The sequence below is a fragment of the Stenotrophomonas sp. YJH_SMC_16 genome (assembly GCF_059367875.1).
Genome location: NZ_JCAFRH010000012.1, coordinates 1 through 57,671, shown reverse-complemented (window position 1 = coordinate 57,671; position 57,671 = coordinate 1). Strand labels below are relative to the sequence as shown.

Below are 57,671 nucleotides of genomic sequence, written 5' to 3'. Positions count from 1 at the left end.
TCCTGTACGGTCAGTGCGGTGAACAGGCTGATGCCCATTCCGGCCAACGCCGCGGCATACAGCGCGGGCGTGGCATCCACGCGCAGGCGCTGGCCGGCCTCGATGCTCACGCTGGCACCGCGCGGCCCCTGCAGCTGCCAGGGCGGCATTGACGGCGTGGGACTGAATCCCAGCAGCGTATGTTGTTCGAGATCTGCAGCCTGTCGCGGCAGACCACGACGTGCCAGATAGGCCGGCGCAGCAACCAGGATGCGCGGGCAGCTGGCCAGTTCGCGCGCGACCAGCTGGCTGTCCGGCAGCGAGGCCGCGATACGCAGCGCCAGGTCAAAGCCACCACCGACGACATCGACCAGTTGATCATCGGCCGATAGGTCAAGCGCGACCTGCGGGTAGCGCTGCAGGAACGACGGCAGCCAATGCGGCAACTCCTGGCTGGCCACGACCTGCGGCACGCTGATGCGTACGATGCCACCGGGCTGCGCTTGCCCGGCACGCACGCGATCATCCGCTTCCTGCAGGCGATCCAGCAGCGCTGCCGCCTCGCGGTAGTAGTCGCGACCGGCCTCGGTCAGTGACAGCCGGCGGCTGTTGCGATCGAGCAGTCGCACCTGCAGATGCTCTTCCAGCTGCCGCAGTTGCCGTGACATCGCCGAATGGGTGGTCCCCAGGCGCTCGGCAGCGGCAGTGAAACTGCCTGCGTCGACGATGGCGCGCAGCGCACGCAGGGCGGCGAAGTGATCCATCGGCGAGCGACTCCAGGTGACGGGGCCCACGGCATGCGGGCCCCACCAGCTTATCAAGCGCCGTCGCCGGCCTTGCGCACCGGCAGCGCCAGGATCGCGTCGGTGTTCATGACATCACCGAAGGCGTCTTCGATCTGCGCCAGCGAGGCGTCATGCAGCGCGCGATGATCGATGCGCTGGCCACTGGCCAGGTCCAGGTCGCGGCTGGCGCTGGCATCGGACGATACGATCACCCGGTAGCCGCGCGGTGCCGCCGCCGCGTCGCGCGCAGCACCGGCCACACAGGCATGGGTCTGCAGGCCGGTGACGATCAGCGTGTCGATGCCGGCATCCTTCAGCACCGTGTCGAGCACCGCGGCCGAGTTGCCAGCGAACACGCTGACATTGTCCTTCTGCACCACGGTCTCACCCTTGCGCGGCTTCAGGTCGTGATGGAAGGCGGCATTGACGCTGCCCTGCGCGAACAGCGGTGCACCGGCCGGCAACACATGCTGCACGTGGATCACGCGGATGCCGTGAGTATCGGCGAACTCGACCACCCGCCTGGCCTGGCGCAGTGCGGCCACGCCATCGGGAATGACCATGCGGCCACCAGCAAAGCCGGGCGCGGCGCTGGCATCGAAGTATTCGTTCTGGAAGTCGATCACCAGCACGGCGGTCTTCGCTGCATCCAGCGAGGCCGCGACCGGCGCGCCGGCCATGTGGCGGATGGTGGGATGGGACGGTTCGGCGGCAGCGACCGGGGCGGTGGCGGCCATGCCGATCAGGCTGGCCAGGCCGAAGGCGGTGAGGTTCATGGGAGGGTTCCTGTGCGGCGGGTGTGGGGCACAGGATGCGGAGCGATTGGCGCACGAACCAGCCGTGCGGGGGCACATGATCTGTGCGAAAACCGCACAACCGATCATTCCGTCATCCACGCATGGCGTGGATCTACCGGAAAACGCAACGGGGCGCCCGAAGGCGCCCCGCTGGGATCCAACCGAGGCCGACCGGCCGCTTACAGGCGGCTGGCAATGGCCTTGGCGAAGCTCATGGTGGTGCCGGTGCCGCCCAGGTCGCCGGTCAGCGAGTCCTTGGCTTCCATGGTCGCCACAATGGCCTTGCGCAGGCGCGCGGCGTTTTCCGGCTGGCCGATATGGTCCAGCATCTGCGCGGCTGCCAGCAGCAGCGCACACGGATTGGCCTTGCCCTGGCCGGCGATGTCCGGCGCGGTGCCGTGCACGGCTTCGAAGATCGCCGCATCCTTGCCGATGTTGGCACCCGGGGCCAGGCCCAGGCCGCCGACGAGGCCGGCGCACAGGTCGGAGATGATGTCGCCGAACAGGTTGGTGGTGACGATCACGTCGAACTGTTCCGGACGCATCACCAGCTGCATGCAGCAGTTGTCGACGATCATTTCCTGGAATTCGATGTCCGGGTACTGCGCGGCCACTTCACGGGCGACATTCAGGAACAGGCCCGAGGTCGACTTGATGATGTTGGCCTTGTGCACGGCGGTGACCTTCTTGCGGCCGGTGCTCTTTGCCAGCTCGAAGGCGTAGCGCACGATGCGCTCGGAGCCCTTGCGGGTGATGCGGGTGCCGGAGAAGGCGGTCTCGCCGTCGGCCGACACTTCCTGGCCTTCGGCCAGGTACGCACCTTCGGTGTTCTCACGAACGGTGATCAGGTCGACGTTGTCGAAACGCGACTTGGTGTTCGGGAAGGTGTGGGCCGGACGCACGTTGGCGTACAGGTCGAAGTGACGGCGCAGGCTGACGTTGATCGAGGTGAAACCACCACCGACCGGGGTGGTCAGCGGGCTCTTCAGCGCGACCTTGTTGCGCGCGATCGATTCCAGGGTCACCGCCGGCATCAGGTCGCCGTGCTTTTCCAGGGCCACCAGGCCGGCGTCGGCGTCTTCGTACTCCAGGCCAGTCTTGAGCTGGTCGAGCACGAACAGGGTGGCGTCCATGATTTCCGGGCCAATGCCGTCGCCGCGGATGACCGTAATTTTCTGCGTCATTGATCGATGTTCCGAACAGGGGGAAAAACGCCGTCCGGACGTGCCCGGAAACGCCGGCGCAAAGGAAGTTTCACCGGCAATTATGCCTGAGCCGGGGCCGAGGTCCCAAATAGACCATGGTCCCAGTGCCCGGCTCAGGCAGAATTGCCCGCGCATTCCTCCTCTACCCCCGCCTGTCGGCGCGCCCCTTCAACAAGAAGGGGCTCTTGGGCGGTTGGATCGCGGGAAATGCCCCGGCGCGCGGCCGTGATCCGGTAGCGCCGGGCCATGCCCGGCGGCTTTTCGTTCAGGTCTCCGCCGGGCATGGCCCGGCGCTACCTCAGTGCTCGTGCGCTGCCGGGGCGGCGGCGCCGCCTTCCAGCTGGTCGAGGAAGTCGACCGCGCGGCGCAGGTGCGGGATCACGATCGAGCCGCCCACCACCAGGCCGACCGAGAAGGTCTCGAAGAATTCTTCACGGGTCACCCCGGCGTCCTTGCACTGGGCCACGTGGTAGCTGATGCAGTCGTCGCAGCGCAGCACCATCGAGGCCACCAGGCCCAGCAGTTCCTTGGTCTTCACGTCCAGCGCACCGGCCTGGTAGGTCTGCGTGTCCAGCGCGAAGAAGCGCCGCACCACTTGGTTCGGCTCGCCCAGGATGCGCTCGTTCATGCGCTTGCGGAACTCGGTGAACTCGGCGATGCGGTCCTTGCTGCCGTCGTCGGCCGCGCTCATGCCTGGCCCTGCCCGGCCAGCAGCGGCTCGAGCTTGCCTTCACGGTGCAGGGCCATCATGTCGTCGTAGCCGCCCACATGGACGTCGCCGACGAAGATCTGCGGCACGCTGGTACGGCGGGTCTTGGCCATCATCTTCTCGCGCTCGACCGGGTCCAGGTCGATGCGGACCTCGGTCCATTGCTGGCCCTTGCTCTTCAGGAAGTTCTTGGCGGCCACGCAGTACGGGCAGACGGCGGTGGAATAGATGGTGATGGCGGGGGCACCGCCGGCGGTCTGGGCTGTCACGGGAAACTCCACGATGGATCGACGGTCTACATATGGTACCGGTGCGCTGGAAATTCCACGCCACGGCCGCAACACTGTGGATTAACGAATGGTTGCCCCCTGCCCTGCCACGCTTGGCGCGCCCCGCCCGAGGACCTCCTGCTTGCGAGCCCTGCTGCTGACTACCGCCGTCACCCTGGCCCTGGCCACGCCGCTGGCCCAGGCCCAGGAGAAGCTGCCCGACATCGGCTCGTCGGCCGGCGAGCTGCTGACCCCGGCCCGCCAGGCCGAGTACGGCGCGATGATGCTGCGCGAGCTGCGCAACTACGGCTACCTGCTGGACGACCCGCTGGTCAACGACTGGCTGCAGACCATGGGCACCCGCCTCGGCTCCAACAGCGACCAGCCGCGCCAGCCGTACACGTTCTTCGTGATGAAGGACCGCCAGATCAACGCCTTCGCCACGCTGGGCGGCTACATCGGGGTCAATGCCGGCCTGGTGCTGACCGCCGAGCGCGAGGACGAGGTGGCCGCGGTGCTGTCGCACGAAATCGCCCACGTCACCCAGCAGCACGTGCTGCGCGGAGTCGAGCGCGCCCAGCGCGACCAGATCCCGATCCTGCTCGGCATGCTGGCGGCGGTGGTGGCCGCGCAGGCCAGCAACAGCACCTCCTCCGGCAACGCGACGATGGCCGCGATCAGTTCCGGCATGGGCCTGATGCAGCAGCGGCAGATCAACTACACCCGCTCCAACGAGTCCGAGGCCGACCGCCTCGGCATCCGCACCCTGTCGCGCAGTGGCTACGACGTGGATGCCATGGCCGGCTTCTTCGAGCGGATGGCATCGGCGATGCGCGGCAACGAGGGCGGCTACAGCGTGCCCGAGTTCCTGCGCACCCACCCGGTCAACATCACCCGCATCAGCGAGGCCAAGGCCCGCGCCGAGCAGATGAAGAAGGACACGGTGCTGCTGACCACCACCACCCCCAGTGGCGAGCGCAGGGAGCGCGTGGACCCGACCGATCCCAGCCTGGCCGAACCCCTGTTGCGCGGAAACAACCCGCTGCTGCCCAGCAGCGTGCTGCGCATCCCGATGGGCCAGCTCAGCCGCGGCGCCAGTGGCGACTTCGACTGGGCGCGCGAGCGCCTGCGCGTGCTCAGCGCGGACTCCACCCCCGAGCTGGAACGCGAGTACGCCGATCTGGCCAAGCGCCAGAAGGACGGCCTCAACGATGCCCAGCGCTATGGCCAGGCGCTGGCGGTGATGCGCAGCGGTCGCGCCGGCGCCGCCCAGGCCCGGCAGACCCTGGCAGGCCTGCTGCAGACCCGCCCGGACAATCTGTGGCTGGCACTGGGGCTGGGCGAGGCCGAATCGCGTGCGGGCCAGACCGCCCAGGCCAACAGCCGCTTCGAGCAGCTGCTGCGCCAGCACCCCAACAGCCGTCCGGTGGCGCTGACCTATGCCGAGATCCTGAACGAACAGGGCAGCCGCGAGGCCGGCCAGCGCGCGCAGGCCATGCTGCGGCCCCTGCTGTCGCAAAGCGGTAACGATCCGGTCTTCCAGCAGCGGTACGCCCGCGCCAGCGAACTGGCCGGCGACAGCGTGCGTGCCAGCGAGGCCTACGCCGAGGCGGCCTTCCTCAGCGGCCGGCCGGAACAGTCGCTGATGCAGCTACAGGCGCTCAAGCGCAATCCGGCGCTGGACTATGTCGGCCGGGCACGGGTGGATGCGCGCATCGAGGCGATCACCCCCACCGTGCTGGAGCTGCGCCGCCAGGGCGTGCAGGACCCGGATCTGGACCGCCGCTGAGCGCTGCATGACCGGCCGATGGCAATCCAGGCCGGTTCCGGCCAGGCAGTCACAAACATGTCATCAAACCGTAGTCTACTGGCACCACTCCAGTAACCGAGCCCTACGGTGTCCTCGTGCAGAAACGCATCCTGATCGTCGATGACGAGCCCGCGATCCGTGAAATGGTCGCCTTCGCCCTGCGCAAGGGCGATTACGAACCGGTCCACGCCGGCGACGCCCGTGAGGCCCAGACCGCCATCGCCGATCGCGTCCCCGACCTGATCCTGCTGGACTGGATGCTGCCCGGCACCAGCGGCCTGGACCTGGCCCGTCGCTGGCGCAAGGAAACCCTGACCCGCGAAGTGCCGATCATCATGCTGACCGCCCGCGGCGAAGAGAACGATCGCGTCGGTGGCCTTGAAGCTGGCGTCGACGACTATGTGGTCAAGCCGTTCTCGGCGCGCGAACTGCTGGCCCGCATCCGTGCGGTGATGCGCCGCGCCCGCGAAGATGACGAGGACGGCAGCGTGGCCGTCGGCCCGATCCGCATCGACGGTGCCGCCCATCGCGTGTTCGCCAACGACCAGCCGGTGCCGATCGGCCCCACCGAATACCGCCTGCTGCACTTCTTCATGACCCACCCCGAGCGCGTCTACACCCGCGCCCAGCTGCTGGACCACGTGTGGGGCGGCAGCGTGTACGTGGAGGAGCGCACCATCGACGTGCACATCCGCCGCCTGCGCAAGACGCTGGAACCGTTCAACGCCGAAAACATGGTGCAGACCGTGCGCGGCGCCGGCTACCGCTTCTCCACTGCTACCTGAGTCTCGTCGTGCCGGCGCCACGCACCTGCGGGTGCCGGCGCCGGCAACTCTGCTATAACCCTCGGTTCACCCCAGTGAACCGCCGCACCTCAACGACGAGATCGCAATGCCCCGCCACATCCGCTCTGCCTGGTTGAAGACCCTGGCCACCGTTGCCGCGGTACTGCTGTTCGCCGGACTGGTGGGGTGGTTCACGGGCCATCTGTGGTTGTGCATCGCACTGGGCGCACTGGCCACGCTGGCATGGCATTACTGGCGCCTGCGCAGCGTGCTGCGCCGGCTGACCGCGCGCCAGCGCTGGGACACCGCCGAAGAAGGCACCGGCGTCTGGAACGAGCTGGACCGCCTGCTGTACCGCAACCAGGTGGAAATGCGCGTGCGCAAGCGCCGCCTGCTGGACATGCTGCGCAGCTACCGCGCCGCCGCCGCCGCGCTGCCCGATGCCGTGGTGGTGCTGGATCGCAACAGCCAGCGTGTGCAGTGGTTCAACGAAGCGGCCACCGCCCTGCTCGGCCTGCATCATCCGGGCGACCTCGGCGAGGCCCTGGTCGAACGCCTGCAACCGATGCCGCTGGCGCATTGGCTCGCTGGTGGCCGCAATGCCGAGCCGATCCTGGACGTGCCCTCGCCGGTCGACCCGGCGATCCGCCTGAACCTGCGCCTGATTCCCTATTCCTCCGATTACTGGCTGCTGATCGCCCGCGATGTCAGCAAGCTGCTGCGCCTGGAGCAGGTGCGCCGCGACTTCGTCGCCAACGTTTCACACGAGCTGCGCACGCCGCTCACCGTGGTCCACGGCTACCTGGACATGATGGACCCGGAGGATTTCCCGGGAACCGGTCCGATGCTGGAAGAAATGCGCAAGCAGAGCCAGCGCATGGCCCAGCTGGTGGAAGACCTGCTGACGCTGTCGCGCCTCGAGTCGCAGGAACACAGCGAGGAAGAGACCGTGGCCATGCAGCCGATGCTGGCCACCCTGCGCCGCGAAGCCGAAGCGCACAGCCAGGGCCGCCACCAGATCAGCATCGACGATCTTGCCGGCGTTGACCTGCAGGGCTCGACCAAGGAACTGCACAGCGCCTTCTCCAACCTGGTCACCAACGCGGTGCGCTACACCCCGGCCGGTGGCCGCATCGCCGTGGAGTTCCGCCGCGAAGGCGACGGTGCCGTGCTGGCAGTGCGCGATTCCGGCTACGGCATCCCGGCCACCCACCTGCCGCGCCTGACCGAACGTTTCTACCGTGTCTCCAGCAGCCGCTCCCGCGAAAGCGGCGGTACCGGCCTGGGCCTGTCCATCGTCAAGCACATCCTCGGCCTGCACCACGCACGGCTGGAGATTGAAAGCGAGGTCGGCAAGGGCTCGGTGTTTTCCTGCCATTTCGATGCCGACCACGTGCGCCCGCGCGAGTCCGCCCCCCTGACTTCCATCGAAGAATGACGCCATGAGCAGCCTCGGATCCCTCCCCCTCCCCGTGAGCCCGGACAACGATCCGCTGCGTGACCCGGCGCTCTACATCAACCGCGAACTGTCGCAGCTGGATTTCAATTTCCGCGTGCTGGCCCAGGCGATGGACCCGCAGGTGCCGCTGCTGGAGCGGCTGCGCTTCATGTGCATCTCCTGCACCAACCTGGACGAGTTCTTCGAGATCCGCGCCGCCGCCGTGCGCCACGCGCAGGAATTCGGCCTGCCGCCGGCGCCGGACGGGATGAGCCCGCAGGCCATCCTCAATGCCATCCACGACCGCGCCGCGGAACTGGTGGACCAGCAGTACCGCTGCTGGAACGAGACGCTGCGCCCGGCGCTGATGGAGGCCGGCATCGGCGTGCTCGGCCGCCATTCCTGGACCGACCGCCAGAAGCGCTGGCTGCGCGCCTACTTCCGCAACGAGATCATGCCGGTGCTGTCGCCGCTGGGCCTGGACCCGGTGCATCCGTTCCCGAAGATCCTCAACAAGTCGCTGAACATCGTGGTGGTGCTGAAGGGCACCGACGCGTTCGGCCGCGCCGGCCATCTGGCCATCGTGCGTGCGCCGCGCTCGCTGCCGCGCATCATCCAGCTGCCGGAGAAGCTCGGCGGATCGCAGAACTTCGTGTTCCTGTCGTCGGTGCTGTCCACCTTCGTCGATGAGCTGTTCCCCGGCATGGAAGTGCAGGGGGCCTACCAGTTCCGCGTTACCCGCAACTCCGAGCTGGTGGTGGACGAGGAGGAAGTGGAGAACCTGGCGCTGGCACTACGCGACGAACTGGTCGACCGCGGCTACCGGCCGGCGGTGCGCCTGGAAATCGCGCAGGACATGCCGCGCGACATCGTGCGCACCCTGCTGCAGAATTTCGGCCTGACCGAGAACGCGGTGTACCGCATCGACGGCCCGGTCAACCTCAACCGCATCATCCAGCTGTACGACCTGATCGCGCAGCCGGACCTGAAGTACCCGCCGATGACTCCGCGCACGCTGCGCGACAGCGACGGCATCTTCGAGACGGCGGCGCGCCAGGACCTGCTGCTGCACCACCCGTTCGATGCCTTCACCGCAGTGCTGGACCTGATCCGGCAGGCGGCGATCGACCCCAACGTACTGGCGATCAAGCAGACCCTGTACCGCACCGGCAAGGATTCGCTGATCGTCGACGCGCTGATCCAGGCCGCGCGCAACGGCAAGGACGTGACCGTCGTGGTTGAACTGCGCGCACGTTTCGACGAAGAGGCCAACCTGGGCCTGGCCGATCGCCTGCAGGAAGCCGGCGTGCAGGTGGTGTACGGCGTGGTCGGCTACAAGACCCACGCAAAGATGCTGCTGATCGTGCGCCGCGAGGGCCGCAAACTGCGCCGCTACGTGCACCTGGGCACCGGCAACTACCACAGCGGCACCGCCCGCGCGTACACCGACATCAGCCTGATCACTGCCGATGCGGACATCGGCAACGACGTGCACCTGCTGTTCCAGCAGCTGTCCGGGCTGGCCTCGAAGATGAAGCTCAAGCGCCTGCTGCAGTCGCCCTTCACCCTGCACACCGGCATCCTCGGCCGCATCGAGCGCGAAACGCGCATCGCCGCCGCCGGCCGCCCGGCGCGGATCATCGCCAAGATGAACGCACTGAACGAACCGCAGGTGGTGCGCGCACTGTACGCCGCCTCGCAGGCCGGCGTGCAGATCGACCTGATCATCCGCGGCGCCTGCACCCTGCGCCCGGGCGTACCGGGCATCTCGGACAACATTCGTGTGCGCTCGATCGTCGGCCGCTTCCTGGAGCACAGCCGCGTCTACTGGTTCGGCAACGACGGCGCACCGGAGATGTACTGCGCCAGCGCCGACTGGCTGGAACGCAACCTGCTGCGCCGTGTCGAGACGTGCTTCCCGATCCTCGACCCGGAGCTGGCCAAGCGGGTCTACCGCGAAGTCCTGCAGAACTACCTGGACGACAACCTCAACGCCTGGGAGCTGGACGCCGACGGCATCTACCACAAGCGTGCCCCGGCGCACGACGAAGCCCCGCATTCTGCGCAGATGGCATTGATGCAGGGGCTGTGAGCCGGTGTGTCGACCAAGGTCGACACCTACCAACAGCAGCGGAATTCTGTCGAAGGCGGGGTGGGTCCGGTGGCAGGGGTGTGAGCCGCATGGATGCGGCGACCAAGCCCCCATGGACGGGTTAACGGCGTCCCCTGCCATCGGACCTACCCCGCCATCCTACGGATAGCCCGCTTTTGCTTTAGCCGTTGCCGTTGATTCGGCGGGTGCAGGGCGCAGCCCTGCCGCACTCCCCTCTTCCAAAATGTGAAGGCCGCGCGGTGACGAGCACACCGCCCCTTCGGCTAACATTCGTCCATGCCGCATACCACCACGACTCCGCCCGCATTGCAGGATGGCGACCTGCTGGCCGCCATCGACCTTGGCTCCAATAGTTTCCACATGGTCATCGCGCGCTACACGCTCGGCCAGCTGCGGGTGATCGACCGCCTGCGCGAGACCGTGCGCATGGCCGATGGCCTGGATGGCAAAGGTGGGCTCTCCTCCGCTGCGCGGCAGCGCGCGCTGGAATGCCTGGCCCGCTTCGGCCAGCGCATCCGCAACGTGCCGCCGCACCGGGTGCGCGCACTGGCCACCAACACCGTGCGCCAGCTGCGCTCTCCGCAGTCGTTCCTGGTTCCCGCCGAAACCGCGCTTGGGCATGCCATCGAAGTGGTCAGCGGCCGCGAAGAAGCGCGCCTGATCTACCTGGGCGTGGCCCACGCGCAACCGCCCAAGCCCGGCCAGCGCCGGCTGGTGATCGACATCGGCGGCGGCTCCACCGAGTTCATCATCGGCATGGGCATGCAGACCCTGGAGCGCGAAAGCCTGCAGGCCGGCTGCATCGCCAGCACCCGGCGCTTCTTCCCCGGCGGCAAGCTGAGCAAGAAGCGCTGGAAGGACGCACTGGCCGAGATCGGCCGCGAGTTCCAGCCCTTCGCCAGCAAGTACCGCGCGCTGGGCTGGCAGGAAGCCTTGGGCTCGTCCGGCACGCACAAGGCGATCAGCGAGATCTGCGCCACGATGAAGCTGAGCAAGGGCGCGATCACCGCCGAGGCCCTGCCCCAGCTGCGCGACGAACTGCTGAAGGCCAAGAAGATCGACGACATCCAGCTGCCGGGCCTGTCCAGCGACCGCCGCCCGATCATCGCCGGCGGCATCCTGGTGCTGGAGGCCGCCTTCCAGGCACTGGGCCTGCAGAAGCTGCTGGTCAGCAAGGCGGCGATGCGCGAAGGCATCCTGTACGACATCGTCGGCCGCGCTGGCGAAAACGACCTGCGCGATGAATCGGTGTCCGCACTCAGCCAACGCTACGGCATCGATACCGTGCAGGCCGATCGCGTGCAGGACACCGCGCTGTCACTGCTGGAACAGGTGCAGGAACGCTGGCGGCTCGATGCCGACGACGCGCGGATGCTCGGCTGGGCCGCACGCCTGCACGAGCTGGGCCTGATGATCGCGCACAGCGGCTACCACGTGCATGGCAGTTACGTACTGGAACACTCGGATATCGCCGGCTTCTCGCGGCAGGAACAGCAGATGCTGGCCGCGCTGGTGCGCAGCCATCGCCGCAGCGTAACCAAGACCGCCTTCGACGCCCTGCCCGAGCGCCTGCTGCTGACCGCACGCCGGCTGGCCGCCCTGCTGCGCCTGGCGGTGCTGCTCAATCGTGCCCATGAGGACGATCCACTGCCCGCGCTGGAACTGACCGCCGACGACAACCGCCTGTCGCTGATCGTGCCGCAGGCCTTCATCGATGCCCGGCCGCTGCTGCGCGCCGATCTGATCGGCGAGACCGACGGCATCGCCGGGCTGGGCATCCAGTTCCGGCCGTTCGTGGCCTGAGGCTCACGCTTTCCCACGAGGGGAAGAAGGTCACACACCGTTACGATTCGCGCATGCGCCCCCCGTTGACCTGCTGCGATGCAGCAGATCATGTCGGGGGAGCGCATTCAGGGCTACAGCTAAGCGACTGCTTTTGTTGAGCTTTCGTGAAATCTGACGATGAAGCTTGGTACAAATCGACACGCCCTCTTTACATGGCATTAACCAACGAGACTACTATCGGGTCATCGGTCCGCTTATCGGCGGCCGATTCCTTCGACGCCCCTTTTGGCGTCCCTGCACGACCTGAGAGAGAGAGAGCTCGTCATGACTTCACGCACCCCCCCCCTGGGGCAGGCCATCCGCTACGCCCTGGCAACCACTGCGACGCTGGCCGCGCTGCCTGCGTTCGCCCAGAGTGGCAGCACTGCCGCGCCGACCACCCTGGATCGCATCGAGATCACTGGCTCGCGCATCCGCCAGGTGGACGTGGAGACCGCACAGCCGGTCCTGGCACTGAGCCGGCTGGACATCGAGCGCCAGGGCTTCAGCTCGGTGGCCGACATCCTGCAGAACGTCACCGCGATGGGCAGCCCGGCGATCAGCCGCGCCAACGCACTGAGCTCGGGCGAAAACACCGGCGGCACCTACATCGACATGCGCAACCTGGGCGCGCAGCGCACCCTGGTGCTGGTCAACGGCAAGCGCCTCGGCATCAGCACCTCGGGCCTGCAGGACGTGTCCTCGCTGCCGGTGTCGGCGGTGGAACGCATTGAAGTACTGAAGGATGGCGCTTCGGCCATCTACGGTTCCGATGCGATGGCCGGCGTGATCAACATCATCACCCGTTCCAACGTCAACGGCGTGACCGCCAACGTCTACCACGGCCAGTACAGCGAAGGCGACGGCGCCCGTGACCGCTTCGACGTGGTCGGCGGCTGGAGCAATGACCGCGTGTCGCTGACCCTGGCACTGGAGCACTCCGAAGAAAAGAGCGTCTGGGCCAAGGACCGCTGGTTCAGCAAGTACGGCGTGAGCGACCGCCACCCGAACGATGCCTCCAACTGGACCACGCTGAGCCAGTGGGGCCAGGTCACCGGCCTGAAGGGTGGCCCGGGCTGCACCAACACCAGCCAGGGTTGCGGCTACTCGCTCAACCGCGGCGCTGATCCGACCAACCCGGCCAACTACCACCTGACCGACGCGACCCCGTTCACCGGCGATGTCAGCAACGCCAACGAGCAGATGCACGTCATGTATCCGCTCAAGCGTGACTCGGTGTACTTCGACGGTCGCTTCAAGATCACCGACCAAGTCAACCTGCGCACCGAATTCGGCTACAACAAGCGTTCGGCCGAGCGCCAGATTGCAGGCTACCCCCTGCAGTCCAGCTCGGTGTCCATCTCGGGCGACCCGACCGCTACCGGCCTGATGTCCAAGGACAGCTACTTCAATCCGTTCGGCAACCAGCACGGCTATGCCAAGCCAACCGACGTGGCCTGGAACCGCCGCACCTGGGAAATCCCGCGTGTGAGCACCAGCGAACTGAAGACCTACCGTGCGGTAGTGTCGCTGGATGGCAGCTTCGAGATCGGCCAGCGCTACTTCGACTGGGACGTGGGCTACCAGTACAACCGCAACGAGCTGACCGCTACCGCCACCGGCAACCTGCACAAGAAGCGCGTGCGTGACGCCGTGGGTCCGTCGTTCCTGGATCCGGCCACCGGCAAGGTGATGTGTGGCCGTCCGGGCGCGGTGATCAGCGGCTGCACGCCGTGGAACCCGCTGGTGCCCTACGGCAAGAACGATCCGAACGGACTGACCGGCAATGAAGAACTGATGGCCTGGCTGTTCCCGGCGGAGCACACCACCGGCCGGACCACCACCAAGAACGCGTTCGCCAACCTGTCCGGCAGCATCATGACCCTGCCGGCCGGCGACCTCGGCTTCGCTTTCGGCGTGGAAAGCCGCAAGGAAGATGGCCGCTACACCCCCGATGCCCTGGCCCAGACCGGCGCTACCACCAACCTGGCCGCAGGCCCGACCGGTGGCAGCTACAACGTGAAGGAAGCCTACCTGGAGCTCAGCGTGCCGGTGCTGGCCGACCTGCCCGGTGCGCGTGAGCTGAGCTTCAGTGCCGCCACCCGCTACTCCAAGTACAACACCTTCGGCAACACGCTCAACAGCAAGTTCGGCTTCAAGTGGAAGCCGATCGACCAGCTGCTGGTCCGTGGTACCTGGGCCGAAGGCTTCCGCGCACCGACCATCAACGATCTGTACGGTGGCGGTTCGGAAACCTTCGCGCAGTTCAGCGACCCGTGCGACACCGTGTTCGGCTCGGCCAAGGGCAGTGCTGAAGTCCGCTCGCGCTGCGCACGTGACATCGCCGATGCCGCCAACTTCCGCCAGCTGAAGCAGGGCAACACGCCGGTAACCACGGCACAGGATGCGACCCCGACGCCGTTCGTTTCCGGTTCCAACCCACTGCTGGTTCCGGAAACCTCGACCAGCAAGACGCTGGGCCTGGTGTGGAGCCCGACCTTCGTCAGCAACCTCAACGTGGCGCTGGACTGGTGGAAGATCCGCATCGACAACACCATCGTCGGTGACAGCCCGAACCAGATCCTGAAGGACTGCTATGAGCAGGGCATCGAATCGCGCTGCAGCCGCTTCACCCGCGACCCGTCCAACGGCATCGTCACCGGCCTGAAGTTCGGCAACCGCAACGCCGGCTTCGCCGAGACCGAAGGTTACGACCTGGATGTCAGCTACCGCGTCGACACCGGCTACGGCAAGCTGAGCGCAGGCTGGACCAGCACCTATGTGAGCAAGAACGTCTACCGCTCCACCAATGATGTCCGTGATGCGATCACGCCGATCAACGGCGTGGCCAACACCATCGGCACCGCCACCAGCCTTGCCTTCCGCGTGCGCTCGAACCTGGTGCTGGGCTGGGATGTGGGTGACTTCGGCGTCAGCTGGACGGCACGCTACTACTCCGGTGTGAAGGAGCGCTGCCTCAACGCCTCGCGGTATCCGGACGAATGCTCCGATCCGACCTTCCTGGCTCCGTGGCTGAAGTCGCCGACCGCTTACAACGAGCGCGGCGCGGTGACCTTCCACGACGTGCAGTTCCGCTACAACCTGCCGTGGGATGCCACCGTTTCGGTGGGCGCGAACAATGTGTTCGGCAAGGAAGCTCCGGTGATGTACAGCAAGCCGAACTCGTCGTTCTCCTACTACGGTGGCTACGACATCGGTCGTTTCATGTACATGAAGTACCAGCAGCGCTTCTGATCCATCCACGCTGTTGAAGCTCGACGACCACGGCCCTTCGGGGCCGTGGTTTTTTCTGCCCCGCGCAGACTGTCGCTTTCCACATTGACCCTGATGCGTTCAATCAGGGGCACGGTCCTCTGCGCTGCGTCCGCCGCAATGCCACAGGTTGGAGCAATCGGTTGATTTGCTTCTGCTTTGTGCAGAAGCGTCACGGCCGTCTGCGGTGCTTTCGTCGCTTGCCCATACGTCTCCGCGCCCGCCTTCACTAGGTTCGAACATCCACCGCCGCGGTGGAATTGACGCAGCCCCGCTTGGCTGTGTTCCGAAGACTTCGAAGACTGAGAGAGAGACCCATGACCATCCGTATTCCCGAACTCGGGTTGGCGATCCGTCGTGCACTGGCGTTGGCGGCCACCACCACACTGGCCGCCCCCGCATTCGCCCAGCACGCACCGGAAGCCACCACGCTGGACCGTATCGAGATCACCGGTTCGCGCATCCGCCAGGTCGACCTGGAAACCGCACAGCCGGTGCTGACCATCAGCCGCGCCGACATCGAGCGGCAGGGCTTCAATTCCGTCGCGGACATCCTGCAGAACCTGACCGCGACCGGCAGCCCCGCGCTCAGCCGCGCCAGCCCGCTCAGCAGTGGCGAAGCCTCCGGCGGCAGCTACGTGGACATGCGCGGGCTGGGGGCGCAGCGCACGCTGGTGCTGGTCAATGGCAAGCGCCTGGGCATGACCACTTCGGGTTACCAGGACATTTCCAGCATTCCCGCCGCTGCCGTGGAGCGCATGGAAGTGCTGAAGGACGGCGCTTCGGCCATCTACGGTTCCGACGCGATGGCCGGCGTGGTCAACATCATCACCCGGCGCAACGTCCAGGGTGTGACTGCCAACGTCTACCATGGGCAGTTCAGCGAAGGCGACGGTGCCCGCACCCAGTACGATGTGGTTGCCGGCTGGTCGAATGACCGCGCCTCGATCAGCGTCGCCGCCGAGCATGTCGAAGAGAAGGGCGTGTGGGCGAAGGACCGCGGCTTCAGCGCCTACACCTATTCCGATCGTCATCCGGACGATGGCTGGACCACGGTCGGCCAGTGGGGGCGCATCGTCGGCTTCAAGGGCCCGGGCTGCAGCAGCGCCCGTGGCTGCAGCTATTCACTCGATCGCGGCAGCCAGCCGGGCGGGCCGGACAGTTTCCACCTCAGTGACAACACACCGTTCACCGGTGACGTCAGCAACAGCAACGAACAGATGCACGTGCAGACGCCGATCAAGCGCGATTCGCTCTTCGTCGACGCACGCATGGACCTGAACGACCAGATCCGCTTCAACACCCAGTTGGCCTACAACCGACGCACCACCACGCGCCAGGTTGCCGGCTATCCGTTCCAGTCCGGTGCAGCCGGCATCACGCCGATGTCCGCCGACAGCTGGTTCAACCCGTTCGGCAGCCACCACGGCTATGAACGCCCAAGCGATGTGCACTGGAACCGCCGCAGCTGGGAGATTCCGCGCGTCAGCATCAGCGAACTGACCACCTGGCAGGGTGTCGCAGCGTTTGAAGGCAGCTTCCAGTTCGTCGGTCGCGAGTTCGATTGGGAAGCCGGCTACCAGTACAACCGCAGCGAGCTGGAGCAGCGAGCCACCGGCAACCTGCACAAGCAGCGCGTCGCCGATTCCACCGGTCCTTCGTTCTACAACCCGGCCACCGGCAAGGTGGAATGCGGCACACCGGACGCGCCGATTGCCGGCTGCAAGCCCTGGAATCCGCTGGTGCCGTATGGCCAGGATGACCCGTACGGCCTGACCGGCAACGGCGAACTGCAGGACTGGCTGTTCCCCGAGGAACTCACCCGTGGCCGAAACACCACCCGCAACCTGTTCGCCAGCCTCAGTGGCGGCCTTGCCACGCTGCCCGCCGGGGAACTGGGCTTCGCCCTGGGCGTGGAGAGCCGCCGCGAGGAGGGTCGCTTCATTCCCGACGCGCTGGCCCAGACCGGTGCCACTACCAACCTGGCGGCGGGCCCCACCGGCGGTGGCTACCGTGTCGACGAGGCCTATCTGGAGCTGAGCGTGCCGTTGCTGCACGACCTGCCCGGTGCACGCCAGCTGACCCTCGACACGGCGACGCGCTACTCCGACTACACCACCTTCGGCGGAACCCTCAACAGCAAGTTCGGCGTCTCCTGGAAGCCGATCGACCAGTTGCTGGTCCGTGGCACCTGGGCCCAGGGCTTCCGTGCGCCGACCATCTCGAATCTGTACGGTGGCGGCTCGCAGACCTTCACCACCGGCTTCCGTGATCCCTGCGATACCGTCCATGGCGCGGCCGCCAGCAGCCCGGAGGTACGTGCACGCTGCGCCGCCGACATCGCCAACGCAGACAGCTACCGCCAGCTAGGCCAGGGCAACGAGCCGATCACCGGCAGCAGCGGGCAGACGCCCCTGCCCTTCACCAACGGCTCCAATCCCGACCTGAAGCCGGAAACCTCGACCAGCCGCACGCTGGGCCTGGTCTGGAGCCCGACGTTTGCTGAAGGACTGAACATCGCGCTGGACTGGTGGAAGGTCCGCATCGACAACACCATCGTTGCCGACCATCCCAATGACATCCTCCGCGACTGCTACGAACTGGGCATCGCCGAGCGCTGCGGCAGCTTCACCCGCGACCCGGAACTGGGCATCGTCAACACGCTCAGCTATGGCAGCCGCAACAGCGGTTTCCGCCAGGCCGAAGGCTATGACCTGGAGATCGGTCACAAGTTCGAAACGTCCTGGGGCACGCTGAGCGCCGACTGGAAGACGACCTATGTGGTGGCTGCGGAAGAACGGACCACCAACGAGGCGGATGCCCCCCCCCATTCCCAGCAATGGCATTGCCACCAACGGCGGCATCGGCTTCCGTGTGCGCTCCAACGCATCATTGGGCTGGGAACGTGGCAACCTCGGCCTGCGTTGGGGCCTGCGCTATTTCTCCGCGGTCAAGGAACGTTGCCTGGATGCGGCCACGTACCCGGGTGAGTGTTCGCACCCTGGGCAGCGCGCACCGTGGTTCAGTGGCAGCCGTGACTACAACCGTCGCGGATCGGTCACCTTCCACGACGTGCAGGCACGCTACAACCTGCCATGGGATGCGACCGTCTCGATCGGTGCCAACAATGTATTCGGCCGCCAGGGGCCGATCATGTACAGCCAGCCGAGCGCCAACTTCTCCTACTACGGTGGCTTCGACATCGGTCGTTTCATCTACATGAAATACCAGCAGCGCTTCTGATCCACCGCGCTCCCTGCACCACCGCCACGGCCCTTCGGGGCCGTGGCTCCATGGGAACCGGACCGCCGTCATCCCGTGGTCGCAAAGCGGTCATATCCGCTACATCGCCAGGCCCGAGCATGCCGGAAACCCGGAGGCCCGCCATGCGCTATGCCATCGTCACCGAGACCTACCCGCCGGAAGTGAACGGCGTTGCCCTGACCGTGCAGGGCCTGGAGCAGGGACTGCGCACTTCCGGCCATGACATCGACCTGATCCGGCCACGCCAGACCAGCGAAGCGCTGGACTCGGCGCCAGGCACGCTGCTGGTTCCGGGTGCCGCATTGCCGCGCTACCCCGGCCTGCGCTTCGGCCTGCCTGCACCGATCCGGCTCAACCGCCACTGGCAGCAGCAGCGTCCCGATGCGGTCTACATCGCCACCGAAGGCCCGCTGGGCTGGTCGGCGCTGCGCACCGCGCGCCGCCTTGGCATTCCAGTCGCCAGTGGTTTCCACACCCGCTTCGACGAGTACCTGCCCGACTACGGCGTCGCCTGGCTGCAGGCCGCTGCGATGCGCTGGATGCGCCGGTTCCACAACCAGGCCGACGCAACGCTGGTACCCACCCGCGAACTGCAGCAGTTCCTCGGCGAACAGGGTTTCGAACGTGTACGCCTGCTGGCACGTGCGGTCGACAGCCAGCAGTTCGATCCGGGCCGGCGCGACCCGGGGCTGCGCGAGGAATGGGGCGTGGACGGCAATGGCCTGGTCGCGATCCATGTCGGCCGCATCGCTGCGGAAAAGAACCTTGGCCTGGCGGTGAAAGCCTTCCGGCGCCTGCAGCAGATCCGGCCCAAGGCCCGCTTCGTCTGGGTGGGTGATGGCCCGGCTCGCGAAAAACTGGCACATGAAAACCCGGATTTCATCTTCTGCGGCATCCAGCGCGGCGAGGCCCTGGCGCGGCATTTCGCCAGCGGTGACCTGTTCCTGTTTCCCAGCCGCAGCGAGACCTTCGGCAACGTGACCCTGGAAAGCATGGCCAGCGGCCTGGCCACCGTCGCATTCGACTACGGTGCGGCCCGCGAATACCTGCGTAATGGCGAGAACGGCGCGGCCGTGGAAAACGATGAGCAGTTCATCGAGGCAGCCGTGCAGCTGGCCGCCGATGATGCACGGCGCCGCGAATTCGGCAGCAGCGCCGCGCGTGCGATGAAGCGCCTGCATCCACAGCAGGTGGTTGCCGAGTTCGATGCGCTGCTGTCCGAGCTGGCCCAGTCGCGGAGGAGCGGCCATGCGCACCACGCCGCTTGAGCTGTTGGCCGGCCGCGAGGCGCGGCTCTGCCGCCGGGCCAACCACTACTGCCGGCGTCGCCGCGTGCGTCGCCTGTTCTCGGTCATCAGCCGTCTCGGCGATGGCGTGTTCTGGTACGTGCTGATGGGCGCGCTGGTGCTGCTCGACGGCTTCGACGGACTGCGCGCCTCCGTGCACATGGCCGCCACCGGGCTGGCCGCGCTGCTGCTCTACAAAGGCCTCAAGCGCTGGACCCGGCGTCCCCGCCCGTATGCAGCCGATCTGCGCATCCGTGCCTGGGTGGCACCGCTGGACGAGTTCAGCTTCCCCTCCGGGCACACCCTGCACGCGGTGTCGTTCACCATCGTCGCGTTGGCCTACTACCCGTGGCTGGCACCGCTGCTGGTCCCGTTCACCTTCGGCGTCGCGCTGTCGCGGGTGGTGCTGGGCCTGCACTACCCGTCCGATGTACTGGCCGCCACCGGCATTGCCATCCTGCTGGCATCGGCCAGCCTGGCCTGGTTGCCGCTGCCGGTGTGATGGCCGCCACGCCGGCCACGCATGGCCCGGCGCTACCGTCATCGTTGATGGCCTAGAATGCAGGCATGACCACGCTGTTCATTTCCGACCTGCACCTGGACCCCAGCCGTCCGGAGATCACCGACCTGTTCCTGCGCTTCCTGCGCGAACAGGCGCCCGGCGCCGATGCGCTGTACATCCTCGGCGACCTGTTCGAAGCCTGGATCGGCGACGACACGCCCTCGCCCGCCGCCGATGCAGTGGCCGACGCGCTGAAGGTGCTCTCCGACAGCGGCGTGCCGGTGTATTTCATCCGCGGCAACCGCGACTTCCTGCTCGGCGAAGACTATGCGCGCCGTGCCGGCCTGCGCATCCTGCCCGACCCGTGCGTGATCGAGCTGTACGGTCGCCCGGTGCTGCTGCAGCACGGTGACCTGCTGTGCACGGACGACATCCCCTACCAGCAGTTCCGTGCACAGACGCGCGACCCGGTGTTCCAGGCGCAGTTCCTGTCGCAGCCACTGGCCGCGCGCATCGCGTTCGCGCAGAAGGCGCGCGAAGCCAGCCAGGCCCGCCAGTCGGAGATGAAGCAGGGTGATCGCGCGCAGTTCGAGACCGTCACCGACGTGGCCCCGGCCGAAGTCGATGCCACCTTCGTGCGCCACGGCGTGGACACCATGATCCATGGCCACACCCATCGCCCGGCGATCCATTCGCTGCAGGCCGGTGGCCGCGCCTGCACCCGCATCGTGCTGGGCGACTGGTACGAACAGGGTTCGGTGCTGCGCGTGGATGCCAGCGGCTGGTCGCTGGATACCCTGGCCCGCGGGTAAGTCCTGCCGGCAGGACATCCGCGGCCGCGCAAGGCGGCCGCGGACAGTACGGACTCAGCGGAAGGCCGCGATGGTGGCCTTCGTATTGACCAGCACACGCTGGTTGTCGGCGGTACTGGCATTGCCCATCGGGATGCCGTTGTAGCTGATGTTCGGGTTGGACCAGTAGTTCAGGCGCGGGCAGCTGCGGGTGCAGTTGTAGGCCATGATCGTGCGCCAGCCGGTGCCGCTGGCCGGTTCATAGCGGTAGCCGTGGCCATAGGCGTAGGGCGAGGTGCTCGAGTCCGTGGCGATGTCATGCCGCGCGCTCTGCAGGTGGCCGATCTCGTGCGCGAAGGAGTAGTAGCCGGTCGCGCAGTCCCAGTACACCGCCGCGAATGCGGTCGATGCGGTCGAGCCGATGCCCGAGGCCAGGCCGCAGTAGGCGGCGTTGTTGATCAGCAGTACGCCCACGTCGGCCGCGGTGTTGTTGCGGCTGGTATGGATGCTGTCCATGTAGCCATCACTGGTGCCACGGAAGCGCGCCAGGTCGGTATCGAAGCTGCCGGACTCGGTGTAGCTGGTGGTCTCGTAACCGGCCAGCTGCATGGTGATGCCGACGTTGCTGTTGACGTAGCCCTGGTTGGACTCGGCCACTGCCAGCTGCACCAGCGATTGCATGTTGCCGCCATAGGCCGTTACCGCTGCATTGGTCGCCACCACCAGCACGCGGATGGTGGCCGGGGTGCCGGACGAGGCCTGCGCGATGCCGATGCGGTCATTGTTGCCCATCGGGATTTTCGGCAGCTGGTTGTAGTCGGCCGGATGATCGGCCGGCATCCGCGATTCATCCACTTCCACCAGTACATGGCGGTTGCCCAGCGGACGCAGCCGGTAAAGCTTGCCGTCCTTGCGGATCGAGCCGGTGAGGGTGTTGCCCGAACGCACCAGGATCACTGAATTGCCAGGATCATCCTGACCGTTCGAAGTGGCGGCAGTCAGCCGATCGGACGGCGAACGCAACTGGCCGTACCAGATGCTGCCGCCATCGGGCAGGGCCTCCACCTTGCTGCGCACCGCCTGCACGCGCTGGCCAAGCAGTTCGAACTCCAGTTGCGGCTGCGCGGTGGCCGCCGCGTCGACACGCACTTCCTGTACCGTCGCGGTGGACGGGGTGGCCAGCAGCTTGCCCAGCGCGGGCTCACTGTTTGCCGATGCCCGGCTGATGACCGTCACCGGCTCGAACAACGGGGCCGCATGCGCGGCCGCTGCCACCGACAAACCCAACACCAGGCCACCTGCCGCTTTGCCAATCGATCTGGACAACATTGCGTCGCTCCTTGAATGATGTGAACAGCGTTGATGCAGCACGCCCGGGTTTGCCGGGTCTGGCCATATGGCCTGCGCGGGTCGTGTGAATTCAATAGAAGATGGGAATGAAAATCAGGAACTGTGATCGACCGCATCTGCGTTAAGTAAGGTCAAAAGCGTCACTACACTTCGTCAATACACCGCTTTCGCGCTACCGTGACGCAGTCACGACGGGACATGCACATGGCACCATCGCAGGACACGGATGAAGATGTCGGCATGCTGCGGATTGGCCTGTTCTTCGATGGCACCCGCAACAACGCACACAACCTGGCACGCGGTCGCCCACAGGTTCCGCAGCCACGCCCGGCACAGCTGCGCGCGGATGATGATTCGACCTACCAGAGCCGGCTGACCAGCAGCTACGACAACGGCCTGACCAACATCGCGCGCCTGCAGCAGCTGTATCCGGACGGCCGCCGCGATGCGACGGGCGCACCTTCGTTGTCGATCTATGTGGAGGGCGTGGGCACCCGCGATGATGCCGATGATGATCTGATCGGACTGGCCTTCGGCATCGGTGCCAGTGGCGTTCGTGCAAAAGTGCAGCGCGCGCTGCAGGTGCTGCTGCCGGCGGCACTGGCCGAGCTGTCCGCGCGCTGGCAGCGACCGTTGCGTGGCGTGCAGCTGGATCTGTTCGGCTATTCGCGCGGCGCTGCCGCGGCACGTGACATCGCCAACCAGCTGCAGGGCTGGGACAGCGCGCGCTGGCGCCAGCTGCTGCAGGGCGCCGGCCTGTCCTGCACTGCGAACTTCGCTCCCGCCACACCGGTGCTGCGCTTCATCGGACTGTTCGACACCGTGGTCGCAGTCAATGGCGGCCGCGCCGATGAGCAGCCGCAGCTGGCCCTGCACAGCGGCATCGCCGGTCGCGTCGTGCAGCTCACTGCACGCGATGAACATCGCCAGCACTATCCGCTGACCAGCGTGGCGCCGCCATTCGCCGAGATCGTCCTGCCCGGTGTGCATGCCAACATCGGTGGTGGCTACAACCAGCTGGAGGAAGGCCCCAAGCTGCTCAGCCGACCGCGCCGGCAACAGTTGCGCCGCCCAGCGGTTGCCGACTACCAGGTCCCACCATTGGCGTTGCTGCAGGCCACCACGGCCTACGCTGAAACACAGGCCGATGCCGAACGCTGGCGGCAGCAGCTGGGCGTTGGGGAAAAAGAGATCTGGGTGGATGTCTGGCACCAGTGGCAGCAGCAGCGTCGCGCCGGCAGCCGCAGCGTGCTGCTGTCACCGGTGCTGTATGTGACTGCCGCGGTGGTGCTGCGTCGGCGCATCGACTGGCGTTATCAACTGATCGCACTGCAGGTGATGCAGCAGCAGGCCATCGATGCCGGCGTGCAATGGACCGCCAATGCGGCCGGAGTTCCCGGCTGGGAGCTGCCATCCGCCCTGCAGCCGATCGCACGCCGCCTGGTGGCCGGACAGCCGCTGACGCAGACACAGGAGGCGCTGCTGCGGCGGCGTTACCTGATGCAGTCGGCACACTGGAATTTCGACGCCCTGGGCGACACCGCACTGACCTACGCCGCCGATGCCGGCGTCAGCGAACTACCGTACCGGCCGGGCCCAGGCCTGTTCTACATCAACCGGCCGACCGTGGACGGCAAGCGCGTGGTGTTGCCGAATGCATAAGAAAAAGGAGACGGAGGGGATCAAGTCGTTTGTGGCATTAACGACTTGATCCCCTCCGTCCCCTTCTTCTCAACCGGCCTGCTCGACCAGGTTGGCGAGCTCATCCGCATCAAAACCAGCCAGCAGGCGCGCTTCGATGTTGAACGGCCCGTGCAGGTAGCCGCCGGCGTACTCCACCAGCAGTTCCTTGAAACGTGCGCGCGGTTCGACATCGGCGCGGTCGCAGTACCAGCGGTACCAGCGCGAACCGGCGGCAACATGCGCCACTTCCTCGCGCAGGATCACTTCCAGTACGTCGGCGGTCTCGCCATCGCCGACATTGCGCAGCTTCTCGATCATCCCCGGGGTGACGTCCAGGCCGCGCGCTTCCAGCACGCGCGGCACCAGCGCCATGCGTGCCAGGCCATCGTGCGCGGTCTTTTCGCACATTTCCCACAGGCCGTTATGCGCTGGGAAATCGGCATAGTCGTGGCCATGCACCTGCAGGCGTTCGCGCAGCAGCATGAAGTGCCGCGATTCGTCGTCGGCACAGCTGACCCAGTCGGCATGGAATGCCGACGGCAGGCCGCGGAAGCGGTACACCGCATCCCAGGCCAGGTCGATCGCATTGAGTTCGATATGGGCGATGGCATGGATGAAGGCGGCCCGCCCTTCCACACCGCCCAGTCCGCGCCGCGGCACTTCGCGCGGGTGCACCAGCACCAGTTGCGCCGGCCGGCCCGGCATGCGGATCGGCTCCGGCGGCGGCGCATCGGCGGCCACTCTCAGGCGACCGGCACGGAACGCAGCGGCGTAGGCCTGGGTCAGCGCAACCTTGCGCAGCGGGTTGGCTTCGGCCAGGCACTGCTGCGCGGCGCGCAGCAGGTCGCCACCAACGTCGGGCACGTCAACCACGCCTGGACCTCAGGCGCGGCGCTTGTGCTTGGCATCGTCCGAACGCAGCTGCTGGATGCGCTCGAAGTAGCCCGGCTCGATACCGGTCGGGTAGTGGCCGTTGAAGCAGGACGAATCGAAGTTGCGCAGCGCCGGGTTGCCCTCGCTCACTGCCGCTTCCATGTCTTCCAGATCCTGGTAGATCAGCCAGTCGCAGCCCAGGTGGGCTTCGATCTCTTCCACGCTGCGGTTGTGCGCGACCAGCTCTTCTGCAGCCGGCATGTCGATGCCGTAGATGTTCGGGTAGCGCACCGGCGGCGCCGCGCTGGCCAGGTAGACCTTGCGTGCGCCTGCATCACGGGCCATCTGCACGATCTGCTGGCTGGTGGTGCCGCGCACGATCGAGTCGTCCACCAGCAGCACCACGCGGTTGCGGAATTCCAGGTGGATCGGATTGAGCTTGCGGCGCACCGACTTCACGCGCTCGCCCTGCCCCGGCATGATGAAGGTGCGGCCGATGTAGCGGTTCTTGATGAAGCCTTCGCGGTACTTCACCCCGAGCACGTTGGAGATCTCCAGCGCGGCGTCGCGCGAGGTATCCGGGATCGGGATGATGGTGTCGATGTCGTGGTCCGGGCGCAGGCGCAGGATCTTCTCGCCCAGCTTGATGCCCATGCGCATGCGCGCCTTGTGCACCGACACGTTGTCGATCATCGAATCCGGGCGTGCGAAGTACACGTACTCGAAGATGCACGGGGTGTGCTCGGCCGGCTCGGCGCAGATTTCCGAGAACAGCTCGCCGCGCGCGGTGATCACCAGCGCTTCGCCCGGCTGCACGTCACGCACGCGCTGGAAGCCCAGCACGTCCAGCGCGGCAGATTCGGACGCCACGATGTACTCATCGCCCTCGGCGTGGCTGCGCTTGCCCAGCACCAGCGGGCGGATACCGTGCGGGTCACGGAAGGCGACCAGGCCCAGGCCCAGCACCACGCTGACCACCGCATAGCCGCCCTTGCAGCGGCGGTGCACGCCAGCCACGGCGCGGATGGCCGCTTCCGGGCTGAGCTGGCGCTGCTGCTCCAGTTCGTAGGCGAACACGTTCAACAGCACTTCGCTGTCCGAATCGGTGTTGACGTTGCGCCGGTCCTGTTCGAACACCTGCTGGCGCAGCGCCTCGGTGTTGATCAGGTTGCCGTTGTGGGCCAGCGCGATGCCGTACGGCGAATTGACGTAGAACGGCTGTGCCTCGTCCATGCCTTCCGACCCGGCGGTCGGGTAGCGCACATGGGCGATGCCGACGCTGCCTTCCAGAGTGGACATGGTGCGGGCATCGAACACATCGCGGACCAGGCCGGTGGCCTTCTGCACCCGCAGGCGGCTGCCATTGACGGTGGCGATGCCTGCTGCGTCCTGGCCGCGATGCTGGAGGACGGTCAAGCCGTCATACAACTGCCCGGCGACGTTCTGGTTGCCGACGATTCCGACGATGCCACACATGGTGCGAGGTCTCCGCTGGGCTTTGCCCAGTTACAAGGAAGGTGGCCGTACCTGGCCGCGGTGGTCGCCGCGCGCGCGGTCGACATTGGCCGGATCGCCCGGCTCGATACTGTCCGGCAGTGCTGGGGCGTCCGGACGCACTTCGGCCGGATCGTAGGAATCGCCCTGTTCCGCTTTCGCAGGCCGCAGCCATCCGCTGCCTGCCACTACCTGGTTGAGGATGCCATTATCGCCTGCCGCGCCCGGCTTTCCCAACCCGGCGCCTGCGTTCTTCCCCAACTCCATCAATGCAGATGGGGACAGGGCGTCGGTCGGCAAGCCCTTGGGCAGCAGATCGGCCCCGGGAACCTCCCAGTGCGGCAGCTTGCTGTTCATCCAGGCAACGGTGGGGTTCAGCAGTGGGCGCACCGCCGAACGCTGCCAGGAGGGCTCGGCGGTCAGCGGGGTGAAACTGCCCAGCAGCAGCAGGATCGCGGCGATCAGGCCGCCCCGCACAGCGCCCAGCACCCCGCCCAGCAGGCGGTCCAGGCTGGTCAGCATGCTGCGATGGACCAGGGCCTTGATGACCATGCCGATCACCGCGACCACGATCATCACGCCGATGCCGACCCCCAGGTAGCCACCGACGAAGTGTTCGCCACCGGGGGCCGCCGGGGCGGCCCACCAATGGGCGGCATCATTGCCGAAGGCGAAGGCCGCCCACGCGGCCAGCAGCCACGACAGGGTGCCGATGACGATTCCCACAAAGCCGCGCAGCATCCCCAGCAGGGTGGAGGCGGCGATCACGATCAGCAGCACCACGTCGATCATGGCGCCCCGCTCCTTCGGCGGCGCTGGCAACGGGGCTGCGCGTGGGTCATGGGTGCGGTCGCACCATGCCGGCCACGCCGACCTTGGCGGCGACCTGCGCCTTCAGCTGCTCGGCATCGGCGCGGTTGGCCACCGGCCCGACGCGGACGCGATGCAGGGTACCCTTGTCCGTGCGCACCTGTTCAACGAACGCGCTGAAACCGGCGGCGCGGACCTTGTCGCGCAGGGCATTGGCATCGTTGGCCTGACCGAACGCGCCCAGCTGCACGGCAAAGCCGACGCCGCTGGCAGCCGGTGCCGCCGGCGTGGTCGGCGCCGTCGCCGGCTTGCTGGCGGTGGCCTCCGGCTTCGGCTCCGGCTTCGGCGCCGGCTTCGGCGGTTCCGGCCTGGCGGCCGGGGTGGTCGTTGCGGTCGGCGTACTCGGCGGAAGGCTTTCGCTGCGGACCGGGTTGCTGCTGGCCGACGGCGCAGTGGCTGCGGACGGAGTGCTGGCGCTCGGCGTAGCCGATGCCGGAGTGGCCGCGACCGGGGCACTGCTGCCGGCCGCCGCGTCCAGAGTGATCACTTCGGCCTTCACATCCGCGCGGATCTTCACCGCCTGCAGGCGGGCCGCCTCGGCCTGGGCGCGGTCGGCATACGGCCCGACCCGCACACGCCATGCCTGACGGCCGCCGATGGTGGCGGTTTCAGTGAAGCCTGGCAGCTGCGAGCGCTTCAGGTAGGCGATCACGGCATCGGCATCGGCCTTGCTGCCGTAGGCACCGAAGGTGACCGCATAGTTGCCGGCGGCAACCGTCGGCGACGTGTCCACGGTCGGCGGCGTGGCCGGCGTGGCGGCATCCTGCAGCGGCTTGGCCTGTCCGGTCTGCAGGCCGGTGGCGCCACCGGCCGGGGCGACCAGGGGCAGCTCACGGGTTTCGAACTGGCCATCGGCCGGTGCATCCGGCGCGGCGATCGGCACATTGGCCACACCGCTGTCCGGTGCCGGTCCCTTGACCAGCATCGGCAGGAAAATCACGGCCAGCGCAACCAGCACGATGGCACCAATCAGACGCTGTTTCAGAGGCGTATCCACGTGAGGCAGGCAACTGTCCGGAGGTTGCCGTCGATTATACGGGTGCCGGACCGGACGGCGTCGGCGTTGGCTGAACGCGGATCAGGCATCGCCCTGCAGCATCTGCAGGGCAGCCGCGGCGGTATGGAAGGAGCCGAACACCAGCACGCGGTCGCCGCGCTCGGCCTGGGCCAGCACCTGCGCCAGTGCCTGTTCGACGCTGTCGGCCAGCGGCGCCTTGGCCGCAGCCGTGCCAGCCAGGCGCTCCTGCAGCTGGGTGGCGCTCTGCCCACGCGGGCCATCCAGCCCGGCCAGAGTCCACTCGCCCACCACATCCTGCAGCGCCTGCACCACGCCCACCGCGTCCTTGTCCTGCAGCGCGGCGTACACCGCCAGGGTGCGCCCGGCCGAGACCTCGGCCTTCAGCGCACGCGCCAGCTGGCCCGCTGCCTGTGGGTTGTGGCCCACGTCCACACGGATCTGCACGCCATCCCGCTCGAATGCCTGCATGCGGCCGGAAATACGCGCCGCCGCGATCCCGGCGGCCCACGCCGCACGCGGCACCGGCTTGTCCAGCGCGCGCAGGGCGGCGATGGCGGCACCGGCATTGGCCAGCTGGATCGGGCCGGCCAGCGCCGGGGTCGGCAGCTCCATGCGCAGGCCGACATCACGCCAGCGCCAGCGCTGTGCATCGATCGGTTCGTAGAAATAATCGCTGCCGCCGCGGATCGCGTTGGCACCCACCAGATAGGCACGTGCGAGCACGCTGGACGGCGGATCGGTCTCGCCCAGGATCACCGGCTTCCAGCCACGGATGATGCCGGCCTTCTCGGTGCCGATCGCTTCGCGGTCCTCGCCCAGCCACTCGGCATGGTCGATGTCCACGGTGGTGATCACCGCCACGTCGGCATCGACGATGTTGACCGCATCAAGGCCGCCACCCAGACCCACTTCCAGTACCGCCAGATCCAGCCCGGCGTCGGTGAACAACTGCAGCGCGGCCAGCGTGCCGTACTCGAAATAGGTCAGCGTGGTCTCGCCCCGCGCGGCCTCGATGGCGTTGAACGCAGCGACCAGCGCTGCATCGTCCACATCCTGCCCGTCGATGCGCACACGCTCGTTGTAGCGCAGCAGATGCGGTGACGTGTAGGCACCGACCTTCCAACCAGCAGCACGGCCGATGGCCTCGATGAAGGCCACGGTGGAGCCCTTGCCGTTGGTGCCACCGACCACGATGGTGCGCCCGGCCGGCGCGCCAAGACCCATCGCCGTGGCCACGGTGCGCACGCGCTCCAGGCCCATGTCGATGGTCGCCGGGTGCTGGCGTTCAATGTAATCCAGCCAATCGGCCAGGGTGGTCGGGGTGTTCGTCACGGCAGTGCTTCCAGCAGGTACAGGTGGTTCGGTGTGGCGGGTCAGAGTGCGCGGTGCTTGGCTTCGCCGAAGAACGGCGTGTGGTGGGCGCAGTCGTTCAGGCGCACCACTTCCAGGCTGTCCAGGTCGGCGCCCTCGAGCAGGTTGAGCGTGGTCGGTGCCTGGCGGAAGGTCCACAGGCGGGAGATCGGCAGGCCCAGCACCTTGCACAGAATCACGCGGTTGACCGCGTCATGCGCGACCACCAGCAGGGTGTCGTGCTCGCCGAGGCCTTCGGTGGCACGGGCCAGGCCACGCCAGCTGCGTTCCAGCACCAAGCGCAGCGATTCGCCGCCGGGCATCAGCACGGTATCCGGTTCCTCGCGCCAGGCCTGCAGGCGCGACGGATCCTTTTCGTTGATTTCGCTGGCCAGCAGGCCTTCCCATTCGCCGTGGGCGATTTCCTGCAGCTCCGGCTCGGTCAGCAGCATGTCGGCGCGGGCGGCGCCAAGCGCCAGCTGCGCGGTGCGCTGCGCGCGCGACAGCGGCGAGGCAACGGCACGGGTGATGTCCACCGAGGCCAAGCGGGCGCCAAGCGCCTGGGCCTGGGCTTCGCCGATCGGCGAAAGCGGAATATCGATCTGGCCCTGGTAGCGGCCTTCGGCGTTCCACGGCGTTTCGCCGTGGCGGGCAAGCAGGATGCGCATGCGTGCAAGGGGTCCTGGGGGGAGGAGGTTTCCGCGTTTCGTTCACATCCTGTGAAGTGCGCGGAACAGGGATGATACCTGTTCGGCGCACCGGGCCGGGCATGAAAAAACCCCGCGACGTGGGTCGCGGGGTTTTGGAACTCCGGCTATCTGGTCGAGGTTGCCGGCCAGCGGCCGGCACTACCGCAACCGGTTTATTTCGCCAGGTTCAGTTCCTTCAGCAGCTGCGGCGCCGGCGCCACTTCCTGCATGATCCACTGCATGTAGCGGCTGTCGACGGCGATCATGCGGGTCATCACCGGATCGAACACCCAGTTGGAGCTGACCGATTCCCAGTTGCCGTCGAAGGCCAGGCCGACCAGCTTGCCGTTGGCATCGAGCACCGGCGAGCCGGAGTTGCCGCCGGTGATATCCAGGTTGGACAGGAAGTTCACCGGCACCGAGCCAATCCGCTTGTCTTCCAGGCCGCCATAGCGCTTGGCCTTGACCGCATCCAACAGGGCCTTCGGCGAGTCGAACGGATCTTCACCGGTTTCCTTCGCCGCAACACCTTCCAGGGTGGTGAACGGGGTGTACTTCACGCCGTCCTTGCCATAGCCCATGACGTTGCCGAAGGTGATGCGCAGCGACAGGTTGGCGTCCGGGTAGACGAACTCGCCCTGGCTCTTCTTGTAGTCGGCCACGGCCTGCAGGTACAGCGGACGGGCAGTCAGCGATTCGCCTTCGCGGATCTTCTTCTGCTCTTCCTGCTTCAGCAGCGCCGGCATGACGGCCACCGCGTACTGGATGGCCGGATCATTGCTGGCTTCAAACGCAGCGCGGTCGGCCTTGAACCACTTCAGGCGGTTGTCCAGGCTGCCCAGCTCGGTGCCGCCCAGCTTGGTCACCAGCGACTTCACCGCAGCGGCATCGCTGCCGGCCAGCCACTTGTTCAGCACTTCGTTGTCGCGCTGCGCGGCCGGCAGGGCCACGTACTGGTCCAGCCAGTAGGCCTGCAGCTGCTGGTCCATCTTCGCCACGTAGCGGCGATCCATCTGCTTCAGGCTGCCCTCGATGGTGGTCAGGTCACGTTCCTGGTAGCCGGCTTCGCGCTCGGCGTCGGGCTTGCTGCGCTCGATCGACAGGCGGTACAGAGTGATCGCCGCGCCGACGGCCGAGGTGTTGTTGAACTGGCCAACGAACAGGTCGCGCTCGCGTGTCGACTTGCTGGTGTCCAGGTGCTGCAGCAGCTGCGCGTGTGCGGCCAGCGCCGGCTTGCCGGCAGCGCCCTGCTTCTTCAGCCACGCCAGCACGGCGGCTTCTTCGGCCTGCTTCTGGCCAGCGGCGTCGATGCGCTTGAAGCCTTCCAGCTGGCCCAGGTAGTTCTTGGCCACGTTGTTCATGCTGGCGGCGGTGGCGGCGTACTTCACCTTGACGTCGGCGTCGGCCTTGCCGGCGTCGGCGATCATCTTCAGCACCGCGTTGTAGTGCTTGGCGATGGTCGGGTAGGTGAAGCTGGCGGTTTCGTTGAACTCACCGGCCAGCGCATAGCGGTTGGTGCGGCCCGGATAGCCAGCCACCATCACGAAGTCGTCGGCGCCCAGCGGCTGGTCGGCGAACTTCAGGAAGTGCTTGGGCTGGTACGGCACGTTGTCGGCGGCGAAGGCGGCCGGCTTGCCGTCCTTGCCCACGTAGGCGCGGTAGAACGAGAAATCGCCGGTGTGGCGCGGCCACATCCAGTTGTCGACGTCGCCGCCGAACTTGCCGACGCTGCCCGGGGGCGCGTAGACCAGGCGCACGTCCTTGATTTCCATGTTGCGGAACAGGCGGTAGGTGTTGCCGCCGGAGAAGCTGTACAGGCGGCATCGGAAGCCGGCATCGGCTTCACAGGCCGCGACCTGGGCCTTGTCGAAGGCGTCCAGCGCGCGGCTGCGGGCCAGCGGGTCGTTGCCGGCGGCAGCGATGGCGGCCTTGGCCTGGGTGGTGACGTCGGTGATCTGGTCGAGCACGAACACGCGGGCGTTCGGGCCGGCGCTCAGTTCGTCCTTCAGGGTCGGCGCGTTGAAGCCGTCCTTGATCAGGTTCTTCTGCGCGGTCGAATTCAGCTGGATGGCGCCATAAGCGCAGTGGTGGTTGGTGACCACCAGGCCCTGCGGCGAGACAAAGCTGGCGGTGCAGCCGCCGAGGGCGACGACCGCACCCATCGGGTCGCCGGTCAGGTTGGCCAGCTGTTCCGGGGACAGCTTCAGGCCGGCCTTCTGCAGCGGGCCGGCGATTTCCGGCAGCTGCTGCGGCACCCACATGCCTTCAGCGGCATGGGCGACCTGGGCCAGCCCGAGGCTGGCGACGATGGAGAATGCAAGCAGGTTCGAGCGCATGGAGCGGCCCCTGGTAGTGGAACCTTCGATTGTAGCCCGCCGCCCTGCCCCGGCCCGAACCCCGGAAGTCATGCAATCGGATGCTTCCATCGTTCAGCGTCTCCACTGCGATCGGACGGAGGCGGGAGGCCAGGCCGATGCAGGACACGCCGTAAACCCATCCATGGGGGCTCGATCGCGCCATCCATGGCGCTCACGGTCCTGCATCGGCCTGGCCTCCCGTCTCCCGACAATTGCCTGGCCTCGGACGGTAGCGCCGGGCCATGCCCGGCGAGTGCAGCGGCCACGTTCGAAACGCCCGCCGGCGCACGCCTTTCGTTCCACCACTGCACCCGCAGCGCAACATGGGAAATCCGCGCGGCACCCTATAATCCGCGCTTTCCCCCTGATGAGTTCCACCCCGATGGCGCAGCAAACGATGAAGGCCCTGGTCAAGCGCGAAGCGGCCAAGGGCATCTGGCTGGAAGAAGTTCCGGTTCCGACCCCGGGCCCGAACGAGGTCCTGATCAAGCTGGAGAAGACCGCGATCTGCGGTACCGACCTGCACATCTACCTGTGGGACGAGTGGAGCCAGCGCACCATCAAGCCGGGCCTGACCATCGGCCACGAATTCGTCGGTCGCGTCGCCGCACTCGGCTCGGCCGTGACCGGCTATGAAATCGGCCAGCGCGTCTCGGCCGAAGGCCACATCGTCTGCGGCCACTGCCGCAACTGCCGTGGCGGCCGCCCGCACCTGTGCCCGAACACCGTCGGCATCGGCGTCAACGTCAACGGCGCCTTCGCCGAGTACATGGTGATGCCGGCCAGCAACCTGTGGCCGATCCCGGACCAGATCCCGTCGGAACTGGCTGCGTTCTTCGACCCGTACGGCAACGCCGCGCACTGTGCGCTGGAGTTCAACGTGATCGGTGAGGACGTGCTGATCACCGGTGCCGGCCCGATCGGCATCATCGCCGCCGGCATCTGCAAGCACATCGGTGCACGCAATGTGGTGGTGACCGACGTCAATGATTTCCGCCTGAAGCTGGCCGCCGACATGGGCGCCACCCGCGTGGTCAACGTGGCCAACCAGTCGCTGAAGGACGTGATGAAGGAACTGCACATGGAGGGCTTCGACGTGGGCCTGGAAATGAGCGGCAACCCGCGTGCGTTCAACGACATGCTCGACTGCATGTACCACGGCGGCAAGATCGCCATGCTCGGCATCATGCCCAAGGGCGCCGGCTGCGACTGGGACAAGATCATCTTCAAGGGCCTGACCGTGCAGGGCATCTACGGCCGCAAGATGTACGAGACCTGGTACAAGATGACCCAGCTGGTGCTGTCCGGCTTCCCGCTCGGCAAGGTGATGACCCACCAGCTGCCGATCGACGATTTCCAGAAGGGCTTCGACCTGATGGAAGAAGGCAAGGCCGGCAAGGTCGTGCTCAGCTGGAATTGACCCGAAGGGTCAATTCCCCCGCATGTTTCCTTATCCCCGCGCCTTTGGCGCGCCCCCTTGAACAACAAGGGGGCTCTTCCCCAGATGAGATCAGGAACACCGCGGAATTGAAAAAGGCGCCCGATGGGCGCCTTTTTCGCAATGCGTGCCAGGCAAGCCTGGCACCTACCGGACCACGGGTTATTTGCCGATCGCCACGGTCAGCAGCACGCGACTGTGTGCCAGCTTGCCCGAGTTCTCGCGGCCGTTGCTGTCGGTGCCGTAGTAGCCGAGGCCGACGTTGAACAGGCCGAACTTGCGGCTGACGCCGACGTTCCAGTCGGTGTAATCCTTGGCCAGGCCCTTCTCGAAGCTGCTGCGGCCGACGTTGGCGTTCAGCGTGAAGTCCTGCGGCAGGCCCCACTCGCCGCCGACGCCGTAGTACCAGCCGTCGGTACCGCTGTTCCACTGGTCGTTGGTGTAGGCCACGATCAGCTTGTAGGTGTCATCGAGCGTGGTGGTGGTGACCAGCTCGTTGTAGTTCTGGCTGCTGGCACCGATGTAGGTGTAGCGGTTCAGCAGCACGTCGAAGTTGACGCGCGGGGTGACGTCCACGCCGTAGCCGATCTGGTAGTCGATCTCGGTGTTCGGGTCGCCGGGGCCGAAGTCCACGCCCGAACCCCAGACACCGGCGTACAGGCCAACCGGCGAGGTGTAGGTGAAGCCTGCCTGCAGGGTCGGCTTCTCGTCGGTCTGCGACACGCCACGGAACAGATAATCGGAAACGGCGGTGACGTTCCAGCTGTACGGCGATTCGTGTTCCTGGGCGCTGGCGGCGAACGGGGCGGCCAGGGTCAGGGCAGCGGCAATGGCGAGGCAGGCACGGGCGTGCTTCATGAGCGTCTCCGGTGGGGGCGGTGGCGTGGAAGGCGGGGAGCGGGCGTAGCGGCCGGAGCGGGACAGCTCCGGTTCACGAATTTTTAACCAGTTTGCTATTGCGATGCAACATGTGCCGGCCGTGGCGATGCCCCAGCCGGGCCGGTCGGCACGCGGCGATGCCCGGTAGAATCAGCGGTTTCCCCGTTCAGAGCCGTGCCCACGCCATGACCGACGCTTCCTCCGCCCTGACCCGCCACTACGCCGAGGAACTGGACGCCATCCGCGCCCAGGGCCTGTTCAAGTCCGAACGGATCATCACCAGCCCGCAGTCGGCCGAGATCACCCTCGAGGACGGCCGCAAGGTGCTGAACTTCTGTGCCAACAACTACCTCGGCCTGGCCGACCATCCGGACCTGATCCAGGCCGCTAAGGATGCGCTGGATACCCACGGCTTCGGAATGGCCTCGGTGCGCTTCATCTGCGGTACCCAGGACCTGCACAAGCAGCTGGAGAAGCAGATCGCCGACTTCTTCGGCAAGCAGGACACCATCCTGTACGCGGCCTGCTTCGACGCCAACGGCGGCCTGTTCGAACCGCTGCTGGGCGAGAACGACGCGATCATTTCCGATGCACTGAACCATGCTTCGATCATCGACGGCGTGCGCCTGTGCAAGGCCAAGCGCTTCCGCTACGCCAACTGCGACATGGCCGACCTGGAAGCGCAACTGCAGGCCGCCGATGCCGCCGGCTGCAAGACCAAGCTGATCACCACCGATGGCGTGTTCTCGATGGACGGCTTCATTGCGCCGCTGGACGAGATCACCGCGCTGGCGAAGAAGTACAACGCGCTGGTGCACATCGATGAGTGCCACGCCACCGGCTTCCTCGGTGCCACCGGCCGCGGCTCGGCCGAGGTCAAGGGCGTGCTGGAGAAGATCGACATCATCACCGGCACCCTGGGCAAGGCCATGGGCGGCGCACTGGGCGGCTTCACCTGCGCCAGCGCCGAGGTGATCGAGCTGCTGCGTCAGCGTTCGCGGCCGTACCTGTTCTCCAACTCGCTGCCGCCGCATGTGGTTGCCGCCGGCATCAAGGCGTTCGAGATGCTGGCCGCCGCTGACGACCTGCGCGACACCCTTGTGGAGAACACCCGCTACTTCCGCGAAAAGATGGTCGCCGCCGGTTTCGACGTGAAGCCCGGCGTGCACCCGATCAGCCCGGTGATGCTGTACGACGCACCGCTGGCGCAGAAGTTCGCCGAGCGCCTGCTCGAAGAAGGCATCTATGCGATCGGCTTCTTCTTCCCGGTGGTGCCCAAGGGCCAGGCGCGCATCCGCACCCAGATCAGCGCCGCGCACAGCCGCGAGCATCTGGACCGCGCGATCGATGCGTTCACCCGCATCGGTGTCGAGCTGGGCGTGATCAAGGGCTGACCCCACCGGTCAAAGCGTGCCGACCAAGGTTGGCACCTACCAGAGCTTGATGGCGTGCCAACCAACGTTGGCACCTACCGGGATGGATGGCGTGCCGACCGAGGTCGGCACCTGCCGGCATCACTTCTTTTTCTTCTTGCCCTTCGGCTCGTCCTTGCTGGCCACCACCACCGGCTTGGCGGCAGCGTCCTGGCCGTTGCCCTTGGCAACGCGGATGCCGTTGGCCTTCATCCAGGCATCGAACTCATCGGCGGTCATCTTCTTGTCGCCGTTGCTCATCAGGAAGCGGTAGCTGCCGCGGCCATCCAGCTCCGGGGTCTTCACTTCCACCACCGGGGTTTCAGCCGGCGTTTCCGCCTTGGCCATCTTCTTGTGGCCACCACAGGCGGTCAGCAGCACCATCGGCAGCAGCAGGCCTGCGCAGCGCAGGGTTTGGTTGAGGGTCGGGTGGTACATGGGCAGGCTCCGTTCGGGAAATTCAGCAACCAGGCGCCCCCTACGCCTGGAACGGTGGCCGGCAACCGCCGGCCGCGGGCGATGATCAGCCCGGTGCAGCGGCCCCCAGCCGCTGCTGGTCACTGACCTCCAGCACCCGCCATTGCCCCTTGCCGAGATCGCCGAGCTGCAGCTCGCCGATCGCAACCCGGACCAGGCGCAGTACCTGCAGGTCGAAGGCCGCCAACAGGCGGCGGATGTGGCGGTTGCGGCCCTCGTCGAGGATCACCTCCAGCCACGCGGTCTTGTCGCCGCTGCGCAGCACGCGCACGGCCTGGGCAACGAGGAACTCACCCTCGTCCTCCACGCCGGCCTGCAGGGCCGCCAGCGTGGCGTCATCGGGCAGGCGATCGACCTGCACGTGGTAGGTCTTGTCCGGCCCGGTCTGCGGGTCGGTCAGGCGCGCCGCCCACTGCGGATCGTTGCTGAACAGCAACAAGCCTTCACTGGCCTTGTCCAGGCGTCCGACCGGCGCGATCCACGGCAGCCCGGCGCCATCGAAACAGCGGTAGACGGTGTCGCGGCCACGCTCGTCCTGCGCGGTGGTCACCACCCCGCGCGGCTTGTTGAGCATCAGGTACAGGCGCTGCGGCGCACCCATCGGCTGGCCATCGACCTCGATCGGCGGCGCCGGCTGGCCAATCGGGAACTCGGGATCCCGCACGATGCGGCCGGAGACGCGTACGCGGCCCTCGGCGATCCAGCGCGCGGCCTCGCTGCGCGAGCAGACGCCGGCCTTGGACAGCACGCGCGCCAGGCCATGACGGACACCGGCGGCTGTGGCAGCGGGAATCGCACGCCCACGCGATGCGTGGGAGCGGGCGGCGGGGGCGGCAGGTGGGCGGCGCGTGCGCAAGCCTCTGCTCCCCGCGGCGCTTACTTCTTGTCGACCGGCTTGGTCTCAGCCGGTGCTTCGGCCGAAGCCGGGGTGGCGGCCGGAGCCGGACGTGCCTTGACCACACGCACGCCACGCGCCTTCATCCAGGCATCGAACTCTTCAGCGGTCATGCGCTTGCCGTTCTGGCTCATGTCGAAGCGCCAGGGCGTGTTGTCGAATTCGGTCTGCGGCTTGTAGGCCGCCGGATCGTTCGGCTTCACCGCCGGGGCGCTCGGAATGGCCTTGGCGATGTTCTGGCAACCATCGATGCGCAGGCGCTGCAGCACCTGGTCCAGCGACTGCGACGGATCGTAGTTGCTGCTCAGCACACCGGCCGGCATGCCCAGCTGGTTGCCACGGATGTAGAGCTCGTCGGCCACCGGCGCGATGGTCGTGGCCGGCAACGGCAGCGGCGAGGCGCTGGTGTTGACCGAGCAATCGACCGCAGCGTGGGCGGCGGGAACCAGGGCCAGCGCCAGGAAGGCGGCCGATGCAGAGCGCAGCATGAAGGGCATCCAGGAAAGGAAGTGACGCGGCGAGTTTAGCAATGCCGCGACAGCTTTCAAGCGCCACTTTCAATGAATACGGCAACTCATTGGTTTTACGAACAAAAACCCGACGAACGGTTGCCTGCGTAGCAGTAGATACCCGGATTCCGGGCCGCAGAAACAACAAGACCCGGCCGAAGCCGGGTCCTGCTGTGTCTTACGGGCAGAGCGTCAGAACTTAGTTCTGGACGTTCAGCTCGGTACGACGGTTCTTGGCGCGACCTTCCGGGTTGTCCGAACCATCCGGGTTGGTGTTCGGAGCAATCGGACGGCTCTCACCGTAGCCGATCGGGCCGACCAGGCGACCGGCGTCAACGCCGTTCTTGGTCAGGTAGTTGTACACGGCGGTAGCACGACGCTCCGACAGCTTCTGGTTGTAAGCGTCGGTACCCTTCGAGTCGGTGTGACCGGCAACTTCAACGCGCAGATCCGGGTAACGCTTCAGGATCTCGGTGGCTTCGCTCAGGATCGCCACGGCGTCCGGACGCAGGTTCGACTTGTCGAAGTCGAAGTTGACGCCCTTCAGGTCGATCGAGACCGGCACCGGGCAACCGTCCGGACCGATGGTCTGACCCGGCTGCGAGTTCGGGCACTTGTCGTCGCAGTTGTTGACGCCGTCACCGTCGTCGTCCAGGTCGGCGCAGCTCGGGGCAACCGGAGCCGGAGCCGGAGCAGCCGCGACCGGAGCCGGGCCCAGCGGGATCACGACGCCGACCGAAGCCAGCACGTCACCGAACCAGTCTTCCTTCGGAGCGGCAACGCTCTGGTCGTCGAAGTCAGCGCGGTAGGCCACTTCGGCGCGGACAGCAACGCGCTTTTCGAAGGTGGTCTGCAGGCCGACGCCCAGCTTGGCGGCAACGTTGCCGTCCTTACGCTGGCGCGGACCATTGGCATTCAGCGCCGGGTACTCTTCTTCCGACTTCTGGTAGCCCAGGCCACCGACGATGTACGGGTTCCAGCCGCGGCCTTCCTTGATGAAGTGGCGACGCAGGTCCAGCGAGACGCCGTACTGCGACCAGTTCAGGTCCTTGTTCGAATCGAAGTTCGGGTTCTGATAGTTCAGCTCACCGTCCAGCGACCAGTTCGGGCTGATGAACTTGCCCAGGCCCAGGGTCACGAACGGAGCGTCATTGGTCAGACGGTCGCTGTCCTGGAAGTTGAAGCCGGCCGAACCGGTCAGGTACCAGCGGTCATCGAACTCCTGCGCCGAAGCTGCCTGGGCAAAAGCCAGGCCGCCCAGCAGCGCGGCAGTAAGGATCTTCTTGTTCATTGAGTACAGCTCCTATTTCGGGGGTATGAAACCGGTAGAGGCATGGGCCAGCACAAGTGCGTCGATGTACGACAGCCGATTCAGCACGCCACCGCCGCGAACATTATGCTCAGGCGGGTGAAGGCCATGTTAACAGTCCCGTAACATGTGAAGTGTTGCGCCCGACCGTCCACCGGTCCGACGTTGAAACCCTATACAGGATGATGAAAATCCGCAAGACCCACACGCTGCAAGGGTTTGACGGGGTTTAAGCGGGGAAAACGACATATTGCGCAACGCGCTGCACCACACGGTTCAGCGTGTTTCCGGAAAGGTGAGGAACCTTATGATGGAGCCACGAACCCAGCCGGAGCCGTGATGAAAGCCGTCGCCCTGAGTCGTGAATCCGCCCCTGCACTGTGCGATATCCACCTGCCCCCGCCGCTGCCTCCCCGTGGGCGTGACCTGCTGGTCCGGGTCGAGGCGGTTTCGGTCAACCCCGTCGATGGCAAGCAGCGTGCCAGCACGGATCCGGCCACGCTCCAGGCGCCCCGCGTGCTGGGTTGGGACGCCGCCGGCGTGGTCGAGGCGATCGGCGACGAGGCCAGCCTGTTCGCCTCTGGTGACGAGGTCTATTACGCCGGTGATGTCACCCGCCCCGGCTGCAATGCGCAGTACCAGTGGGTGGACGAACGCCTGGTCGCGCGCAAACCCACCACGCTGGATTTCGCTGAGGCCGCAGCGCTGCCGCTGACCACGCTCACCGCTTGGGAGCTGCTGTTCGAGCGCATGCCCCTGCGCCTGGACGATCGCCGCCACGCCGGCCAGCACCTGCTGGTGATCGGCGGTGCGGGCGGGGTCGGCTCGATGGCGATCCAGCTGGCCCGCCATGCGGGTTTCGAGGTGATCGCCACGGCGTCGCGCGAGGCCTCGGCCGACTGGTGCCGGCAGATGGGTGCCCGGCACGTGATCGACCACCGGCAACCGCTTCAGGCCCAGCTGCAGGCGCTGGGCATCGACGCGGTGCAGGTCGCACTCAACCTGGCCGACACCGATCACTACTGGGACGAACTGGGCCTGTTGCTGGCGCCGCAGGGACACGTCGGCCTGATCGTCGAGCCGCGTGGGCCGCTGCGCATCGGCGATCCCTACAAGGCCAAGTGCATCGGCATCCACTGGGAATTCATGTTCGCGCGCTCGCGCTTTGCCACTGCCGACTGCATCGAGCAGCACCGCATCCTCAGCCGCACGGCCAGCATGATCGATGCCGGCCAGCTGCGCGGCACCCTCAGCGAGACGCTGGGCCCGATCAATGCGACAAATCTGGACATCGCGCATCAGCGCCTGGCCGGCGGACGCACGGTGGGCAAGCTGGCGCTGGCAGGCTGGGGCGACTGACGCGTCATGTAGCGCCGAGCCCATGCTCGGCTGGTGGTGCCAGGCAAAGCAGCCGAGCATGGGCTCGGCGCTACAGATTCCGCCTGTAGCGGCGGATTGGTCGGCATCTGTATCTATTGAAGTGACTGGATCGGGATTACGGTGGGAACAGATCCCCCTCCCCCGAGACCGCCATGCCCACCGCCCTGCCCCTGCGCATGCTGCAACTGATCGCCGGCCTGTTCCTGTACGGCTTCGGCGCATCGCTGATGATCCGTGCCGCCATCGGCGTGGCGCCCTGGGACGTGCTGTCGCAGGGCATCGCCGCGCAGACGCCGCTCTCGTTCGGGCTGGCCACCAATGTGATCGGTGCGCTGGTGCTGCTGCTGTGGTGGCCGCTGCGGCAGAAGCCGGGCGTTGGCACCGTGCTCAACGTGATGCTGATCGGCCCGTCCGCGCAGTTCGGGCTGTGGCTGCTGCCGCCGGCGGTCGGCCTGGGCTGGCAGCTGGCGATGTTCTGCGCCGGCATGCTGCTGGTCGCGCTGGCCACCGGCCTGTATATCGGCGCCAAGCTGGGCCCTGGCCCGCGCGACGGCCTGATGACCGGCCTGCACGCCCGTACCGGCTGGCCGATCTGGAAAGTGCGCAGCCTGATCGAGGGCAGCGTGCTGCTGCTGGGCTGGTGGCTGGGCGGCAATGTCGGCCTCGGCACGCTGGCCTTCGCCCTGCTGATCGGGCCGCTGTGCGGAATGACGCTGGGCTGGTTCGGGATTGGCCGGCCGATGCCCGGACCGCGCCCGGCGAGCGCACAGCGCGGCCACGGGTAGCCGCGTCCCCGGGCATGGCCCGGCGCTACCGATTCGCCAGCCCTTGCTCCGGCCGCCGTTTCGCGGCACGCTTCGCGCTTCCGTACGCAAGCGTATCGACCATGTCGCCAGCCAACGAAAGCGCCTATCCCCACCTGTTCGCCCCGCTGGACCTGGGCTTCACCCAGCTGCGCAACCGCGTATTGATGGGCTCGATGCACACCGGCCTGGAGGATCGCGCCCGCGACTTCCCGCGGCTGGCGGCCTATTTCGCCGAACGCGCCGAGGGCGGCGTCGGCCTGATCGTCACCGGTGGCTTCGCGCCGAATGTAGTGGGCTGGTTGAAGCCGTTCGGCGGCAAGCTGTCCTGGCCGTGGGAAGTACGCCCGCACCGCCAGCTCACCGCCGCCGCGCACCAGCACGGCGCGAAGATCTGCCTGCAGCTGCTGCATGCCGGCCGCTATGCCTACCACCCTTTGTCGGTGGCGCCGTCGAAGCTGAAGGCACCGATCAACCCGTTCACCCCGCGCGCGCTCTCGGCCAGCGGCGTCGAGCGCCATATCGCCGACTACGCACGCAGCGCGAAGCTGGCCCGCGAGGCCGGCTACGACGGCGTGGAAGTGATGGGCTCGGAGGGCTACCTCATCAACGAGTTCATCGCCCCGCGCACCAACACGCGCACCGATGCCTGGGGTGGCGACGCGCGCCAGCGCATGCGCTTCGCGGTCGAGATCGTGCGCCGTATCCGCGAGGCCTGCGGCCCGGACTTCATCATCATCTACCGCCTGTCGCTGGTGGATCTGGTGGACGACGGCAGCAACTGGGACGAGATCGTGCAGCAGGCGCAGGCCATCGAGGCGGCCGGCGCAACGATCATCAATTCCGGCATCGGCTGGCACGAAGCGCGCATTCCGACCATCGCCACCTCGGTGCCGCGCGCTGCCTTCGCCGGGGTCACCGCCAAGCTCAAGCCACATGTGAAAGTGCCGCTGGTGGCGACCAACCGCATCAACATGCCCGACGTCGCCGAGCGCATCCTCGCCGATGGCGGCGCCGACATGGTGTCGCTGGCGCGGCCGCTGCTGGCCGACCCGCAGTGGCCAAACAAGGCCCGTGCCGGCCGCGCCGAGGCGATCAACACCTGCATCGCCTGCAACCAGGCCTGCCTGGACCACGTGTTCGAGAACAAGCTGGCCAGCTGCCTGGTCAACCCGCGCGCCGCGCACGAGACCGAGCTGGTCTACCGCCCCACCACCACACCGAAGAAGGTTGCCGTGGTCGGTGCCGGCCCCGCCGGCCTGGCCTGTGCCACCGTCGCTGCCCAGCGCGGCCACCAGGTCACCCTGTTCGATGCGAACGAGGAAATCGGCGGGCAGTTCAACGTGGCCAAGCGCATCCCCGGCAAGGAAGAGTTCCACGAGACTCTGCGCTACTTCCGCCACACGCTGCAGGAGACCGGCGTGCAGCTGCGCCTCGGCACCCGTGCCGATGCTGCCAACCTGGCCGGCTTCGACGAGGTGGTGCTGGCCACCGGCATCACCCCGCGCAAGGTCGACTTCCCCGGCGCCGACCACGCCAAGGTGGTCAGCTACCTGGACGTGCTGCTGGGCCGGGTCACGGTGGGCGCCAATGCGGCGATCATCGGCGCCGGCGGCATCGGCTTCGATGTCGGCGAGTTCCTCAGCCACGCCGGTGAGTCGCCCTCGCTGGACCCGCAGCGCTGGATGGCCGAATGGGGCGTGGATGCCAGCTTCGAGGCCCGCGGCTCACTGGGCCGGCCCGAGGTCGAGGCATCACCGCGGCGGCTGTGGCTGCTGCAGCGCAGCCCGGGCAAGCCCGGTGCGCGACTGGGCAAGACCACCGGCTGGATCCATCGCGCCACGCTGAAGGCCAAGGGCGTGCGCATGCTCGGCGGCGTCGAGTACCTGGGCGTGGACGACGAGGGCCTGCGCATCCGTGTGGAAGGCAGCGAACAGCTGCTGCCGGTCGACCATGTGGTGATCTGCGCCGGGCAGGAACCGAACCGCGCATTGCAGGCCGAACTGCAGGCCGCCGGCATCAACGCGCAGCTGATCGGCGGCGCCGATGTGGCCGCCGAACTGGATGCGAAGCGGGCGATCGACCAGGGCAGCCGGGTCGCCGCTGCGCTCTGATGAGGGCCTGAATGGGGGGCGGAATGTGATTTCCGTCACCTCTGCCGAACCTGAATGTCAAGCCGGACGGTTCACGATGCGTTCGGCTATTCCCCCCTACCTTGCGCCATCTTTCCGCTCACCAGCCAGTTTCCGGTGAGCCGGCGCAGCCCCCTCGATCGGTACTGATCGTTTCTTTTGGGGCTGCCCACGGGGCGGCCCCGATGGCCGCCTCCCCATGACGCCAAGTCGTACCCCGCCTCCTGTCGCCCCCGCGGCCGGAACCGGAGGGTGCGGCCCACACGGAGCAAGGAGTTATATGAAACTGGCCTGGATTCTCTGGCTGTCGCAGTTGTTGCCGCAGCCGGCCGCTGATTCATTGTGTTTGAGCACCACCGTTTACCTGGAAGCCCGCGACCAGACCCTGCGTGGCCAGCAGGCCGTCGCCGAGGTCGCCCTGCGCCGCCTCGACAGTGGCCTGTGGGGCGACTCGATGTGCCAGGTGGTCACCGCGCGCAAGCAGTTCGCGCCGACCATCGTCTCCCCCGGCACCCAGCTGGGCAATGACGCGGCCTGGAGCGAGGCGATGAACGTGGCCTTCGACGCCGAGCGCAACTGGGCGCTGCCGGCCGGCGAGCGCCGCGAGATCGTGCCCGGTGCCAGCCACTTCGCCGCGCTGTCCATCGCCAGCCCGAACTGGCGCAATGCGTACCAGGTGGCCACCATCGGCGATCACACCTTCTACAAGGTGCAGAACCTCAAGCCGCGGCAGTCGTAACGATCCGTGCTGGCGGCAGCGTTGCCGCCCGCGGGCAGGCTCTGGGATAGTGGGCGTTTCCCGCCCGCATCACCTGGAGTTCCCATGAAGCTGTACAGCAAGCCCGGTGCCTGTTCCACCGCCGACCACATCGCCCTGCAGTGGACCGGCCAGCCGTTCGAGGTTGAACTGCTGAACAAGGACACCCTGAAGGGGCCGGAATTCCTCAAGATCAATCCGGCCGGTGCCGTCCCCGCACTGGTCGACGGCGACTTCGTGCTGCTGCAGAACGCCGCGATCATGGGCTATATCGCCGACACCTACCCGCAGGCCGGCCTCGGCGGCGATGGCAGCCCGCGCCAGCGCGCCGAAGCCACCCGCTGGCTGGCCTTCGTCAATTCCGATGTGCATCCGGCCTTCTCGCCGCTGTTCGCGCCGGGCAAGTTCATCGCCGACGAGAGCCAGTTCGATGCGATCCGCGCCGCCGCGCACAAGCGCCTGCGTGGCCTGTTCGAGACCGCCGACAAGCAGCTGGCCGACAAGCCGTGGCTGGCCGGCTTCCGCAGCTTCGCCGATCCGTACTTCTACATCACCCTGCGCTGGGCCGCCGGCGCCAAGGTCGACCTGTACGGCCTGGACAACCTGGCCGCCTACAAGGCGCGCATGGATGCCGACGCCGGCGTGCAGGCCGCGCTGAAGGCTGAAGGCCTGGCCTGATCTTGACCTGGGGTCGGATCCGTCTGCGCAGCAGGCGGCTCTGACCCCCTCGGTTCCAGCAGCGTGATCAGCCGATCTGGCGGATCACTTCGCCCTTGGCATCGCGCAGGTAGGTCGGCACCACTTCGATGCACAGCGCCTCCACCACCGGGTAGATACCGCGCTCGGCACGCACGCCCGCCAGAGCCTGCAATCCCGCCTCGTCCAGTGCCCAGCGCGCGTTGTCGGCGGAGACGTCGCCCACTTCACCGCCCCTGGCCGGAACGAACTCCCACTGCCGCTCGCGGCTGACCAGTTCCAGCGATCTGCCGTGGCGCAGGCGCAGCGGCAGCAGCTCGCACACGCTGGCGACCTGGCCGGCCCCCAGCACCAGGGTGGTGACGCCCGCCTCCTGCCGCCAATCCAGTGTCTCGATGAACAACATGCCGGTACTGGAGCCCTCGCGCTCGCTGCCGGCCTGCACCTGTGCGGCCAGCGCCGGTTCCTCCAGCAGGTTGCCGCGATGCAGGTCGCTGATCCACAGCGGCATCGCCGGTTGCAGCGCCTGCAGCACGCCGCGCGTCGACCAGCGCTTGACCGCTTCCATCTCCTCATCGGTCAGCCCGACCAGCTGCAGGAACTGCAGGTGGCCATTGGCGGTGTCGCGTGCGGGCAACTGCGGATCCGCGACGAAGGCCAGATGGCACAAGCGCGTGCCGGTCTCCAGCGCGATCGGGCCGTTGGCATTGAGATGGTGACCGTCCTCGAACACGTTGCCACTGCCGAACACATAGCGCGCCAGGTTCTGCAGCAGGTTCATCGGCCACACCGGCGGGGTGCTGCCGGCGTTCTCACCGGCGTCGGCAGCGAGACGGAAGGTCAGCTCGAAACCATAGCCGCTGGTGGCGGCATCACTGCTCTCCTTGGCATACAGTTCGGAGAAGCCGTAAGTGATGTAGTGCCAGTGGGGTACAGGCGCATCCGCCCAGTACACGCTGATGCCATCGAGAGGATCCTGGCCACCGAGCGTGTACGGCAGCGCGGTGCCGAAGTGACGCGGCTCCTGCCCGGCATACAGGGGCGCCAGCGCCGCATTGATCGCGTCCCAGCCAGGGGTGTCGGTGTCGTCGTGGTCGTCCTGCACGCGGGACTCCTTGTGGGGGAAGTGAACCGATCACTTTACGCGGTGGCTCAGGCCTGCACGACCTCGCCACCACCATTGACCACGGCAGCCTGGGTTTCCTGCCACCAGCGCTGCGCCAGCGCCGGACTGCGCGCCTTGCCCACCGCCGCCAGCAGTTCCGGGCACAGGCGTTCCAGCGCCAGCGCATCGGTGCAGCGTTCGATCTTCAACTGCATGAAGTAGCCCTTCAGGCCCAGGTGGCGGCGTACCGCCTCGCTCATCGCGTCGTACAGCTGCTGGTACAGCGCCGGGTCCTGTTCGCGCCCGGTGCTGATGCCGCGCAGCGGTGTCACCTCGGCACTTCCGCCGATCACTTCGATCAGGCCCTGCGCTGACAATTGCTCCAGTGCGTCGGGCGGCGCACGCAGGCCTTCGAACAGGCCGCGCAATTCAGTGTCATCGCGATGGCCGTCGACCATCAGCAGGATCGAACGCAGTGCCGCCGGCAGGCGCCGGCCACGGTCTTCGATTTCCTGACGGCCAGCCGCCGTCTTGGCGTGCAGCAATGCCATTGCCTCCCCCTCCCTCGATGCGCAATGCCGGCGCGCCCTGGCGGGCACGCTCCCCTGCAACCGAGCTTAGCGCACCGGTTGCAGGGAGGAAGCTGCGGTGCAGCAACGGCCTCCCCTGTAGAGCCGAGCCCATGCTCGGCTGCTTTGGCAAGGCATGCGGAGCCGAGCATCGGCTCGGCTCTGCAGAAGCAGGTCAGCGGCCCAGCGCGCGGCGGATTTCCTCCAGCGCGCTGGGATCATCCAGCGTCGACAGGTCACCCGGGTCGCGCTGTTCGGCCAACGCCTGCAACGAGCGCCGCAGCAGCTTGCCCGAACGGGTCTTGGGCAGTGCATTGACCACGTGCACATGCGCCGGGCGCGCTACCGCACCAAGCGAAGTCGTCACCGTCGCCATCATCTCGGCCACCACCGGCGCCGGATCCTCGCCATCGAGCCCCTGCTTGAGGGTGACGAACACCAGCGGCACCTGCCCCTTCAGTTCGTCCTTGACCCCGATCACGGCAGCCTCGGCCACGCGCGGATGGCTGGAAATGGCCTCCTCGATCTCGCGCGTGCCCAGGCGGTGCCCGGCCACGTTGATCACATCGTCAGTGCGGCCGAGGATGAAGGTGTAACCATCATCATCGCGGATCGCCCAGTCCAGCGAGCTGTACAGCAGTTCCTTGAAGTGGCTGAAGTAGCTCTGCAGGAAGCGGCTGTCATCATTCCACACCGTGCTCATGCAGCCCGGCGGCAACGGCGGCGACACCACCAGCACGCCCTTCTGCCCCGGTGCGACTTCCTCACCGGTGTTCTCGTCGATCACCTTCATCCGATAGCCGAGATTGGGGAAACCCGGCGAACCGAAGCGCACCGGCTTCATCTCCAGGCCCGGCAGCAGGGTCAGTGCCGGCCAGCCGGTTTCGGTCTGCCAGTAGTTGTCGATGATCGGCTTGCCGAGCGCTTCGCTGATCCAGTGCGCGGTCGGTTCATCCAGCGGCTCACCGGCCAGGAACAGGTACTTCAGCGCGCGCAGGTCGTGGCGATGGATGAAGTCTGCGTCGTGCTTCTTCAGCACGCGGATGGCGGTGGGCGAAGAGAACATCGTTCGCACGTTGTACTGCTCGCACAGTGCCCACCAGATGCCCGGGTCCGGATTGGTCGGCAGCCCTTCGTACAGCAGCGAGGTGCAACCACCGATCAGCGGGCCGTACACATTGTAGGAATGACCGACAGCCCAGCCGACATCAGAGGTGGAAAACATCACCTGGCCAGGCTTGCAGTCGAATACCGTCTCCATCGACTGCGCCATCGCCACGGCATAGCCACCGACATCACGCTGCACGCCCTTCGGCTTGCCGGTGGTGCCGGAGGTGTACAGCAGGTAGCTCGGTTCGCTTGCTTCCAGCCATTGCACCGGCACATCGACTTCCCCGATCTGCGCACGCAGCGTGGCGTACTCCACATCACGGCCCGGCACGCGTGGTTCGGCTGCATCCAGCCCACGCGACACGATCAGCACATGCGGTGGCGGCGAAGCCGCTTCGGCGCAGGCGGCGTCGACCATCGGCTTGTACGGAATCAGCTTGCCACCGCGCATGCCGGCATCGGCGGCGATGAGCAGCCTGGGCTTCGCATCGTCGATGCGCAGCGCCAGGTTGTGCGCGGCGAAGCCACCAAACACCACCGAGTGCACCGCACCGATGCGCGCGCAGGCCAGCATCGCGAACACGGCTTCGGCCATGTTCGGCATGTAGATCACCACGCGGTCACCGTGACCGACGCCGAGGTGCTTGAGCACGGCGGCGAAGTCGTTCACTTCGCGATACAGCTGGCGATAGGTGATCTCACGCGTGCTGTTGGTTTCGGTGGAGATGGCGACCAGCGCGAGCTGGTCGGCGCGCTCGGCCAGGTGGCGATCCACGGCGTTGTAGCAGAGATTGGTTTCACCACCGACGAACCAGCGCCGGAACGGCGGGTTGCTGTAGTCGAGCACCTGCTGCGGCGGTTTGTGCCAATGGATGCGCTTGGCTTCCTGGCCCCAGAAGGCCTCCGGCTCGTCGATCGAGCGACGGTAGGTTTCCTCGTAGTTCATGACGCAGCCCTCCCAGACAAAGTCATGGGTTCGAGGATAGTCCGGCGCTGGCGAGCGGGCCGCCCTACCTTGGTAGGGGGTGGGTTTTTCATGCAGGGCTGCGCCCTGCACCTGCAGAAGCCGAAGCAACAGCAGAAGCTGGCTTGCTGGGGGATGGCGGGGTGGGTCCGGTGGCGGGGGACGCCGTAAATCCGTCCATGGAGGCTCGGTCGCGCCATCCATGGCGCTCACGCCCCCGCAACCGGACCCACCCCGCCTTCGACAGTTCCCCCGCAATCTGTTGGAACGGCTCTTGGGGTCAGATCCGTTTTCCGCAGGAAAACGGATCTGACCCCCGATTCATTTCGATGTCTGACAGATGTGTCGACCAAGGTCGACACCTACCAACAGCACACGGAATCTGTCAGAGGTGGGGCGGTGTCGGAGTGCGGGGTGTCAGCCGCATGGATGCGGCTGCCAAGCCTACAAGGACGTACTTGCGGCGTCCCCGCACTCCGACACCGTCCCGCCATCCCACGGATAGCCCGCCTTTGACGTTGACGTTGATTCTGCGGGTGCAGGGCTGCAAGCCCTGCGAACCTCTAGAACGGAACCGCGGACTCGAACGCGAGCGCCTCGCCCGTCAGCGGATGCGTGAACCGCAGGCTGCGCGCATGCAGATGCACGCGTTGCGCCGGTGCCGCGTCATACAGCACATCGCCGACGATCGGATGGCCAAGGCTGGCCATGTGCAGGCGCAGCTGATGGCTGCGGCCGGTGATCGGTTCCAGTTCCACGCGCGTGCGCTGCGCTTCAACATCACGAGCCAGCACGCGCCAACGCGTCAGCGCCGGCTTGCCGCGCTCATGGTCGACCATCTGCTTCGGCCGGTTCGGCCAGTCCACGATCAATGGCAGGTCCACTTCGCCGGCATCACCTTCGAGCACTCCCTGCACCACGGCTTCGTAGCGCTTGCCGACCTGGCGCTGCTCGAACTGCATCGACAATGCGGCCTGCATCTCCTTGCCTCGCGCGTGCAGCAGCAGGCCGGAGGTTACCTGATCCAGCCGATGCACGGTCAACGCATCCGGATACACCGTCTGCAGGCGCGCGACCACGCAGTCCTGGTTCTCGGCGCTGCGGCCGGGCACGGACAGCAGGCCGGCCGGCTTCTCGGCCACCAGCAGCGCGTCATCGATGTAATGCAGGTGGATCATGCGGTCCCAGGAATTCCAAATGAAAACGGGGAAGCCGAAGCCTCCCCGTTTTCTGCGTGCCGACCAGCGGTCGGTACCTACCTTGATGGAAGACGTACCGGCCGGAGCCGGTACCGCCTGCATCAGCCCAGCAGGTGGGCGACGCCGGCGCGCTCTTCTTCCAGCTCGGCCAGGGTCTTGTCGATGTACTTCTGGCTGAAGTCGTCGATCGGCAGATCCTTGACCAGGGTGTACTTGCCGTTCTCGGTGGTCACTGCGAAGCCGAAGATCACGCCTTCCGGAATGCCGTAGGAACCGTCGGACGGCACGCCCATGGTGACCCACTTGCCGTTGCTGCCCAGCACCCAGTCACGCACATGGTCGATGGCAGCGTTGGCGGCCGAAGCAGCCGAGGACGAGCCACGGGCTTCGATGATCGCCGCACCGCGCTTGCCCACGGTCGGGATGAAGGTGTTGGCGTTCCACTCCTGGTCGTTGATCGCATCGGCGATCGACGCACCATCGGCGGTGGCGAAACGGTAGTCCGGGTACATGGTCGGGCTGTGGTTGCCCCACACGACCAGCTTCTCCATGCCACCGACCGGCTTGCCGAGCTTGGTCGACAGCTGGCTCAGCGCGCGGTTGTGGTCCAGGCGCAGCATGGCGGTGAAGTTTTCCGGCTTCAGGTCCGGGGCCGACTTCATGGCGATGTAGGCATTGGTGTTGGCCGGGTTGCCGACCACCAGCACCTTCACGTCACGGCTGGCGACCTTGTTCAGCGCTGCGCCCTGGGCGGTGAAGATCTTGGCGTTTTCCAGCAGCAGGTCCTTGCGCTCCATGCCCGGGCCACGCGGACGTGCGCCGACCAGCAGGGCGATGTCGGCGTCCTTGAACGCCACTTCGGCGTCATCGGTGCCGACCATGCCGGCCAGCAGCGGGAAGGCGCAGTCTTCCAGCTCCATCATCACGCCCTTCAGGGCGGCCTGGGCCTTGTCGACCGGCAGTTCCAGCAGCTGCAGGATGACCGGCTGGTCCTTGCCCAGCATTTCGCCGGAGGCGATGCGGAACAGCAGGGCATAACCGATCTGGCCGGCGGCGCCGGTCACGGCAACACGAACGGGTGCTTTCATGGGGGTTTCCTCTTGCTTGCAAGCGTTTGATGGGACGCCGCGGGCGTGGCCACGCTGGCCTGGCGGGCGGCGGGGAACAGGGAAACGGCCACCCGTGGGTGGCCGTTTCGAAGGGGGATCAGGCGGCGAGGTGCTTGTTCCACTCCGCGACGCGCTCGGCCTGGGCGGCCAGCACGGCGTCGACGTCGCCTTCCAGGGTGATCGAATGGATCACGTCGCCCTGCTTGACCGAATCGACGATGGCCTGGCCTTCCAGGACCTTGCCGAAGACGGTGTGGCGGCCGTCCAGCCAGTCGGTCTTGATGTGGGTGATGAAGAACTGGCTGCCGTTGGTGTTCGGGCCGGCGTTGGCCATCGACAGCGAGCCGACCTCGTGCTTCACGCCATTCTTCTCGTCTTCGAACTTGTAGCCCGGGCCGCCGGTGCCACGACCCTGCGGGCAGCCGCCCTGGATCATGAAGTCGGCGATCACGCGGTGGAAGATCAGGCCGTCATAGAAACCGTGCTTGACCAGGTTCACGAAGTTGGCCACGGTCAGCGGCGCCTTGTCGGCGAACAGCTCGACCTTGATCGGGCCCTGGGTGGTGTCGAAAGTGGCGATGAGGGACATGAAGATCCTTGATGCAGAGGGGAACGCGTCTAGCCACCTAGTTTACACCTGCCTCGTGGCGGCGGCGGCTTCGACCATCGGTGGAGAACCCGGCTTCAGCCGCCGGCGGGGGAGCCCCGCACGACGGTCCTGACGGCCTCGCCCCCCGCTGCGGACAGCCAGCTGAATGGGCCCCATGACTGGTGTGAAATCCACCTTTTCGCGAATCGTCAAGTTCGACGTATAATGTTGGACTTCTTTTTCCAAATCCGGCGCCGACTGGCCCCCTTTCGTATGTCCATCGAAAATCTTCGCAACATCGCCATCGTCGCCCACGTCGACCATGGCAAGACCACCCTGGTCGACCAGCTGCTGAAGCAGTCCGGCACCCTGTCCGAGCGCACCGTCCTCGCCGAGCGCGTGATGGACAGCAACGACCAGGAAAAGGAACGCGGCATCACCATCCTGGCCAAGAACACCGCCATCACCTGGGAAGACAAGAAGACCGGCATCAAGAACCGGATCAACATCGTCGACACCCCCGGCCACGCCGACTTCGGTGGTGAGGTCGAGCGCGTGCTGTCGATGGTCGACACCGTGCTGATCCTGGTCGACGCGATGGACGGCCCGATGCCGCAGACCCGCTTCGTGACCCAGAAGGCCTTCGCAATGGGCTTCAAGCCGATCGTCGTGGTCAACAAGGTCGACCGTCCGGGCGCCCGTCCGGAATGGGTGATCGACCAGGTCTTCGACCTGTTCGACAAGCTCGGCGCGACCAACGAGCAGCTGGACTTCCCGATCGTCTACGCCTCGGGCCTGAACGGCTACGCCGGCCTGGAAGACACCGTGCGCGACGGCGACATGACCCCGCTGTACGAAGCGATCATGCAGCACGCGCCGCGTCCGGAAGTGGACCCGGAAGGCCCGTTCCAGATGCGCATCAGCCAGCTGGACTACAACAACTTCGTGGGCGTGATCGGCATCGGCCGCATCCAGCGCGGCACCCTGAAGAAGAACATGCAGGTCGCGGTCATCGACCGTGAAGGCAAGAAGCGCAACGGCAAGGTGCTGCAGGTGCTGGGCTTCATGGGCCTGGAGCGCATCGAGCAGGATTCGGCCGAGGCCGGCGACATCGTGGCCATCTCCGGCATCCAGGAGCTGACCATCTCCGACACCATCTGCGCGCCGGACTTCCCGGAAGCCCTGCCGGCGCTGACCGTCGACGAGCCGACCATCTCGATGACCTTCCAGGTCAACAACTCGCCGTTCGCCGGCAACAAGGACCTGTCCGGTGGCAAGTTCCTGACCAGCCGCCAGATCAAGGACCGCCTGGACCGTGAAAAGGTCCACAACGTGGCCCTGAAGGTCGAGCAGCTGGAAGACGCCGACAAGTTCCTGGTCTCCGGCCGTGGCGAACTGCACCTGTCGGTGCTGATCGAGAACATGCGCCGCGAAGGCTACGAGCTGGCCGTGTCGCGCCCGGAAGTGATCATCAAGGAAATCGACGGCCAGCTGATGGAGCCGATCGAGCAGCTGGTGGTGGACATCGAAGAAATCCACCAGGGCGGCGTGATGGAAAAGCTGGGCACCCGCAAGGGCCAGCTGAAGAACATGGAATCGGACGGCAAGGGCCGCGTGCGCCTGGAGTACCAGATCCCGGCCCGTGGCCTGATCGGCTTCCAGAACGAGTTCAAGACCCTGACCCAGGGTTCGGGCCTGCTGTTCCACGTGTTCGACCACTACGGTCCGAAGGAACAGGGCGCGATTGCCAAGCGCATCAACGGCGTGATGATCGCCAATGCACCGGGCACCACGCCGGCCTACTCGCTGGGCCCGCTGCAGGAGCGCGGCAAGCTGTTCGCTGCTGAAGGCGACAACGTGTATGAAGGTCAGCTGGTCGGCATCCACTCCAAGGACAACGACCTGACCGTCAACGCGATCAAGACCAAGCCGCTGACCAACATGCGCGCTTCGGGCAAGGACGATGCGATCCAGCTGACCCCGGCGATCAAGTACTCGCTGGAACAGGCCCTGGACTTCATCGAAGACGACGAGCTGGTCGAGATCACCCCGAAGGAGATCCGTCTGCGCAAGAAGTTCCTGACCGAAAGCGACCGCAAGAAGGCTTCGCGCGGCGGCTGAGCCAGCACCCCGTGAACCAGAGCGGCTACAACCCGGATCCACACCGGCATCCGGGTCTCCATGTCATCGCCCTGCTCGAAGCGAGCAAGGCGATGCTGGCACTGTTGGCCGCCACCGGGCTGGAAGTGCTCGGACCGCAGCCGCTACGGCACGGCATCATGGCCCTGATCCGGCGTTTCAGCCTGGATCCGGACCATGGCACCCTGCCCTCGCTGCTGCACATGATCAGCCCCGACGCGGTCCACCTGGCCGCGGCGGGGATGATCGGCTACGGCCTGCTGCACCTGGTCGAGGCCTGGGGCCTGTGGCGGGCCAAGGCCTGGGCCTCCTGGCTGGGCTGCCTGACCGCCGCCCTGTACCTGCCGTTCGACATCTTCGCCATCATCCGCCACCCCGGCTGGCCGTCATGGACGATCCTGGCGATCAACCTGATCGTGGTCTACGTCCTCGCCCGCGACCTGCGCAAGCGTCACCGCTGAGCACCCGCTACACTGGGGATTGGAGCCGACCAAGCCGCCCCATGCGCCCGTCCTTGCCGCCTCTGCTGACCTGCCTGCTCGCCGCGCTGCCGGCGCTGCTTTCGGCTGGCTGCAGCCCGGCCACGCCCAGCGCGCATGCGGCCGAACCTGCGAGCCGCAACGTGCCGTTCCCGTACGCCGAAACCGATGTTGCCGACCTGCAGGCGCGAATGTCCGCCGGTGAACTGGACAGCACCACCCTGACCCAGGCCTACCTGCAGCGCATCGCCGCCCTGGACCGCACCGGGCCGCGCCTGCGCGCAGTGATCGAGCTCAACCCCGATGCCCTGAAGGAAGCCGCCGCGCGCGACCGCGAGCGCCGCGAAGGACGCCTGCGCGGCCCGCTGCATGGCATCCCGCTGCTGCTGAAGGACAACATCAACGCCGCGCCGATGGCCACCAGCGCCGGCTCACTGGCCCTGCAGGGCTTCCGTCCGGACGATGCCTACCTGGTGCGCCGGCTGCGCGAAGCCGGTGCGGTGGTGCTGGGCAAGACCAATCTGAGCGAATGGGCCAATTTCCGCGGCAATGACTCCATCTCCGGCTGGAGCGCGCGCGGTGGCCAGACCCGCAATCCCTATCGGCTGAGTCATTCGCCCTGTGGCTCCAGCAGCGGCAGCGCGGTGGCCGTGGCCGCCAACCTCGCCAGCGTGGCGATCGGTACCGAGACCGATGGCAGCATCGTCTGCCCGGCGGCGATCAACGGCGTGGTCGGCCTGAAGCCAACCGTCGGCCTGGTCAGCCGCGACGGCATCATCCCGATCTCCTTCAGCCAGGACACTGCCGGGCCGATGGCACGCAGCGTCGCCGACGCTGCCGCCGTGCTGACCGCGATCGCCGGCCGCGATGATGCCGACCCGGCCACCGCGACCATGCCCGGCCGCGCGGTCTACGACTACACCGCACGCCTGGACCCGCAGGGCCTGCGCGGCAAACGCATCGGCCTGCTGCAGACGCCGCTGCTGAAGTACCGCGGCATGCCGCCGCTGATCGATCAGGCAGCGACCGAGCTGCGTCGCGCTGGTGCCGTCGTGGTCCCCGTCGAGTTGCCCAACCAGGGCGCCTGGGCCGAAGCCGAGCGCACGCTGCTGCTGTACGAATTCAAGGCCGGGCTGGAGCGCTACTTCAGCACCCACCGCGCGCCGTTGCGCAGCCTGGCCGAACTGATTGCCTTCAACCAGGCGCACAGCAAGCAGGAACTGGGCCTGTTCGGCCAGGAGCTGCTGGTAGAGGCCGATGCCACTGCTGGCCTGGCCGACCCCGCCTACATCCGCGCGCGCAGCGATGCGCGCCGCCTGGCCGGCCCGGAAGGCATCGACGCCGCCCTCGCCGCCCACCAGCTCGACGCGCTGGTCGCACCCACCACCGGCGTGGCGTGGCCGATCCGCAGCGAAGGCGACGACTTCCCCGGCGAGAGCTACAGCGCCGCTGCCGTCGCTGGTTACCCCAGCCTGACCGTGCCGATGGGCCAGATCGATGGCCTGCCAGTCGGCCTGCTGTTCATGGGCACCGCCTGGAGCGAGCCGAAGCTGATCGAAATGGCCTACGCCTACGAGCAGCGCACGCGCGCACGGCGCCCGCCGCACTTCGATACCGATGCATTGATCGACGCCGGCGAGCCGTGATCGTGTTTCTGTAGAGCCGAGCCCACGCTCGGCTTCACCGGAAAATCGAAAGCGGCCGAGCATGGCCCGGCTCTACAGAGGCTGGTCAGGCTCCGCCGGCACGATCGCCGCTTCACCATCCTCCGCGCCAGGCGAACGCACATCCGCGGTGCGCGCACGTGGGCCGCGCGGCATATCCAGCTCGTCTTCGTGTTGCAGCCGCGCACGCACCTGCGGCAGCGACTGCGGATGCTCACGCGCGAGGAAGTCGAGCATGCGCTCGCGCACCAGGCAGCGCAGGTCGAAGGCATCACCGGAGCTGCGCGCGCTGACCAGCAGCCGCACCTGGATCGCACGCTCGCTGGTCTCGGTCACCTGGGTCACGCAGACCCGGCCATCCCACAGCACTTCGCCACGACAGATGCGCTCCAGTTCGGCGCGGATCGCCGTGATCGGCGCCCGGTAGTCCAGCCACAGAAACGCAGTGCCGAGCAGATCGGCACTGCGCCGCGTCCAGTTCTGGAACGGGTTCTCGATGAACCAGGTCAACGGCACCACCATCCGCCGCTCATCCCAGATGCGCACCACCACGTAACTGCTGCCGATCTCCTCGATGCGGCCCCATTCGCCTTCGACGATCACCACGTCATCCAGGCGGATCGGCTGCGTCACTGCAATCTGCAGGCCAGCGATCAGGTTGCCGAACACCGGCTTGGCCGCGATACCGGCCACCAGACCGATCAGGCCCGCCGAGGCCAGCAGCGCGGTACCGATCTTCTGCACCATCGGGAAGGTCAGCAGCACCAACGACGCGCCCAGCACGACGATGCCACCCATCAGCACACGACTGAGCACCCGCGTCTGCGTCTGGATGCGGCGCGCCTCCAGGTTATCGGAGACATCGATGGGATGGCTGCGCAGGATCGCGCGCTCACCGGCCGCCACCGCGCGTACAAGCAACCAGATGAAGCACGCGGTCAGCGCGATGTGCAGCACATGCTGCAGATTGCCCAGCAACGGATCCTGCAGCGGTGTGGCCTGCAACGCGGGAATCAACAGCAGCAGCGGCCATGCAGTGGCCATCGGCAGCCCGAGCACACGACCGATGCGCGCACGCCGGCGATCACGCCCTTTCAGCCGGTGATAGATCCACAGGATCAGCCACGCGCCGATGCCGCCCACCAACGCCGCCAGACCCAGCGGCCATGCATATGCCTGTGCGCTTTGCCAGTGCACCGTTGCTACCTCCACACGAACAGCCAAGCGGACAGCCTCGCGCATGGCGCATGAGCGTCACGTCAGCCGTTCGTAAGCAGGGTGTTGGTGGGCAGGGCTTGCAGCCCTGCACCTGCTGCGAGCTGGAGCAACAGCAACAGCCGAAGCAGAAGCGGGTTTCCTGTGGGATGGCGGGGTGGGTCCGGTTGCGGGAGACGCCGTAAAACTGTGGTGGTCAAGTATTTTTGGACACTCCCAAAGGGAGTTCAGGCCACCTGCTCTTCACAAAGCGCAGGTGGCACAAGGCCGTTGGCACTGTGCGGCCGACGGTGGTTGTACCAGTCCACGAATTGCTCGATGTCTGCTG

General features: G+C 66.8%; 46 protein-coding genes and 1 pseudogene (1 of these 47 running past the window's edge). 21 read left to right on the top strand and 26 right to left on the bottom strand.

What is annotated here, in order from left to right:
* The 5 genes from AC5P6E_RS19815 to grxC all read right to left on the bottom strand — a co-directional run.
* Positions 1-743 carry the 5' portion of a LysR family transcriptional regulator gene (locus AC5P6E_RS19815; protein WP_053442570.1) on the bottom strand. 166 nt of this gene lie to the left of the window's left edge, so 743 of the gene's 909 nt are visible here — the first part of the coding sequence; its start codon is at positions 741-743; the stop codon falls past the left edge of the window.
* 53 nt (positions 744-796) lie between these two features.
* A complete protein-coding gene (locus AC5P6E_RS19810; protein WP_019336562.1) occupies positions 797-1,540 on the bottom strand; it encodes a cysteine hydrolase family protein in 744 nt (247 codons plus the stop codon).
* A gap of 200 nt (positions 1,541-1,740) precedes the next feature.
* Complete coding sequence (locus AC5P6E_RS19805) at positions 1,741-2,745, bottom strand: isocitrate dehydrogenase (protein ID WP_019336563.1); 1,005 nt, start codon at positions 2,743-2,745, stop codon at positions 1,741-1,743.
* Between the two features lie 319 nt (positions 2,746-3,064).
* Positions 3,065-3,457 (bottom strand): carboxymuconolactone decarboxylase family protein, encoded by a 393-nt coding sequence (locus tag AC5P6E_RS19800; protein ID WP_004154542.1) that lies wholly within the window; start codon positions 3,455-3,457, stop codon positions 3,065-3,067.
* Positions 3,454-3,744 carry a glutaredoxin 3 gene (gene grxC / locus AC5P6E_RS19795; RefSeq protein WP_010483913.1) on the bottom strand — a complete coding sequence of 97 codons (291 nt, stop codon included), beginning with the start codon at positions 3,742-3,744 and terminating at the stop codon, positions 3,454-3,456. The genes AC5P6E_RS19800 and grxC overlap by 4 nt, the downstream gene beginning before the upstream one ends.
* 142 nt (positions 3,745-3,886) lie before the next feature.
* Here grxC and AC5P6E_RS19790 point away from each other — a divergent pair, with 142 nt between their 5' ends.
* From AC5P6E_RS19790 to lpxH, 10 genes and pseudogenes are all read left to right on the top strand, one after another.
* Positions 3,887-5,533, top strand: coding sequence for a M48 family metalloprotease (locus tag AC5P6E_RS19790; protein ID WP_010483915.1), 1,647 nt, complete (start codon positions 3,887-3,889; stop codon positions 5,531-5,533).
* Positions 5,534-5,649: 116 nt separating this feature from the next.
* Positions 5,650-6,339: a phosphate regulon transcriptional regulator PhoB gene (gene phoB, locus AC5P6E_RS19785; protein WP_005408258.1), complete on the top strand. Its 690-nt coding sequence runs from the start codon at positions 5,650-5,652 to the stop codon at positions 6,337-6,339.
* Positions 6,340-6,445: 106 nt separating this feature from the next.
* A complete protein-coding gene (phoR, locus tag AC5P6E_RS19780; protein WP_005415460.1) occupies positions 6,446-7,777 on the top strand; it encodes a phosphate regulon sensor histidine kinase PhoR in 1,332 nt (443 codons plus the stop codon).
* A gap of 4 nt (positions 7,778-7,781) precedes the next feature.
* Complete coding sequence (ppk1, locus tag AC5P6E_RS19775; protein WP_019337026.1) at positions 7,782-9,869, top strand: polyphosphate kinase 1; 2,088 nt, start codon at positions 7,782-7,784, stop codon at positions 9,867-9,869.
* 297 nt (positions 9,870-10,166) lie between these two features.
* Positions 10,167-11,693: an exopolyphosphatase gene (gene ppx, locus AC5P6E_RS19770; RefSeq protein WP_010483920.1), complete on the top strand. Its 1,527-nt coding sequence runs from the start codon at positions 10,167-10,169 to the stop codon at positions 11,691-11,693.
* 306 nt (positions 11,694-11,999) lie between these two features.
* Complete coding sequence (locus AC5P6E_RS19765; protein WP_329834837.1) at positions 12,000-14,969, top strand: TonB-dependent receptor domain-containing protein; 2,970 nt, start codon at positions 12,000-12,002, stop codon at positions 14,967-14,969.
* Between the two features lie 335 nt (positions 14,970-15,304).
* Positions 15,305-18,230 (top strand): annotated as a pseudogene (locus AC5P6E_RS19760) (TonB-dependent receptor domain-containing protein).
* Positions 18,231-18,373: 143 nt separating this feature from the next.
* Complete coding sequence (locus AC5P6E_RS19755) at positions 18,374-19,519, top strand: glycosyltransferase family 4 protein (protein ID WP_010483926.1); 1,146 nt, start codon at positions 18,374-18,376, stop codon at positions 19,517-19,519.
* Complete coding sequence (locus tag AC5P6E_RS19750) at positions 19,500-20,039, top strand: phosphatase PAP2 family protein (RefSeq protein ID WP_010483928.1); 540 nt, start codon at positions 19,500-19,502, stop codon at positions 20,037-20,039. Before AC5P6E_RS19755 ends, AC5P6E_RS19750 begins: the two co-directional genes overlap by 20 nt.
* Positions 20,040-20,104: 65 nt before the next feature.
* Positions 20,105-20,851 (top strand): UDP-2,3-diacylglucosamine diphosphatase, encoded by a 747-nt coding sequence (gene lpxH, locus AC5P6E_RS19745; protein WP_019336374.1) that lies wholly within the window; start codon positions 20,105-20,107, stop codon positions 20,849-20,851.
* 54 nt (positions 20,852-20,905) lie between these two features.
* Here lpxH and AC5P6E_RS19740 read toward each other — a convergent pair whose 3' ends face one another.
* Entirely contained in the window at positions 20,906-22,159 is a 1,254-nt protein-coding gene (locus AC5P6E_RS19740; RefSeq protein ID WP_019336373.1) for a zinc-dependent metalloprotease, read from the bottom strand.
* Between the two features lie 225 nt (positions 22,160-22,384).
* Between AC5P6E_RS19740 and AC5P6E_RS19735 the strand changes: the two genes are divergently transcribed.
* Positions 22,385-23,842: a T6SS phospholipase effector Tle1-like catalytic domain-containing protein gene (locus tag AC5P6E_RS19735; protein ID WP_029550645.1), complete on the top strand. Its 1,458-nt coding sequence runs from the start codon at positions 22,385-22,387 to the stop codon at positions 23,840-23,842.
* A 69-nt stretch (positions 23,843-23,911) separates the two neighbouring features.
* Here AC5P6E_RS19735 and AC5P6E_RS19730 read toward each other — a convergent pair whose 3' ends face one another.
* From AC5P6E_RS19730 to AC5P6E_RS19700, 7 genes are all read right to left on the bottom strand, one after another.
* Positions 23,912-24,736: a ferritin-like domain-containing protein gene (locus tag AC5P6E_RS19730; protein ID WP_019336371.1), complete on the bottom strand. Its 825-nt coding sequence runs from the start codon at positions 24,734-24,736 to the stop codon at positions 23,912-23,914.
* A 9-nt stretch (positions 24,737-24,745) separates the two neighbouring features.
* Positions 24,746-26,212, bottom strand: a complete 1,467-nt coding sequence (gene purF / locus AC5P6E_RS19725; RefSeq protein ID WP_010483938.1) for an amidophosphoribosyltransferase — start codon at positions 26,210-26,212, stop codon at positions 24,746-24,748.
* A gap of 30 nt (positions 26,213-26,242) precedes the next feature.
* On the bottom strand, positions 26,243-27,022 hold the full coding sequence (locus tag AC5P6E_RS19720; RefSeq protein ID WP_019336370.1) for a CvpA family protein: 780 nt from the start codon (positions 27,020-27,022) through the stop codon (positions 26,243-26,245).
* 46 nt (positions 27,023-27,068) lie between these two features.
* Positions 27,069-28,097, bottom strand: coding sequence for an SPOR domain-containing protein (locus AC5P6E_RS19715; protein ID WP_010483942.1), 1,029 nt, complete (start codon positions 28,095-28,097; stop codon positions 27,069-27,071).
* Positions 28,098-28,178: 81 nt separating this feature from the next.
* A complete protein-coding gene (folC, locus tag AC5P6E_RS19710; protein WP_019337052.1) occupies positions 28,179-29,450 on the bottom strand; it encodes a bifunctional tetrahydrofolate synthase/dihydrofolate synthase in 1,272 nt (423 codons plus the stop codon).
* A gap of 41 nt (positions 29,451-29,491) precedes the next feature.
* Complete coding sequence (locus AC5P6E_RS19705; protein ID WP_010483945.1) at positions 29,492-30,136, bottom strand: histidine phosphatase family protein; 645 nt, start codon at positions 30,134-30,136, stop codon at positions 29,492-29,494.
* A 194-nt stretch (positions 30,137-30,330) separates the two neighbouring features.
* Positions 30,331-32,493: a S46 family peptidase gene (locus tag AC5P6E_RS19700; protein ID WP_019337051.1), complete on the bottom strand. Its 2,163-nt coding sequence runs from the start codon at positions 32,491-32,493 to the stop codon at positions 30,331-30,333.
* Between the two features lie 418 nt (positions 32,494-32,911).
* Between AC5P6E_RS19700 and tdh the strand changes: the two genes are divergently transcribed.
* Positions 32,912-33,934, top strand: coding sequence for an L-threonine 3-dehydrogenase (gene tdh / locus AC5P6E_RS19695; protein ID WP_010483949.1), 1,023 nt, complete (start codon positions 32,912-32,914; stop codon positions 33,932-33,934).
* Between the two features lie 180 nt (positions 33,935-34,114).
* Here the strand turns inward: tdh and AC5P6E_RS19690 are convergent, their stop codons facing one another.
* Positions 34,115-34,810, bottom strand: a complete 696-nt coding sequence (locus AC5P6E_RS19690; protein ID WP_019337050.1) for a TorF family putative porin — start codon at positions 34,808-34,810, stop codon at positions 34,115-34,117.
* Between the two features lie 206 nt (positions 34,811-35,016).
* Here AC5P6E_RS19690 and kbl point away from each other — a divergent pair, with 206 nt between their 5' ends.
* Positions 35,017-36,225, top strand: coding sequence for a glycine C-acetyltransferase (kbl, locus tag AC5P6E_RS19685; RefSeq protein ID WP_005408238.1), 1,209 nt, complete (start codon positions 35,017-35,019; stop codon positions 36,223-36,225).
* 120 nt (positions 36,226-36,345) lie between these two features.
* On the opposite strand, the gene AC5P6E_RS19680 is transcribed toward kbl, so the two are convergent.
* The 4 genes from AC5P6E_RS19680 to AC5P6E_RS19665 form a co-directional block, all read right to left on the bottom strand.
* Positions 36,346-36,681, bottom strand: coding sequence for a hypothetical protein (locus AC5P6E_RS19680; RefSeq protein ID WP_171953886.1), 336 nt, complete (start codon positions 36,679-36,681; stop codon positions 36,346-36,348).
* A gap of 85 nt (positions 36,682-36,766) precedes the next feature.
* The gene (locus AC5P6E_RS19675; RefSeq protein ID WP_019337049.1) at positions 36,767-37,576 is read right to left on the bottom strand and encodes a pseudouridine synthase; all 810 of its coding nucleotides are present in this window, start codon (positions 37,574-37,576) and stop codon (positions 36,767-36,769) included.
* Positions 37,577-37,596: 20 nt separating this feature from the next.
* Positions 37,597-38,103 (bottom strand): hypothetical protein, encoded by a 507-nt coding sequence (locus AC5P6E_RS19670; protein ID WP_019337048.1) that lies wholly within the window; start codon positions 38,101-38,103, stop codon positions 37,597-37,599.
* 220 nt (positions 38,104-38,323) lie between these two features.
* On the bottom strand, positions 38,324-39,415 hold the full coding sequence (locus tag AC5P6E_RS19665; protein WP_010483958.1) for an OmpA family protein: 1,092 nt from the start codon (positions 39,413-39,415) through the stop codon (positions 38,324-38,326).
* Between the two features lie 357 nt (positions 39,416-39,772).
* On the opposite strand from AC5P6E_RS19665, the gene AC5P6E_RS19660 reads away from it, so the two are divergent.
* The 5 genes from AC5P6E_RS19660 (at position 39,773) to AC5P6E_RS19640 (ending at position 45,183) form a co-directional block, all read left to right on the top strand.
* Positions 39,773-40,792: a zinc-binding alcohol dehydrogenase family protein gene (locus AC5P6E_RS19660; RefSeq protein WP_043401399.1), complete on the top strand. Its 1,020-nt coding sequence runs from the start codon at positions 39,773-39,775 to the stop codon at positions 40,790-40,792.
* Positions 40,793-40,965: 173 nt separating this feature from the next.
* The gene (gene yczE / locus AC5P6E_RS19655; RefSeq protein ID WP_019337047.1) at positions 40,966-41,598 is read left to right on the top strand and encodes a membrane protein YczE; all 633 of its coding nucleotides are present in this window, start codon (positions 40,966-40,968) and stop codon (positions 41,596-41,598) included.
* Between the two features lie 101 nt (positions 41,599-41,699).
* Positions 41,700-43,730 (top strand): FAD-dependent oxidoreductase, encoded by a 2,031-nt coding sequence (locus AC5P6E_RS19650; protein WP_019337046.1) that lies wholly within the window; start codon positions 41,700-41,702, stop codon positions 43,728-43,730.
* Between the two features lie 298 nt (positions 43,731-44,028).
* Positions 44,029-44,487, top strand: a complete 459-nt coding sequence (locus tag AC5P6E_RS19645; protein WP_004154513.1) for a cell wall hydrolase — start codon at positions 44,029-44,031, stop codon at positions 44,485-44,487.
* Between the two features lie 84 nt (positions 44,488-44,571).
* A complete protein-coding gene (locus AC5P6E_RS19640; protein ID WP_019337045.1) occupies positions 44,572-45,183 on the top strand; it encodes a glutathione S-transferase N-terminal domain-containing protein in 612 nt (203 codons plus the stop codon).
* Between the two features lie 67 nt (positions 45,184-45,250).
* Here the strand turns inward: AC5P6E_RS19640 and AC5P6E_RS19635 are convergent, their stop codons facing one another.
* From AC5P6E_RS19635 to AC5P6E_RS19610, 6 genes are all read right to left on the bottom strand, one after another.
* Positions 45,251-46,306, bottom strand: a complete 1,056-nt coding sequence (locus AC5P6E_RS19635) for a suppressor of fused domain protein (protein ID WP_019337044.1) — start codon at positions 46,304-46,306, stop codon at positions 45,251-45,253.
* A 47-nt stretch (positions 46,307-46,353) separates the two neighbouring features.
* The gene (locus tag AC5P6E_RS19630) at positions 46,354-46,857 is read right to left on the bottom strand and encodes a hypothetical protein (RefSeq protein ID WP_010483966.1); all 504 of its coding nucleotides are present in this window, start codon (positions 46,855-46,857) and stop codon (positions 46,354-46,356) included.
* A gap of 193 nt (positions 46,858-47,050) precedes the next feature.
* Positions 47,051-48,931: a propionate--CoA ligase gene (gene prpE, locus AC5P6E_RS19625; RefSeq protein ID WP_019337043.1), complete on the bottom strand. Its 1,881-nt coding sequence runs from the start codon at positions 48,929-48,931 to the stop codon at positions 47,051-47,053.
* A gap of 581 nt (positions 48,932-49,512) precedes the next feature.
* On the bottom strand, positions 49,513-50,127 hold the full coding sequence (locus tag AC5P6E_RS19620; protein WP_019336445.1) for an RluA family pseudouridine synthase: 615 nt from the start codon (positions 50,125-50,127) through the stop codon (positions 49,513-49,515).
* 122 nt (positions 50,128-50,249) lie between these two features.
* Complete coding sequence (locus AC5P6E_RS19615) at positions 50,250-51,236, bottom strand: malate dehydrogenase (protein WP_004153634.1); 987 nt, start codon at positions 51,234-51,236, stop codon at positions 50,250-50,252.
* A gap of 118 nt (positions 51,237-51,354) precedes the next feature.
* Entirely contained in the window at positions 51,355-51,846 is a 492-nt protein-coding gene (locus tag AC5P6E_RS19610) for a peptidylprolyl isomerase (protein WP_004153629.1), read from the bottom strand.
* A 273-nt stretch (positions 51,847-52,119) separates the two neighbouring features.
* Here AC5P6E_RS19610 and typA point away from each other — a divergent pair, with 273 nt between their 5' ends.
* From typA to AC5P6E_RS19595, 3 genes are read left to right on the top strand one after another with little or no spacing between them, the layout of a single operon-like run.
* Positions 52,120-53,967 (top strand): translational GTPase TypA, encoded by a 1,848-nt coding sequence (gene typA, locus AC5P6E_RS19605; RefSeq protein ID WP_029550652.1) that lies wholly within the window; start codon positions 52,120-52,122, stop codon positions 53,965-53,967.
* An 11-nt stretch (positions 53,968-53,978) separates the two neighbouring features.
* Complete coding sequence (locus AC5P6E_RS19600; RefSeq protein ID WP_005408223.1) at positions 53,979-54,446, top strand: DUF2127 domain-containing protein; 468 nt, start codon at positions 53,979-53,981, stop codon at positions 54,444-54,446.
* 41 nt (positions 54,447-54,487) lie between these two features.
* Positions 54,488-56,110, top strand: coding sequence for an amidase (locus tag AC5P6E_RS19595; protein ID WP_019336447.1), 1,623 nt, complete (start codon positions 54,488-54,490; stop codon positions 56,108-56,110).
* Positions 56,111-56,182: 72 nt separating this feature from the next.
* Here AC5P6E_RS19595 and AC5P6E_RS19590 read toward each other — a convergent pair whose 3' ends face one another.
* Together AC5P6E_RS19590 and AC5P6E_RS19585 are read right to left on the bottom strand one after the other, a co-directional pair.
* Positions 56,183-57,370: a mechanosensitive ion channel domain-containing protein gene (locus AC5P6E_RS19590; RefSeq protein ID WP_192810351.1), complete on the bottom strand. Its 1,188-nt coding sequence runs from the start codon at positions 57,368-57,370 to the stop codon at positions 56,183-56,185.
* Between the two features lie 200 nt (positions 57,371-57,570).
* Positions 57,571-57,663 (bottom strand): hypothetical protein, encoded by a 93-nt coding sequence (locus AC5P6E_RS19585; RefSeq protein ID WP_495231278.1) that lies wholly within the window; start codon positions 57,661-57,663, stop codon positions 57,571-57,573.
* Between the last annotated feature and the right edge of the window lie 8 nt (positions 57,664-57,671).

Bases quoted from the DNA above. Each gene is read 5' to 3' on its own strand.
- AC5P6E_RS19615 (WP_004153634.1), bottom strand. From the start codon at position 51,236: ATGAAAGCACCCGTTCGTGTTGCCGTGACCGGCGCCGCCGGCCAGATC.
- AC5P6E_RS19700 (WP_019337051.1), bottom strand. From the start codon at position 32,493: ATGCGCTCGAACCTGCTTGCATTCTCCATCGTCGCCAGCCTCGGGCTG.
- purF (WP_010483938.1), bottom strand. From the start codon at position 26,212: ATGTGTGGCATCGTCGGAATCGTCGGCAACCAGAACGTCGCCGGGCAG.
- AC5P6E_RS19610 (WP_004153629.1), bottom strand. From the start codon at position 51,846: ATGTCCCTCATCGCCACTTTCGACACCACCCAGGGCCCGATCAAGGTC.
- AC5P6E_RS19590 (WP_192810351.1), bottom strand. From the start codon at position 57,370: ATGCGCGAGGCTGTCCGCTTGGCTGTTCGTGTGGAGGTAGCAACGGTG.
- AC5P6E_RS19665 (WP_010483958.1), bottom strand. From the start codon at position 39,415: ATGAACAAGAAGATCCTTACTGCCGCGCTGCTGGGCGGCCTGGCTTTT.
- kbl (WP_005408238.1), top strand. From the start codon at position 35,017: ATGACCGACGCTTCCTCCGCCCTGACCCGCCACTACGCCGAGGAACTG.
- AC5P6E_RS19670 (WP_019337048.1), bottom strand. From the start codon at position 38,103: ATGCTGCGCTCTGCATCGGCCGCCTTCCTGGCGCTGGCCCTGGTTCCC.
- AC5P6E_RS19810 (WP_019336562.1), bottom strand. From the start codon at position 1,540: ATGAACCTCACCGCCTTCGGCCTGGCCAGCCTGATCGGCATGGCCGCC.
- AC5P6E_RS19650 (WP_019337046.1), top strand. From the start codon at position 41,700: ATGTCGCCAGCCAACGAAAGCGCCTATCCCCACCTGTTCGCCCCGCTG.
- phoR (WP_005415460.1), top strand. From the start codon at position 6,446: ATGCCCCGCCACATCCGCTCTGCCTGGTTGAAGACCCTGGCCACCGTT.
- AC5P6E_RS19805 (WP_019336563.1), bottom strand. From the start codon at position 2,745: ATGACGCAGAAAATTACGGTCATCCGCGGCGACGGCATTGGCCCGGAA.
- AC5P6E_RS19690 (WP_019337050.1), bottom strand. From the start codon at position 34,810: ATGAAGCACGCCCGTGCCTGCCTCGCCATTGCCGCTGCCCTGACCCTG.
- AC5P6E_RS19645 (WP_004154513.1), top strand. From the start codon at position 44,029: ATGAAACTGGCCTGGATTCTCTGGCTGTCGCAGTTGTTGCCGCAGCCG.
- AC5P6E_RS19630 (WP_010483966.1), bottom strand. From the start codon at position 46,857: ATGGCATTGCTGCACGCCAAGACGGCGGCTGGCCGTCAGGAAATCGAA.
- AC5P6E_RS19595 (WP_019336447.1), top strand. From the start codon at position 54,488: ATGCGCCCGTCCTTGCCGCCTCTGCTGACCTGCCTGCTCGCCGCGCTG.
- tdh (WP_010483949.1), top strand. From the start codon at position 32,912: ATGAAGGCCCTGGTCAAGCGCGAAGCGGCCAAGGGCATCTGGCTGGAA.
- AC5P6E_RS19640 (WP_019337045.1), top strand. From the start codon at position 44,572: ATGAAGCTGTACAGCAAGCCCGGTGCCTGTTCCACCGCCGACCACATC.
- AC5P6E_RS19720 (WP_019336370.1), bottom strand. From the start codon at position 27,022: ATGATCGACGTGGTGCTGCTGATCGTGATCGCCGCCTCCACCCTGCTG.
- AC5P6E_RS19705 (WP_010483945.1), bottom strand. From the start codon at position 30,136: ATGCGCATCCTGCTTGCCCGCCACGGCGAAACGCCGTGGAACGCCGAA.
- lpxH (WP_019336374.1), top strand. From the start codon at position 20,105: ATGACCACGCTGTTCATTTCCGACCTGCACCTGGACCCCAGCCGTCCG.
- ppx (WP_010483920.1), top strand. From the start codon at position 10,167: ATGCCGCATACCACCACGACTCCGCCCGCATTGCAGGATGGCGACCTG.
- AC5P6E_RS19680 (WP_171953886.1), bottom strand. From the start codon at position 36,681: ATGTACCACCCGACCCTCAACCAAACCCTGCGCTGCGCAGGCCTGCTG.
- AC5P6E_RS19620 (WP_019336445.1), bottom strand. From the start codon at position 50,127: ATGATCCACCTGCATTACATCGATGACGCGCTGCTGGTGGCCGAGAAG.
- AC5P6E_RS19755 (WP_010483926.1), top strand. From the start codon at position 18,374: ATGCGCTATGCCATCGTCACCGAGACCTACCCGCCGGAAGTGAACGGC.
- AC5P6E_RS19740 (WP_019336373.1), bottom strand. From the start codon at position 22,159: ATGTTGTCCAGATCGATTGGCAAAGCGGCAGGTGGCCTGGTGTTGGGT.
- AC5P6E_RS19660 (WP_043401399.1), top strand. From the start codon at position 39,773: ATGAAAGCCGTCGCCCTGAGTCGTGAATCCGCCCCTGCACTGTGCGAT.
- AC5P6E_RS19765 (WP_329834837.1), top strand. From the start codon at position 12,000: ATGACTTCACGCACCCCCCCCCTGGGGCAGGCCATCCGCTACGCCCTG.
- AC5P6E_RS19800 (WP_004154542.1), bottom strand. From the start codon at position 3,457: ATGAGCGCGGCCGACGACGGCAGCAAGGACCGCATCGCCGAGTTCACC.
- ppk1 (WP_019337026.1), top strand. From the start codon at position 7,782: ATGAGCAGCCTCGGATCCCTCCCCCTCCCCGTGAGCCCGGACAACGAT.
- AC5P6E_RS19750 (WP_010483928.1), top strand. From the start codon at position 19,500: ATGCGCACCACGCCGCTTGAGCTGTTGGCCGGCCGCGAGGCGCGGCTC.
- AC5P6E_RS19735 (WP_029550645.1), top strand. From the start codon at position 22,385: ATGGCACCATCGCAGGACACGGATGAAGATGTCGGCATGCTGCGGATT.
- yczE (WP_019337047.1), top strand. From the start codon at position 40,966: ATGCCCACCGCCCTGCCCCTGCGCATGCTGCAACTGATCGCCGGCCTG.
- prpE (WP_019337043.1), bottom strand. From the start codon at position 48,931: ATGAACTACGAGGAAACCTACCGTCGCTCGATCGACGAGCCGGAGGCC.
- typA (WP_029550652.1), top strand. From the start codon at position 52,120: ATGTCCATCGAAAATCTTCGCAACATCGCCATCGTCGCCCACGTCGAC.